33 protein-coding genes and 3 pseudogenes (1 of these 36 cut by a window edge) are annotated in these 49,914 nt (G+C 66.3%); 15 read left to right on the top strand and 21 right to left on the bottom strand.

The annotated features are described in order from the left end of the window. The 11 genes and pseudogenes from AC1DFC_RS18030 to AC1DFC_RS18080 form a co-directional block, all read left to right on the top strand. Positions 1–692 carry the 3' portion of a TrbJ/VirB5 family protein gene (locus AC1DFC_RS18030; protein ID WP_478179709.1) on the top strand. The gene continues 40 nt to the left of window position 1, outside the view, so the window shows 692 of its 732 coding nt (coding positions 41–732); its start codon lies beyond the left edge, outside the window; its stop codon occupies positions 690–692. Between the two features lie 24 nt (positions 693–716). Then, on the top strand, positions 717–983 hold the full coding sequence (locus tag AC1DFC_RS18035) for a hypothetical protein (protein WP_478179710.1): 267 nt from the start codon (positions 717–719) through the stop codon (positions 981–983). Continuing rightward, positions 970–2,022, top strand: coding sequence for a TrbL/VirB6 family protein (locus AC1DFC_RS18040; protein ID WP_478179711.1), 1,053 nt, complete (start codon positions 970–972; stop codon positions 2,020–2,022). The genes AC1DFC_RS18035 and AC1DFC_RS18040 overlap by 14 nt, the downstream gene beginning before the upstream one ends. A 153-nt stretch (positions 2,023–2,175) precedes the next feature. Beyond that, entirely contained in the window at positions 2,176–2,898 is a 723-nt protein-coding gene (locus tag AC1DFC_RS18045) for a VirB8 family type IV secretion system protein (protein ID WP_478179712.1), read from the top strand. Continuing rightward, positions 2,895–3,737, top strand: a complete 843-nt coding sequence (locus AC1DFC_RS18050) for a TrbG/VirB9 family P-type conjugative transfer protein (protein WP_478179713.1) — start codon at positions 2,895–2,897, stop codon at positions 3,735–3,737. The genes AC1DFC_RS18045 and AC1DFC_RS18050 overlap by 4 nt, the downstream gene beginning before the upstream one ends. Further along, positions 3,734–5,065 (top strand): type IV secretion system protein VirB10, encoded by a 1,332-nt coding sequence (virB10, locus tag AC1DFC_RS18055; protein ID WP_478179714.1) that lies wholly within the window; start codon positions 3,734–3,736, stop codon positions 5,063–5,065. The genes AC1DFC_RS18050 and virB10 overlap by 4 nt, the downstream gene beginning before the upstream one ends. Further along, positions 5,034–6,182 (top strand): P-type DNA transfer ATPase VirB11, encoded by a 1,149-nt coding sequence (virB11, locus tag AC1DFC_RS18060; protein ID WP_478179715.1) that lies wholly within the window; start codon positions 5,034–5,036, stop codon positions 6,180–6,182. The genes virB10 and virB11 overlap by 32 nt, the downstream gene beginning before the upstream one ends. Next, positions 6,175–8,091, top strand: coding sequence for a type IV secretory system conjugative DNA transfer family protein (locus tag AC1DFC_RS18065; protein WP_478179716.1), 1,917 nt, complete (start codon positions 6,175–6,177; stop codon positions 8,089–8,091). Before virB11 ends, AC1DFC_RS18065 begins: the two co-directional genes overlap by 8 nt. A gap of 69 nt (positions 8,092–8,160) precedes the next feature. After that, positions 8,161–9,375, top strand: coding sequence for an LPD7 domain-containing protein (locus tag AC1DFC_RS18070; protein ID WP_478179717.1), 1,215 nt, complete (start codon positions 8,161–8,163; stop codon positions 9,373–9,375). A gap of 91 nt (positions 9,376–9,466) precedes the next feature. After that, entirely contained in the window at positions 9,467–10,159 is a 693-nt protein-coding gene (locus AC1DFC_RS18075; protein WP_478179740.1) for a TraX family protein, read from the top strand. A gap of 4 nt (positions 10,160–10,163) precedes the next feature. Then, positions 10,164–10,307, top strand: a pseudogene (locus AC1DFC_RS18080) (IS701 family transposase); the annotation flags it as partial. 121 nt (positions 10,308–10,428) lie between these two features. Here the strand turns inward: AC1DFC_RS18080 and AC1DFC_RS18085 are convergent. The 16 genes and pseudogenes from AC1DFC_RS18085 to AC1DFC_RS18160 all read right to left on the bottom strand — a co-directional run bounded on the left by AC1DFC_RS18085 (position 10,429) and on the right by AC1DFC_RS18160 (position 41,228). Next, positions 10,429–11,520 carry a relaxase/mobilization nuclease domain-containing protein gene (locus AC1DFC_RS18085; RefSeq protein WP_478179741.1) on the bottom strand — a complete coding sequence of 364 codons (1,092 nt, stop codon included), beginning with the start codon at positions 11,518–11,520 and terminating at the stop codon, positions 10,429–10,431. Positions 11,521–11,527: 7 nt separating this feature from the next. Further along, the gene (locus AC1DFC_RS18090; protein ID WP_478179718.1) at positions 11,528–12,109 is read right to left on the bottom strand and encodes a hypothetical protein; all 582 of its coding nucleotides are present in this window, start codon (positions 12,107–12,109) and stop codon (positions 11,528–11,530) included. 353 nt (positions 12,110–12,462) lie between these two features. Beyond that, positions 12,463–13,104 (bottom strand): hypothetical protein, encoded by a 642-nt coding sequence (locus AC1DFC_RS18095; RefSeq protein WP_478179719.1) that lies wholly within the window; start codon positions 13,102–13,104, stop codon positions 12,463–12,465. 139 nt (positions 13,105–13,243) lie between these two features. Continuing rightward, positions 13,244–13,666 carry a hypothetical protein gene (locus AC1DFC_RS18100; protein WP_478179720.1) on the bottom strand — a complete coding sequence of 141 codons (423 nt, stop codon included), beginning with the start codon at positions 13,664–13,666 and terminating at the stop codon, positions 13,244–13,246. Positions 13,667–13,696: 30 nt separating this feature from the next. Continuing rightward, positions 13,697–14,356: a hypothetical protein gene (locus AC1DFC_RS18105; protein ID WP_478179745.1), complete on the bottom strand. Its 660-nt coding sequence runs from the start codon at positions 14,354–14,356 to the stop codon at positions 13,697–13,699. 145 nt (positions 14,357–14,501) lie between these two features. After that, a complete protein-coding gene (locus AC1DFC_RS18110; RefSeq protein ID WP_478179721.1) occupies positions 14,502–15,149 on the bottom strand; it encodes a Crp/Fnr family transcriptional regulator in 648 nt (215 codons plus the stop codon). An 83-nt stretch (positions 15,150–15,232) separates the two neighbouring features. Then, positions 15,233–15,811, bottom strand: a complete 579-nt coding sequence (locus tag AC1DFC_RS18115) for an OmpA family protein (RefSeq protein WP_478179722.1) — start codon at positions 15,809–15,811, stop codon at positions 15,233–15,235. 38 nt (positions 15,812–15,849) lie between these two features. Further along, positions 15,850–19,971 carry an autotransporter outer membrane beta-barrel domain-containing protein gene (locus AC1DFC_RS18120; RefSeq protein WP_478179742.1) on the bottom strand — a complete coding sequence of 1,374 codons (4,122 nt, stop codon included), beginning with the start codon at positions 19,969–19,971 and terminating at the stop codon, positions 15,850–15,852. Positions 19,972–20,061: 90 nt separating this feature from the next. Beyond that, positions 20,062–20,193 (bottom strand): annotated as a pseudogene (locus AC1DFC_RS18125) (ESPR domain-containing protein); the annotation flags it as partial. Between the two features lie 310 nt (positions 20,194–20,503). Continuing rightward, complete coding sequence (locus AC1DFC_RS18130) at positions 20,504–21,325, bottom strand: winged helix-turn-helix transcriptional regulator (RefSeq protein WP_478179723.1); 822 nt, start codon at positions 21,323–21,325, stop codon at positions 20,504–20,506. 2 nt (positions 21,326–21,327) lie between these two features. Then, the gene (locus tag AC1DFC_RS18135; protein ID WP_478179724.1) at positions 21,328–28,566 is read right to left on the bottom strand and encodes a beta strand repeat-containing protein; all 7,239 of its coding nucleotides are present in this window, start codon (positions 28,564–28,566) and stop codon (positions 21,328–21,330) included. 2 nt (positions 28,567–28,568) lie between these two features. Continuing rightward, positions 28,569–35,837, bottom strand: coding sequence for a hypothetical protein (locus tag AC1DFC_RS18140; protein ID WP_478179743.1), 7,269 nt, complete (start codon positions 35,835–35,837; stop codon positions 28,569–28,571). A 215-nt stretch (positions 35,838–36,052) separates the two neighbouring features. Beyond that, entirely contained in the window at positions 36,053–38,962 is a 2,910-nt protein-coding gene (locus AC1DFC_RS18145) for a beta strand repeat-containing protein (protein WP_478179725.1), read from the bottom strand. A 141-nt stretch (positions 38,963–39,103) separates the two neighbouring features. Further along, a complete protein-coding gene (locus AC1DFC_RS18150; RefSeq protein WP_478179726.1) occupies positions 39,104–39,688 on the bottom strand; it encodes a hypothetical protein in 585 nt (194 codons plus the stop codon). Positions 39,689–40,149: 461 nt separating this feature from the next. Then, complete coding sequence (locus AC1DFC_RS18155; RefSeq protein ID WP_478179727.1) at positions 40,150–41,040, bottom strand: LysR family transcriptional regulator; 891 nt, start codon at positions 41,038–41,040, stop codon at positions 40,150–40,152. After that, positions 41,028–41,228: a hypothetical protein gene (locus tag AC1DFC_RS18160; protein WP_478179728.1), complete on the bottom strand. Its 201-nt coding sequence runs from the start codon at positions 41,226–41,228 to the stop codon at positions 41,028–41,030. Before AC1DFC_RS18160 ends, AC1DFC_RS18155 begins: the two co-directional genes overlap by 13 nt. 937 nt (positions 41,229–42,165) lie before the next feature. On the opposite strand from AC1DFC_RS18160, the gene AC1DFC_RS18165 reads away from it, so the two are divergent. Next, positions 42,166–43,122, top strand: coding sequence for a LysR family transcriptional regulator (locus AC1DFC_RS18165; RefSeq protein ID WP_478179729.1), 957 nt, complete (start codon positions 42,166–42,168; stop codon positions 43,120–43,122). 88 nt (positions 43,123–43,210) lie between these two features. Here AC1DFC_RS18165 and AC1DFC_RS18170 read toward each other — a convergent pair whose 3' ends face one another. Genes AC1DFC_RS18170 through AC1DFC_RS18180 form a run of 3 tightly spaced genes read right to left on the bottom strand, consistent with a single transcriptional unit; the run spans position 43,211 to position 46,223 of the window. Next, positions 43,211–44,188, bottom strand: a complete 978-nt coding sequence (locus AC1DFC_RS18170; RefSeq protein ID WP_478179730.1) for a Bug family tripartite tricarboxylate transporter substrate binding protein — start codon at positions 44,186–44,188, stop codon at positions 43,211–43,213. Between the two features lie 55 nt (positions 44,189–44,243). Beyond that, a complete protein-coding gene (locus tag AC1DFC_RS18175; RefSeq protein WP_478179731.1) occupies positions 44,244–45,215 on the bottom strand; it encodes a Bug family tripartite tricarboxylate transporter substrate binding protein in 972 nt (323 codons plus the stop codon). A 54-nt stretch (positions 45,216–45,269) separates the two neighbouring features. Next, positions 45,270–46,223, bottom strand: a complete 954-nt coding sequence (locus tag AC1DFC_RS18180) for a 2-hydroxyacid dehydrogenase (protein ID WP_478179732.1) — start codon at positions 46,221–46,223, stop codon at positions 45,270–45,272. A 140-nt stretch (positions 46,224–46,363) separates the two neighbouring features. On the opposite strand from AC1DFC_RS18180, the gene AC1DFC_RS18185 reads away from it, so the two are divergent. Further along, positions 46,364–47,524, top strand: coding sequence for a citrate synthase (locus tag AC1DFC_RS18185; RefSeq protein ID WP_478179733.1), 1,161 nt, complete (start codon positions 46,364–46,366; stop codon positions 47,522–47,524). A 61-nt stretch (positions 47,525–47,585) separates the two neighbouring features. Here the strand turns inward: AC1DFC_RS18185 and AC1DFC_RS18190 are convergent, their stop codons facing one another. After that, positions 47,586–48,326, bottom strand: coding sequence for a zincin-like metallopeptidase domain-containing protein (locus AC1DFC_RS18190; RefSeq protein WP_478179734.1), 741 nt, complete (start codon positions 48,324–48,326; stop codon positions 47,586–47,588). A 195-nt stretch (positions 48,327–48,521) separates the two neighbouring features. Here AC1DFC_RS18190 and AC1DFC_RS18195 point away from each other — a divergent pair, with 195 nt between their 5' ends. After that, a complete protein-coding gene (locus tag AC1DFC_RS18195; RefSeq protein WP_478179735.1) occupies positions 48,522–48,839 on the top strand; it encodes a type II toxin-antitoxin system ParD family antitoxin in 318 nt (105 codons plus the stop codon). A gap of 2 nt (positions 48,840–48,841) precedes the next feature. After that, positions 48,842–49,180: a type II toxin-antitoxin system RelE/ParE family toxin gene (locus AC1DFC_RS18200; RefSeq protein WP_478179744.1), complete on the top strand. Its 339-nt coding sequence runs from the start codon at positions 48,842–48,844 to the stop codon at positions 49,178–49,180. A gap of 485 nt (positions 49,181–49,665) precedes the next feature. Here AC1DFC_RS18200 and AC1DFC_RS18205 read toward each other — a convergent pair. After that, a pseudogene (locus AC1DFC_RS18205) lies at positions 49,666–49,914 on the bottom strand (tripartite tricarboxylate transporter permease); the annotation flags it as partial.

Genomic DNA, 49,914 nt, shown 5'->3' on the forward strand with positions numbered 1-49,914 from the left:
CGCTCGCACCGCTGCATGCGAAAGCCGGTATCCCGGTGATCGACGTCACCGCCGTCGCCAACCTGATTCAGCAGGTCATGTACTGGCAGCAGCAGATCTCCGGGATGCAAAAGCAATACGACCAACTGAAGGAATCGAAGGACCAGCTGACCCAGACCCACAACGCGATGACGGGAAGTCGCGGCATGGAGCAGTTGCTACCCACCTCGGAGCTCACACGCAACTACCTGCCGCCCAGCTATGGCGAACTGACGAACACGCTCAACGGCACTTCGGCCGGCTATGCGGGGCTGGCCGGCCAGGTGCGGTCGATCATGAAGGCCAACAGCATCCTCTCAGGAACTCAGATGGAGGCGCTCAGTCCGGAGTTGCGTCAGATCGTCGAGCAAGGGCGGCAATCGGCGGCGCTGCTCAACGGCATGACCCAGAGCGCATACCAGAACACCAGCCAGCGCTTCTCCGCGCTCCAACTGCTCATCAGTCGCATCGCCTCCGCACAGGACCCCAAGGCGATCCAGGACTTGCAGGCAAGGATCCAGGCCGAGCAGAACATGCTCACCAATGAGCAGACGAAGTTGCAGAGTCTCTATCAGATTGCAAGAGCCGAGGAAGCGGCCCAGCAGCAGCGCCTGCGAGAGCGTGCGGCCACAGACGTCGGCAGCGTGAGGGCCATGTCGCGGGTGAGCTATTAGATCTGCAGAAGGGGCGAGATGTTAATGAGCACAAAGACCTATGTGGCGCTCTGCGCCATCGTCGCCGTCGCTGGCATCGGGATGTACCACTACATCAACCATGCCACGATCGAACAATCAACGCCTTCGGGCGAGGCCGTTCCTCCGGTTGCAACGCCGTCAGCACCTCGGGATGAGGATGTAGAGCGCAAGACCTTGCATGGCATTGGCAGCATCAAGGATCTGAAGCCCGTTCCGCTGCAGCCGGATCTAGGCGGTAGACGGCAGTGGAGGTCATATGGGATTTTTTGAGCAGTTTTTCACCTGGCTCAACGGGCAATTGGCTACCTACGTGAGTGCGAATGCCACTCGGGTTGCATCCGCAATCGAGCCCGCAGCGGTAACGCTCGCGACCATCTACGTGATGAGTTGGGGATATCTTTCATTTACTGGACGGATCCAAGAACCGCTCTGGGAAGGCGTCAAGCGCATCCTTGTCATCGCCGTCGTGCTCGGCGTTGGCCTGCGCCTTTGGGCCTATAACGATGTCGCTGTCGATACCTTCACCCGAAGTCCCGACCAGCTTGCTGCTGCAATCCTCGGGGCCGCTTCAACTGTGACTGTCGTAGACCAGATATGGATTGACGGGAACCTGACAGCGGAGCAATTGCTTAGCAAAGGAAGCGTGCTAAATGCAAACTTTGCTTACTATCTCGCAGGCTTCCTCGTCTACCTTATCGTTGGTTTAACCGTCGTCGCGACCGCATTTCTGTTAGCTCTTTCTAAGGTCGCTCTTGCCTTGATCCTCGCATTGGGCCCGATCTTTATCGTGCTTCTGTTCTTTGACGCTACCAAGCGCTTCTTCGAGGCCTGGATAGCTCAACTTGCCAACTACGCGCTCGTTAGCATTCTTGCAACGTTCGCGGCAGCACTTTTGTTAAGTGTTCTCCGCTCTTATACGCAGAACACGGCATCTCTTGGCGGCGCGATCACGATTGCAGAGGGCGCCAGAGTGTGCATTGCCTCGGCGTTGGTCTTTCTGATAATGCGTCAAGTTATGTCTATCGCTGCCGGGTTGGCGAGCGGGGTCGCGCTGAGCACCTATGGGGTCGTCAGCGGCGCTCTTCGCTGGGGGCTTGGCGGAGCCAAGCGCACGAGTTACGAGTTCGGTCGCGGCGTGCTGGACGGCCTACGGCGGGAACCGCGCAGCCGCTGGGATTCGTTCCGCCGCTTGGCAGGCAATCGTATTGGTGCCGGAGTGGCTTCGATGGCTAGTGTCGGCGCTGCGCATCGCGGCGGCACCGTGCTTCCAAGAGAGCAGGTCATGCCGGGCCTGTCGCGCAATCGCTAGCGGAGGGCGGGCAGATGAAGCCTTCGACGATCCTTTCTTTGTTCGCCCTTCTGTTGGCTGCATGCGGCACTCGCCCGCCTACGCCGCCGGACTGCGAAGGTCCGCTCACGCCGATCAACATCCCGAATGGCGTTTCCGAATCAGGAGCGATCCATGCGCCGGAACGCCGCCCTTGAAAACTACCTGAGCGAGGCCCAGAGCTGGGAACTCGACCGCGCGCGCCGCGCGGAGCGATCAAACAAGATCGCCTGGACCGTGGCCGCAGCGGCGACACTGGTCGCGGTGCTCTCGGTCGCGGCCGTCAGCGGGCTCACGCCGCTGAAGCAGCCCGTTCCCGTTCTCATCCGCGTCGACAACAGCAGTGGGATCGTCGACATCGTTCCCACCTACGAGGGCACGACCGACATCGAGCAGGTGGTGACCCGCAACCTGCTGCAAAACTACGTGATCGCGCGCGAGCGTTACTTCTACGGCACCGCGGAGGCGGACTACGAACTGGTCGCCTCGCAGAACTCGCCTCGGTTGAACCAGGAATGGGCCGCTTCCTGGGCCGCCGACAACCCGGCCTCACCTCTGAACGCCTACAAGGATGGCACGTCCATCCGCGCGCAGGTGCGATCGGTCACCTTCCTCAAGCTGGAGAGCGGAAAGGACAAGCTGGCACAGGTCCGCTTCGCCCGCTCGACGCGCGCAGGCGGCACTGGCGAGGAGCAGGCCAGCCACTGGGTCGCCACGATCGAGTTCGCCTATGTCCCGCCATCGACGGACAACAAGATACGATCGCTCAATCCACTGGGCTTTCGCGTCGTCGAGTATCGCCGCGAGCCCGAGGTCGCCCCAGCCAGCGCTGCACCGAGCAGGCAGGAGGCGCGATGAAGCCGTGGCGCATGCACCGCAGGGTTCCCTTCGCGATCGGACTGGCGGCAAGTCTGGCGCTTGCTGCGCCGTGCGGCCGAACCGCGACCATGCCGCCGGTGGGCAAGGTCGATGCCCGGGTGCGTGTGGTTGCCTACGACCCCGAGGACGTCGTCACGCTGCAAGGCTATGTGGGCTACCAGATCCATCTACAGTTTGCCGAAGGCGAGGAGTTCGTGAACCTCGGCGCTGGCGACAACGGTGCCTTCGATGTCGGCGCCGAGCGCAACCACTTCTTCATCAAGCCCAAGGAAGCGCGCGCCTCGACCAACTTCACCCTCCTCACGAACCGGCGGGCCTACCACTTCGACTTCATCGTGTCTCCTGTCGCGCCCGCGGGGGCTGCGACCAAGCGCATGGTGTATTCGATTCGTTTCACCTACCCGGAGGACGATGCCCGCGCCGCGGCAGCGGATCAGGAACGACGCCGGACCGAAGCGCGCATGAACGAAGAGGCCTCTAAGCGCCCGCGCAATGCCGACTACTGGTTCTGCGGCAGCGAATCGCTCAGGCCCGCGAGTGCCCACGACGACGGCGTGCAAACGCGACTGCGCTTCCAGGCGCAATCCGACTTTCCCGCCATGTTCGTGCGCAACGACGATGGATCCGAGTCGCTGCTGAACTTCAGCATCGAAGCGGATGAGGTGGTGGTCCACCGGGTGGCGCGTCGCTTCGTGCTGCGGCGTGGTGGCCTGGTCGGCTGCGTGGTCAACCGGTCGTTCGTAGGCGGCGACGCGCGCACCCCGACCCACACGAGCGCAGAAGATGTGCGCCACACCTCGACGGGAGAGCGGCCGTGACCTGGATCGACCAGCCTCGCCGCGGCGCCCGAATGGGTCCGCCGACGCATTCCGATGCGTCCGAGATCGACCCCCGCACCGGGGAGATCCTCTCTGGGCAACCAGCGGCGGCCTCCGGAAGCGCCGCATCCCGGGTCGCCGACGAGCGCGCCACGGTCCGAGGCGAACGCGCCATGCCGTCGGTCAATCGCGAGCGCTCTGTCCAGTCGCGCATCAGCGGGTTCCTGGCGCTGACTGTGATCATTCTCCTCGGCGGCGGCTTCCTGTTCTGGTACTACAACACGCAGTACGCCAAGACCCGCGAGGCCGAAGAGGCCGCGAGAAAGGCGGCCTCGGCACGCGCCGGCGGCGAGATGAAGGTGCCACCGCTCGGCCGCATCGATCCGCCGAAAACACCGCCGGAGGCGCCGCCCATCGCCGGTACTCCCCCCGCCCCGTCGGCCGCGGCCGTCAACGCGGGCACCCCGCAGAAGACGCCCGAGCAGATCGCGCTGGAACGGCAGTTGGGCACTCCGGTGCTTCGGCGCGCGCAGTCCGCCCAGACTTCGGGAATTTCAGCACCGCACGCGTTCGCAGATCCGGCAGCGCTGCCCGCCGGCGGCGTGCCAGGCATGTCCCAGCTGTTGGGCGCGCTGCAGTCACCTGGCGCCGGCTCGGCCGCATCCGGCGGCGGTCAGCTTGCGGCGAGTCTCCGGCCGACGCCGACCCCGGCGGTCCTCGCCCAGACCCTGCCCACACGGCGCATGCTTCTACCCAAGGGCGCATTCATCGACTGCACGCTGGAGACCGCCATCGACTCCACCTACGAGGGCATGACCACCTGCATCGGCGCCAGCGACATCTACGGGGCGGACGGCAGGGTCGTGCTGCTGGAGCGCGGCACTAAGTACGTGGGCGAGCAGCGCGGAACGCCGCGGCAGGGACAGGGCCGCGTCTTCATCGTGTGGAACGAAGCGCGCACCCCGACCGGCGTCGTGGTCCAGTTGGCCTCCCCCGGAACCGACGAACTGGGACGCAGCGGGTTGCCCGGTTTCGTCGACGCCCACTTCTGGGATCGCTTCGGTGCCGCGGTCCTGATCTCGGTGATCGACGGCACGATGCAGGCGATCGCCGCCCAGCAGCAAAGCGGCACCAGGGTCGGCAGCGGCGGCGGCCTGGTGCTCGGTCCGCAGGGCAGCCGCGACGTCATGACGGAGGTGCTGCGCAGCACCGTGTCGATTCCGCCGACCGTCATCAAGAACCAGGGCGAGCGAATCCAGATCCTGGTCGCACGCGATGTGGATTTCAGGAGCGTCTATGCGCTTCGAAGCGACCCAACCAATCCCTGAACGCGAGCCCTGCGCCGCCGCCGGCGACCTGCCATTGGCGACCAGCTCCGTGACCGTCGCGGCACCCGCGGAGCCGCCCTCGTCCCTTGTCCTTTTCCTCGGTCCGCTCAGTCGTCTTTTGGATGATCCCGAGGTCACCGAGATCTGTATCAACGAGCCCGGCGTGGCTTTCGTGGAACGGCATTCGGGCTGGCTGCGCGAGGAATTGCCGTTCGCGAGCTTCGACTGGTGCATGGCCATCGCCAAGCTCGTGGCCAACTTCACGCACCAGCGCATCTCGGCCAACGAGCCGCTCCTGTCCGCCACCCTCCCGGGCGGCGAACGAATCCAGATCGTGCTGCCGCCGGCGACGCTGGAGCGGACCGTCTCGATCACGATCCGGCGTCCATCCCACACGCTCTGGAGCCTCGAAGAGCTGGCGGATCTGCGCGTCTTCGAGCCGACATGCAGCGTCCCCGCCTGCCCGCTGCGGCCAACCGATCTGGACAACCTGGCACCGGAGGACCGGGAACTGGCGGGACTTCTCGCATGTCGCGAGTTCGTGCCTTTCCTGCGCCGTGCAGTGCAGTGGCGCAAGAACATCCTGTTGTCCGGTGCCACCGGCTCCGGCAAGACCACGGTTGGCAAGGCGCTGATCCTCGAAGTGCCACCCGAGGACCGTCTGATCACGATCGAGGACGTGAAGGAACTGTCGCTGCGCAATCAGCCCAACCATGTGAGGCTTTTCTACTCGCAAGGCGCCCAGGGGCAAGCCGAGGTCACGCCCGGCCAGCTGCTCGCCGGTGCCAAGCGGCAGCGCCCCGACCGCGTGTTCGTGTCCGAGTTGCGGACCGGCGAAGAGGTCTATGACTACCTGGTGTCTGTGAATACCGGCCACCCCGGCTCGATCACCAGCGTGCATGCGGACAGCGCGCAGATGGCCTTCGTTGCACTGGCGCAGTTGATGAAGCGCAGCCAGGCGGGCCAGGGCATGAGCACGCGCGACGGTGTGGAATTGGCGCAGATGAGCGTGGACATCGTCGTGCAGTGCGCGCACGAACGCCGGGACGACTGGCCGCGGCGCATCGTGCGGGAGATCTGGTATGACCCTGGCACCAAGAATCGAAGGATTGCCTAGCCCCTTCAGGATTGCGGTCGCCTTGCTGGTGGCCGCGACCGTCGGCGTCTACGTCGCGGGCCACGCGTTCCTGATCGCGATGAAGCTGCCCCCGCAGCAAGTCACGCTGCTGACCCTGCACGCATACTGGCAGGCCTACGGCGATCGGCCGGAGGTGCGCCGCGCCCTCCTGGCATCGCTGGCGGGTTCCCAGGGCTTGGCGCTGGGCCTGGTGGGCGTCGCCATACTGCCGCGTCGCCGGCCGCTGCACGGCGAGGCCCGGTTCGCGAGCCGGCGCGAGATTTCACGCGCCGGGCTGCTGCAGGAGCACGGCATCATCCTCGGGCGCCTGGGCAACCGCTACCTGGTGCTGCCCGGCCAGCAAGGTGTGGAGCTTGAAGCCCCGCCGCGCAGCGGCAAAGGCGTCGGCGTGGTCATTCCCAATCTGCTGAACTGGCCCGGTTCGACCATCGTCAGTGACATCAAGGGCGAGAACTTCACGCGCACGGCGGGCTTTCGCGCGGCCCATGGGCAGGAGGTGCACCTGTTCGATCCGCTGTCCGAACGCGAGTGCTCGGCACGCTGGAATCCACTTGGCTACGTGTCCGAGCAGCCCTACCGCTGCATCGACGACCTGCAGCGCATCGGCACGATGCTCTTTCCCGATCCGCAGGCGGGCGACCCCTTCTGGAGCTCCTCGGCCCGATCGCTGTTCCTCGGCATCGCCCTCTACCTCTTCGAGACCCCGGGCGCCACGCGCACCCTCGGCGAGGTGCTGCGCCAGGGCATGGCCAGCGATGCGGAGGGCTTCCAGAAGCACTGGAAGCGCGTGATCGACGCCTGCGAGCGCGCCGGCTATCCGCTGTCGCAGGAAGCGGTGCAGAGTCTCTACGACGTGATCGACCTGGCGCCGACCACGGCCTCGAGCATCCGCAAGACCTTCACCAGCCGCCTGGACCTGTGGCTCAACCCGATGATCGATGCGGCCACCTCGGCCAACGATTTCGACCTGCGGGATCTGCGCAAGCGTCCGATCTCGCTCTACGTGCAGATCAACCCCGACAACATCGCCCGGCTGCAGCCGCTGCTGAACCTGTTCTTCCAGCAGGCGATCGGCCTGCAGACGCGCGTGCTTCCCGAAAGCGACCCGCAGCTTCGCCACCAGCTGCTCCTGATGCTTGACGAGTTCGCGGCGCTCGGACGCATCCCGGTCATCGCCGACTCCACTGCCTTCTTGCCGGGCTACAACGTGCGCACCGTCGTCATCGTGCAGTCCCACTCCCAGCTGAGCGAGAAGTACGGCATCGAGGGGGCCAAGTCGATCCGCAAGATGCTGGCCGCACGCATCGTGTTCCCGCCCAAGGAGTACGAGGACGCCGAGGCGATCTCCCGCGAACTCGGGACCTACACCGTCCGGCAGAAGAACGTCAGCCGCCCGATGTGGGGCGGGGCGGGCAAGGCACCGACGGTGAGCATCAGCGAACAACCGCGCCGCCTGCTGCTGCCCCAGGAGGTCAAGGAGCTCGGGACGGACCGGATGCTCCTGTTCTACGAAGGCCTTCGGCCTGTGCTGGCGCATCGCGTCCTCTATTTTCGCGACCGGTTCTTCGCCCCGCGCGAACGGCCGCCGCCGCCGGTGCCCAAGCTCGACGTGGGCTGGCTGGCGCCTGTCCAGCGGGCCATGTTCGATGAACGGAACGCTGCGGCTGGCACGGGTTCGGGAGCCGTCACCGGCGTCACGCCGAAAGACGATGGCCCGGCACCAACGAACACGACCGCCGCGACCAGGGGCGGCGACTTGCTCGCCGACGACCTGAAGCTGGACGATTTCTCGTTCGATTTCGATGACGTGGAGATTCCCATCGAGAAGCTCAGCGAGGAAGACCTCAAGCGCCATGCCGACGAGTTCATGACGCGCATCCTGGACTGACGTCCGCCGTCCGTTCGGAAAGTCCGGGTCCCCCCGCACGACAACACACATAGCGCGAAAGGAGCCGCGATGTCCACTGACCGTTCCCCCGAAAGCCCGCCGCCTTCCGGCGCCTCGGGTTCCACTTCGCACGACGAGGCCGGCTCCGTCCAGGGCAGTGCGCCTCCTGCGGGACGCAGCCGTCCCCGCGTCCCCGATGCCATCGAACGCCGTTACCTGCGCTTAGACAACCGGTACTTCTTCCCGGACCGCACCCTCGCCTTCATCGACGACGGCGCCCGCATCCGCGTGCAGACCGAGAACCGCGAGGTACTGCACGGCGTGGTGGCGATCACCGAAGCGCGCGGCTGGCGGGCTCTCACCGTCAAGGGCACCAAGAGCTTCCGGCAGGGCATGTGGCGCGAAGCCGCGTTCCGCGGCATCGAGGTCCAAGGCTACGAACCTACGGAGGTGGAAATCCTTCAGATGCAGCGCGCCTCGAAGCCATCTCAACCATCCCATGAAAAGGGCGCCGCTTCGGTGCCGGTACCCCGAACCGCACCGGAGAAGCGCGGGGCAGCGATGGCGCGCGATGGTTCACGCGGCCACGGCGCGGCTCACGATGCCGCGCCAGATCTGGCGGAGCTGCCGCAAGACCATCGATCGCCGCGCGCGGCCCCCGGGTCGACCGTTCAAGGGCTGCTGGTTGCAGCGGTCGCCGCACCCTACCAATTCGATCCGGCGCAGCGCATGTCCTTCTACGTGACGATTCGCACCGAGACTGGCAAGCGCACGGTTTGGGGTTCGGACCTCGAACGCGCGCTCGCGGAGTCTGCGTCGCGACCGCGCATCGGCGACCCGGTGGTCCTCACAAGGCACGGCGCGCGTCCGGTGAAAGTCCTGGTGGCGCAGCGCAATGCGCAGGGCGAGCCAACTGGAGACAAAAGAATCGTCACGCAGCGTGCCGTATGGAGCATCGAGACACCGGACTACCTTCGCGCCGTGGAGGAGCGCGCGATGCGCATACGAAGCGGCGAAACGGTGTCCCCCGAGATTCGTCGTCAGCATCCACAACTGGCCGCCGCGGCTGCCGGCCTGGCGTTGGCCGAGCAGTACGCGACGCGCGTGACCAGTGATCGGGACTCCCAGCAGCGGCTGGTGCAACTGATCCGCGAACGCATCGCCGACGCGCTGGCGCAAGGCCATTCGCTCCATCTCCCGGATCGCCGCCCGCATCCCGCACCGGTGCATGTGCGCCAGCGCATGGCCAGAGACCGAGCAGCGCCCAACCATGAGCGCGTCTAGGCGGCGCGGGACCACACCATCGAACGACGGCCGGCAAGTGAAGGCACGAAGAAATTCCGAAAAAGCCACCCAGGTGTGCGAGGGCGTGTCGATGCCCTGCCTGGCGAAGCCCGCAGCGCCCGCGACGGCGTGGTCGATCTCGGACGGCTCCCTCGAGGCGCTCAAATGGGTCGGCCTGGCGCTCATGACCGGCGATCACGTCAACAAGTACCTGCTGCAGGACGCGAGCCCCACGCTCTACGCACTGGGGCGCATGGTGATGCCGCTCTATGGCTTCGTCCTCATGGCCAACCTGGCGCGGCCCGGCGCGTTTCAAGCCGGCATGCATCTGCGCGTCATGAGGCGGCTGGCGGTCTTCGCGCTGCTGGCGACACCCGCTTTCGTTCGCCTTGTCGGCTGGTGGCCGTTGAACATACTCGTGACCCTTGGGTTGGCGACCTTGATCGTGTGGCTCCTCGAACGCGGCGGCGCGGTGGCGCGCGTCGCGGCATTGATCGCCTTCCTCATAGGAGGTGCGCTGGTGGAGTTCTGGTGGCCCGCACTGCTCTGCTGCCTCGGCGCCTGGGGGGTCGCGCGCCGTCCCGATGGGGTCAGGATGCTCTTGTGGGCCCTGGCGACTGCCTCGCTCGCAATCGTCAACGGCAACTTTTCCGCGCTGGCCGCCCTGCCCTTGATCTTGGGCGCCCGGCATGTCGGCATTCCGTTGCGCCGCTGTCGATGGGTCTTCTACGCCTACTACCCTGCGCATCTGTCACTGATTGCTATGGTGCTGAGACCCGCATGACTGGATGCAGCCCATGAGCGTCAAGACATTGGCGCGGTCGCTACCAACCCGAGTATTCCAGAACATCAGCTGGCGTGAGGGAACCAACGACACACAGAACGGCCGCTTTGCGGCCTTGCAGGTGCGCCACGCTGGCAGCAATACGGGTATTCATACGAAGACAGAATTCGAGCAATCTGAGAGGTCGACATCGGCGGGATCGTGTTTTCACACAGCCTCAGTCTGAAGCAGACATAGGGCCGCCGCGACCGTCACAGTCGTGAGGTACCTCACCGGAACTTCGGCCCCGGTGACTTGATATCGCTGGGTCTTAACGTTTGGTGTTTCGCCTGTTCTCTCCAGCCATTCGCCAACCGCTGATCATCGGTCTGCACCGCCGGCATGCGCTCCGTGAAACGATCCGCCTGTGCAGCCAATCTCGTTTCGCCCTGTCTCCTCAACATGCCCACCGTTGCGTGCCAGTCCGCCAACACCTCTTGGCGAGTGTCTTGCATCTTTGCCTGACCCGCATCTGAAGCGCCCCGCCCCACTTTGAGGCACCGCAGCACCTGTTCCAACTTCGTCCGCATCACTGTGGATAGCTTCGGCGCCCGGCATCCATCGCGCTCGGCGAGCGACAACTGCGCAAAGGCCCGCAGCGCCCGTAATCGACGATGGATCGGATCTCGATAGGGTTTGCGAACCTGCCCGCGCACCTGCCGCGGCGTCGCATTGGCCGCCACCCCCTGCTCACGCATCAGCGCCGCGAACTGCTCGCGCCACTGCCGCAGCATGTCCTTTCGGATGTAGAGGCGCTTTCCGAGCTCGAACTCGTGCTCGCACTTGACCACCAGATGCACATGCGGATGCGGCTGGTCCGTGTGCAGCACCATGGCATAGCGATACTGCAGCGCGAAGTTCTCGCGCGCAAAGACGCGCGCCGCCGCCAGCACCTTTTCCGGCGGCGTGCCGGCGGGCATGGACAGGACGATGTTGTGGACAAGCTTCGTGCGCGTGTCCTTCTGCCCTTGGGCGGGTTTCGGCTTGTACTGGCTTCTGCAGAGCTGGAGCTGCCAGTCGGTCACGATTTCCCTGGCCGCCTCTCGGCCCTGCTGCACCAGACCCTCGTCGGTTTCGAGGGGCAGCTTGCCGTGCCGGCCGATGTAGCGCAGATGGGCCTCCACGCCGCCGATGTCCCGTGCTCCGCCAGACACTTTCACCATCACTTCGGGTGTACGGCCCACGGTACGCTGGACTTGCGCGATCTCGTCGGGCCCAAGGTGCAGCCGGCCGCCGGGGCCGCGCCGGCCATAGCTCACGATGTCCAACGCTAGGTCGCGCGCAGGACCGGCCGCACCGCCGCTACTTCGGCTCAAACGCATCATCTGCTTAGCCATGACCGCGCTCGCCGCTGGTTTCCCAACTGAGGAGGTTGCGATGCACGAGGGCAGCCGTGGCTTCATGTGCCGACTCGACCTCTCGGCGAACTGCCGTAATCGCCTTTTCCAACTCGGATGCGGTGTCCCCTGTTGGGTTGTTCGGCATGCCGAACACGCGAAGCTGACGACCCACCGCGGCCAGTTGGGCGCCCACCGCTTTGATCTGAGCTAGTTCGTCCAGTGGTATTACCGCCGCCGAACGTACATGGTTGTGGATCAGCATGGCCAGGTAGCTGCCGGCTTTCATCCCGCGGGCATCGGCCCGTCTGGCCACCGACATTCGATCGCCAGGTCGAAGTCGCAGCGTGATGCGATCCGCGGCGCCAACGTCGCCATCTGGATCTCTTGTGGACAGTTGATTGCTTCGCTCGCGCGCGACCTCGCCGTTGGTCTCGAGCACTTCGTCGACCATTTTGGCGAGAAGGCTGGATGCGTTGAGTTGATGGCGCACGGCCAGCGCGTCAAAGCGCGCCTTGGTCTCGGGCGATACGCGCGCCGCAATCACGCGGCTTAATCGAGAGGGCTTGGTCATTGCAACGCCATTGCAGTAAACAATGTCTGACGTCAGTCTATCCTGCCCTCATAGCCGCACAAGGACTTTGCGTTCTGCGTCCCACGTTCGGCATCCCATGTTCGCCCTCTCACCGCCCTCCCTGACCGCGTGTGCACTCGAGGCGCATCCGAGCCCCCTCGCCGGGCCGGTCCGGCGCACGCCCCCGGTCACCCCGTCGCATAAAAAAAAGGGGATATGAGGACAGAAACAAAAAAACCCGCCATCGTCGATGGCGGGCCCCGCGGCAACCCCTCGATGTTCGGCATGCCGAACAAGAAAACAGACAAACCAGCATCGAGGGGCACGAGAAGATCGAGCCGCCTACCTACCGGCTATGCCTCTTCCTCTCCATGGCGTGGTGCTGCCGCAAGCGGGCGCAGCGGAGAGGGGAGCCAGCGCGTGCCCTCCAGCCGGCGGGCGCAACGCGCCGCGGCCTCGGCCTTCTTCATCATCGCCGCCACAAGCGGCGTGCCGTGCTCGCCGGCCGCCTCTGCCACTGCTTCGAGCGCCTTCGCCTTGCTGACATGGCCGAGGTAGTTCGCGGCGGTCGGCGCCCACCAGTCCGCCATGTCGAGGCCCAGCGCCTCGGCGATGGCGTCGTTCTGGTCGGCCATGCGTTCGCGCGCAACGACCGCATCGATGCTGCGGGCGGTGCAGTACGCCAGCAGGTCGAGCAGCACATCGCGCGGCTGCGCGATCAGCCAGCGGAACAGGGCCTGGGGATCGCCGGGCAGGCGCTCCCCCCAATCGGCCGCGGCCCGCACGAGCAGCGCACCGGCCGGGGACGCCTCGTAGCCGGTGGCCGACTGCGCAAGGCTGTAGTCGCTGGTCACATGCACATGGACCTTCACCACATCGTTGCCGCGCCCGTACTGGCCGAACACCGTCTCCGCCATCCGGTGAACCAGCGTCACCAGCGCCACGTGCGGGTCCTGCATCAGCGCGGCAGTGCGATGCGCGGTGCGATCGCGCATCAGCTTCTCGCTGAACGCGGCGCGCGTTCTCGCTATGCCCGCGCCCGCCTCCTCGCCATCGCCGTCACCCGCCATCCCCGGCCCGCCCTCGCCCTCCGGATCGCCGACCCCTGAACCGAAGCGGTGGTCCCCGGCCGTGTCAGCCCCCGGGTCTCCACCACTTCTCCGCGATGGTCGATGCGCAGCAACGCCCCCCGGTGCATGCCATCTGCTCGGGCGTCCACGCCAGCAGCGCGGCATGCGCCGCGTCGATCCGGTCGTCCAGATCGTCGAGCGCGCTCGACAACCGCTGCGCCTCGGCCTCGACATCGACCTCCTCCTGGGCGTCTGCCGCGTCGGGATCGTCGCCCTGCGCTTCCAGCGTCTCGAGGGCTTCGGCCAGCCGGTCGCGCTCGGCGTCCATGGCCGCCAACGCCGCCTCCTCCTCGGGCGTCATCGCGCGCCGCTGCTGCGACGCCTGTCCATAGCGGCGCAGCGCGAGGCCATCGCCCTCCGTCACGCAATCCACCCATGGCCAACCTTCCGCGCGCACCTCCTCGGCCAGCGCGCGCAGCTTTTCCATGGCCAGGACCTGGGGTTGCGACCGTATGACCTACTGGATTGTTGGCGCCGGCCGAAAATTGACCCACCGGCGCCAACACTGGACGACGTTCAGTAGCCGCGGTCGGCGAGGCTTAGCCGCCCGATTGGATGGACCCGAAGTGGGCGCGGGCCAAAAAGGAACGACTTGGGCGCGCAGGCATTCCTGCAGGGCCTCTTCACTGGAAAGCTCTCGCACCTGGGCGTTCTTCAAGAACTCGCGCTTCAACTGCTCCAGCGCCGCAGTGCCGTAAACGATCTGGCGGCACTCCTTAGCCCCCCCAACTTCACTTTCGCGCCTGAACAGAAAGCCCTTGCGGGCTTCTCTACTGGGGGAGCCTGCATTGGCAGCATGAGCGTGAGGTGCCCATGCGCCCAACAATTTGCTCGAGACTGATTGATGCGTGGTCATGAAAATTGTGACTGAAGAATAGTTAACAGGGTCCTGATCTTGCGAATGAACGATTTGTTCGAAAGACGCGCAGGCATCTTGTTGATCAATGTAGCGAGCGGCATCCTTCTTCAAAACCTCCACACGACAGTTCTTGAGAATTGGTGTGAGCGATATGTGGAAAAGTGCGCAAGCTGGAGTGGCTGCGAGCGATTGCTCAACACCAGCCTGCAATTCATCCATCTCGCATTCATGGCTCTTTGCCTGGAAGATCGTAAACACGTTCCAGGAGCGTGTTTACGATCTCCGTTGCTGGCGAAAATGGCTGAGTGAAGAGAAAGAAATACGCCGGCGATTCACAACACCAGCCTGCAATTAATCCATCTCGCATTCATGGATCTTTTGCTTAGAAGATCGTAAGCACGTTCTAAGGGCTGTCTGTCAGCCTTCTCAGCGCATCCAGATCGAGGACTGTGATCGCGTTGTAGTTCAAGCTGATCGCACCGTGTGCCACCAGCACGCCAAGCGCCTGGTTGACTGTCTGCCTGGTGACCTGCAGAAGGGTCGCAAGATCCTTCTGCGTCAAGCGCAGGCGCAGGTTGATTCCCTTTCCGTCATTGCCCCCGTACAGCACCGCCAGACGTTCGATCGTCGCGACCAGCCGCTGCTGAAACGAGCCGACGCCCTGGCTGAGCAACGAATCGAGCACGACCCTGTGCTGCTTCATCAGCATTTTTGCCATTCCCTTCCAGAGGACAGGCTCGTCGTCGAGGATTTTTTGAACCAGCAGGGTCGACATCCGGACGACCGTGACGTCGTTCAGCGCACAGAAGTCGTAGATGATGCGACTCTCCTCCTCTTCCTCACCCCTTTCTGGGTCAATGGTCCGGGTGAACCCGGCCACATAGCCGGGCCCGAGGAGTGCCACAGGGGTCCGACGTCCTCCAGGTGGAATGTGACCGACAAACAGATGTCCCGACACGATCACGAACGTCTCAGGCGTTCCCTGCTCGATCGACACCATCTCGCCTCTGGCGTACCTGCCGAGGCGCGCGTTGGCGAGAAGCTTGCTCATCGCCGAGGCGGGCCACCGTGCGAAGCCCTGCGTGAGTCGCAGCGTGCCCTCCACCAACGCTGCGTCCTCAAAATTCGCTCTGATCACTTCCCCTCTGCCTGCCCCAGGATGTCCACCACCACGCGGCGGTCCGGCTGCAGACAGGCGACCAGGCGCGGCGTGCGCTGCGTGCCCTGGCAATCGCGCGTCACGGGCTCGCGCTCGCCCATAGCGCGCACTTCCATGGGCGCGCGTACGCCGGCTGCCCTCAGGTAGTTGCGCACGGTGTTGGCACGTTGCAGCGCCAGGCGGTCGTTGTAGGCCCCGTCTCCGAGCCGGTCCGTATGCCCCGTGATCGTCAGGCTTTGCACTTGCATCTCCTGGCCTTGCAACGCACGTGACAACGCGTCGAGTTCGCTGCGGCCCTGCGGCAGCATGTCTGCCGCGCTCGAGCGATCGAAGATGAAGAGCGTGTCGGCGCTGAGATTCACGCGCCGCGTCGTCGTTTGTGCGGGTGCCGGAACGGGCGTGGGGGTGGGTGTCACGACAGGCGTGAGCGCGCAGTTTTGCCCCTGGCACCAGTTGTAGCGCTCGTCATGCAGGCTGCCGCAGCCTGCGAGCGCGAGGGTGGCGAGGGCCGAGGCGCCGAGCGCGAGCAAGTTCGGTGTGTTCTTCGTTTGCATGTGTTGTTTCCTTGACCTTGTCATTGGTTGCGCTGCGCTCACCACGCCACCCGCACACCGAGCTGCCCCGAGACACCCTCGCGGTGGGTGCCGCTGAGCGAGCGCTGGTACTGCACGCCGCCATAGAGGTAGGCGGTCTTGCTCAGCGGCAGTTGCGCTCCCACGCCCAGTTCGGCCCACGTCTGCTTGGCCCACGCCTCGCTCACTGCGGTGCTGCCGATGGTCACGGCCTTCGGATCCTTGAATTCGTGCAGCAGATTGGCCGTCACGTAGAAGGTGTTGGTGCGCGTGAGCGCGTCGCCGCGCTCGACCTTGTCGTTCCAGGCCAGCCGCCCGCCCAGGCGGCCGCGCAGGCTCTGGCTGGTAAAGCCGTCCACCGAAGACACGTTGTCCGCAAAGCCGCGATAGCGCGTGACCTGGTAGCTCAGCTGCGCCTGCGGCTCGATCAGCCACTGGCTGTCGCCGATCTGCCAGGGGCGCCCCACTTCGACGCTCAGCCCCGCGCCGGCGCCCTTTTGCGTGCCCTCGCCGCCGTACTTGTCGGTGTACTTGTTCTGCACCGCATGCAGCTGGCCGACCAGGTCGAGGTAGCTGCCGTTGTCGGCGTAGCGCGTGTGGTACGCGCCCAGGGTCGCCATCTGGCCCTTCATCTTTCCGGTGTCGTAGCCCATGCCGGCTTCGCCGCGGCGGCGGTCGCTGAAGTTCATGCTGGTGCGCCCGTATCCCACGCTGATGCCGGTGTGGCTGCGCGACTTGTCGCCAGCGTCACCGCTGTAGGTGACCGCCAGGTCCTTGCCAAGTTGGACATACTGCATTTCCTGTTCGAAGCCGAACTGGCGCTTGCCGTCCACATCGAGGCGTTGCGCGTGCAGGCGCATCCACACCTGGCCGCCGGGCGCCTTGGCGTCACAGCCGCAGTAGTCCCATTTGAGCGTCTGCTGCTCGGCCACGCGCTTGTGCAGGCTGCCCAGCAGGCCCAGGCCCAGTTCGGTTGTGGCCATCTGGCCCATCACGTAGCCAGGGACCGCGGGGCGGAACACCTCGGGTGCTGGCACCGGCGTCGGCACCGGGCTCGCCCCGGGGACCGCGGTCGGGATCGGCGTGGGGTTGTAGACGCTGCTCAGGTAGAAGCTGTTGGCGTCGCCGTCGATGCGGCCGCCGCGGTGCAAACCGTATTCGTGGGCGCCGGCCTGCACCGGCGCGGCCAGCTTGAAGTTGCCCTCCGACGAGGTGCCGGTGACCTGAACCACCTGGATGCCGTTGACGGTGGCGGCGCCGGCGCCGCCGGCATTGGCCACGAGCACGCGGGTGGTGCCGCTGGTGTTGCCGTTGACGACCAGCTTGTCGGTGGCGCTGGCGTCGCCGCCCAGGGCCGTGTTCAGCCGCACGAGGCCGTTGGTGCCGGCGTAGTTGCCGTTGACCGTGAGCACGTTGCCGGGCAAGCCGGCCGCGCTGCGCAGGTCGATGAGGCCGGCGTTGTGCACGTCGCCGGTGATGGCGAAAGTGCTCGCGCCCATCAGCACGCTGCTGGTCGGCTGAATGAACAGGCCCATCGGGGCACCGCTGCCGTCGACACCGGCACCGACGACCAGCGGGGCGCCGGCGAGGGTGAGGCGGGTGTTGTCGAGCGTGATGTTTTCCCAGTTGACCAGCTGGGTTCCGCCGGCCGTCGCGGTCACGCCCTGCAGGGTCAGCTTGTCGACCCATCCGTCCGCCGCCGAAACATCGTCGCCGCCGTCCAGGATCGTGCTGCCGTTGTAGCTGGCGGCGGACACGAGTGCCGTGTCGGAGCCGTTCTGTCCGCGGAAGCCCCCCGACAGGGTACCGCCCGACCAGGTGAACTTGTCGTTGCCGTCGCCGGCGCTGGCAACGCGGTCGTCGCCGTAGATGGTGCCGTTGAAGCTGCCACCGGCGAGCGTCAGGCTGTCGTTGCCCAAGCCGAGGATCGCATCGCCAGTCACGGTGCCGGCGGTGGTGACGACGGCATTGCCGCCGAGCGTGTCGGTGCCGGTATTGGCGGCATCACCGTCGCGGATGGCGATGCCCGAGGCGGACCCGTTCACCGTTGCCGCCGCGCCGATGTTGACGCTTCCGCCTGCCGCCGCTAGCGTATGGATGGCTGCGCCGGCGCCGCTGCCGCTGGTCACGCTGCCGCCCGTGGCGTCGACCTGGTAGTTGCCCGCAGCCGCTTTGGCCTGCAAGCCGTCGGCATTCGCGCCTGTCGCCGTCACAGTGCCCGCATTCATCTGAACCGCAGCCAGGCCAAGGCCGGCGTTGGAGCTGACGATGCCCGAGGCAGAGGTGCCCGATGTGCTGACCGTCCCGCCGTTCATGATCGCCGTCGCCGTCGAGGTGCTGGCAACAGTTCCGACGCTCGCTGAAACACCAACCGAATCTTGGCCAACCGTTGTGACCGTCCCTGTGTTCAATGCCGTTGCATTGCCCACAGCGCCCTGATCAACTGCTGCCTGCATGCCTTGGGCTGCAATACCAGTGGTGGATATCGTCCCTTGATTCACGGCCGTGGCGTCACCTGCACCATAAAGCACGCGGGCTGCCGTGCCATTCGCGAACTGCCCCTTGGTCGCGATGGCCCCCTGGTTGGTGGCAATCGCATCCCCATAGCCCATGACGTCCGCAAAAACGCCAATGCCGTAGGGAGACCCATTCGTCGCGACGGTTCCTGCGGCCTGGAGCGTCGCAATCGCCGTGCCGTGCTTTGACGAATCACCATTGTCGATATGCGCACCGATCCCGGTGGAATAGGGACCATTCGTCGTGATGGCGCCGCTCGAGGTGGCCGTCGCCGTGCCATTGCCAGTGGTCAACGCGTAGACGCCCCAGCCGAATGTTCCATTGGTCGTGACGGTTCCGGTGTTGCCTGCGCTGGCGTTACCGCCTGCCGCAAGTGCATAGACGCCGAAATTGCCATCGAGACTGGAGGCACCGGTCGTCAGCACGGTTCCGTTGTTGATCGCCGTTGCATTGCCGGTTCCCATGGCATGGGCAAGGATCCCCTTGGCACCTTCGGTGCCGCTGGTCTGGATGTAAGTGCCTGCCGAAGAACTGGCAATCGCATCGCCAGTGCCGCGCGTTTCTGCATGCAGGCCGTAAGCGCTGGCGCCCGCCGTGCTGATGCGGCCGTTCAGCAGCGTGGCAATGGCCGCGCCATTGCCGTCGTTGCGTGCGTAGATACCGGAGCCGCCGGTCTGCTGCGTGGTGATCGTCGAAGCTGCGGCATCCATGGTTGCCGTTGCCGCGGCCGTGCTGGCTGGGTTCAGGACAGCGGCCCAGATTCCGTAGCCGTTGCTGCCCTGGGTCGCGATACCGCCACCCGTCATCGATGCGGTCGCGGCGCCCGTGCCGATGGCCAACGCGGCCAGCCCGACGCCACCCGATCCGTTGGCGATCAGCGTTCCCCCCGTCTGGCTGGCATTCGCATCGCCAGACCCTGAGCCGACTGCGACGACGACCGAGCTTGCGCCGTTCGTCGTCGCAGTGCCACCAGAAATTTTGGCGTAAGCATCGCCGGAGCCCAGTGTCTGGGCCACGATGACCGAGTTATTCGCGGCCTGTGTGGTGGCAACACCACCCGTCATGGTGGCCACAGCATCGCCACTGCCATACGCCAAGGCGTAAGCCGCATGCGACCCGCCTGCCGCAGTGCCGGTACTGATCGAACCGCCGTTCACCGTGACCGTCGCCGTGCCTGTGCCGCGCGTGTCGGCATACAGACCGACAGAGGAGCCTTGCTGCCCCGTGGTGGAGATGGAGCCGCTATTGAGGATCGAGGTTGCATTGCCGTCGCCGTAGGCAACCGAGGTGACGCCAGGTGCGAATTCGCCAACGCTGGTGATCTGTGCACCATTGATGACGGCGCTCGCATTGGCCGTACTGGCCGCGGGGCCGCTACCGACTCTCGCTTCGGCCAGCACGCCGTAAAAAGGACTGACTCCAGTGTTGCCCGCAGGAGCGGTCACATTGATCGTGACAGGGCCATTGACTTCAATCTGTTGATCGCCTGCGCCGCTACCGTACGAATAAACACCATGGTTGTTGGCCGGCGCGATGGTGACGGGCGCTGCGGTGCCGTCAACGATGACTTTGATGTTGTCGGCGCCATACGCAATGCCGGTGGTGTTCGGGTTGGCGTCCCCCACGGGCGTTCCGTCACCGTTGCAAGTCACAGTGCCGCCCGAAGCGACAACCCCGCACTCGTTGGCCGCCCAGGCGGACGATGCGCAGCCGAAAGCAGCCGTGGCCAGAAGGGCCACGCCGATCGTGATGCTTGAAGATTTCTTGCCGCGCGCCGTGCAAACCTCGCTGACCGCAACCCAAGCGCCGAGCGCCTCACTCCAGATGCTGCGAAATGATTTGTTCACATTTTTTCCCTCGTACTCGATAGAAATAGATCGCCGAATACGTTGTGCTGGTTGAGTTGCTTCAATGACTGAAGCACTGCACTTCGAACCTCCGGCCGATCGCGTTTTCCGAGGCAGAGCGACCGTGCAAGACCTCGAAGTGGGCGGAATCTATCGCTGTGAAACGTCGAGGTGCGAACCGATTGAACGCCTGTGTCGGCCCCCCGACATTGGCGATATTCATTTGTTTGCGATTGTGAAAAATGTCCAAGGCCGCAGGAGAAGCTGGAGCGATCCATGCGTCCTTCGCCGAATCACCTCCTGCCTCGCGTCAGGCGATACCCCGGCTTTTCTCGCCCGGACCGTCCAGCCGATATCCCATGCCGTGGACAGCCCGGAGGTCCCAGCCATTGGCCTCGAGATCCAGGACGCGCCGCAAACGGGAAATGCTGACGTCGAGGGTCCGTGACTGCGTGTCTTCGGGTTTGTCCCAGACGGTCGAGTACAACCACTCGCGCGTGAGCGTGTGGCCCGCATGAGAGAACAGTTCGAACGCAACGTCGAAGTCGATCGCACGAAGGTGAACCCTCTCGCCCGCAACCTCCACGGTATCGCTCGTCAGAGAAAAGCGATAGCAATCCCACGCCGGATCGGATTCGGACACGCTCACACCGAAGCGCCGCATGAACATGCGCGCGACACAGCAGAATTCGACGAATGAAGTCGGGCTCACGATCACTTCATTCGTCGCATTCCAATGCAGATCCGACAGCACCGGCACTTGATCTCGCGAAGCCAGGCACAGCACCGGCGTCCAATGCCCGACCAGCGCCTTGACCTCTTTCAGCTGCATGAGGGACGACTCGGCATCGCCCTCTACAGCCAGGAAGACCATGTCGAACTTCGGCGCAGGCGCGGCACCGCGGCGAGCAATCTCGGCAGTGCTCACGAATGCCTGGGGCTGATGCCCGAGTCTTCGAACGGCTCGGCGTGCGTATTCGCGCGTGCGCATCGCCGGGTCGAGCACCGCGATGCACGCGCCTTCGGATCTCACGAACCTCATCGGTTGCACCGCCCTTCGATTCCACGCTGGTGTGGACCGTGCATCCGATTCGCTGCCGTCGTCGACGGCTCTTGGCAAGAGGTTGCTCATGCTCAGTTCACCTTGACGGTGAAGAGAACCGTGCCCGACGCGCCGGGGTCCGGCGGCCCCGTGAACTTCCAGCTCAGCGCACCCGTTCCACCCTCCGTTTGCGCGGCAGTGCAATCCACGGCCGGAGCCGGGGCCGGGTTGGCGGGCGTGATCTTCTGGCAGCTCGCGAGCGTGGCCGGCGTCGTGTCCGCCTGCGCCGCAATGAACGCCGTGTATTGCGGCGTCGTGTCGTTGACCGTCAAGCCGCTGATCGGGGTCGTTCCGTTGTTGGTATAGGCGATGCGGTACTCCAGCGTGTCGCCGGGCTTGGCCTGGTTGTTGATGCCGAAGCTGCCGCTGCGTGTCACGTTTCGTACTTCCTTCTTGAGGTCCAGCGCACTGGTCGACACGGTGGTGATGTCGGTCACCGTGTAGGTGGCGTTCAGGCCGGGGCTGGCGTTGGTGAAGACGAAACTGGCCTGCACGGTGCTGGTGTTGTTGTTGCCGTTCATCGCATTGGCGGGAATGAACTCCTGCATCACGACGCAGACGTTCTGTCCAGTGACCACGGTCACCGGCACGGCCGGCGGGTAGAGCAGCGCCGCGCCGGCCTGCAGTGCGCCGGTGCAGCCGGTGTCGGCAAAGATCTTGCCGCTCCAGCCGCTGAGGGTCGGTGTATCGACGGAGGTCGGGATGTCGAAGCTCACGGCCCCGCCGGTTCGCGCGGTGAAGGTGTGCGGATAGCTCACCGTGCTGCCGGGAAGGCCGTTCTTGGCGCCGTCTGTCGCGAGCGTGTTGCGGTCGACGTCGCCGAAGTTCAGATCCGCGTGGCCGCTGCTGTTCCAGGTAAAGGCGATGCGGTCCGGCGTGCCATCGCGGGTGTAGGTGTAGGCGGTACCTGAGTTGGTCACGGCCTGGCCCGAGGGCAACTGCACGACACCCAGCGAGGCGCCGGTGGAGATGCGCGACACCGTGTTGGTTTCTTCCACGCACAGCGCGTCACCGGTGCCGACGGTGAAAGGAACGGCCAGCGCGTACTTGCCCGTACCGTCGGTGACGGCGGTCGACAAGATCGTTGCCGCGCAGTCGGTCAGCCGCACGCCGATGCCGCTGAGCCCGGTTTCGCCGCCATTGATGAGTCCGTCGTTCGCGATGCCGCCCGCCGTGCCGTTGTCCAGGAACACCCGGCCGGTCACGTTCTTGGGATAGCCGTTCACGAAGGTACAGGTGATGGCCGCGCCGGCGACCATGTTGGCCGCGGGGATGGTCAGCTGATTGCCCGTCAGCGTGCCGAAGGGCGCGGCCGGAGTGGCGCTGTTCGCGTCCACGCAGCTCGCGCTGATCGGGTTGGCCGGCCAGCCCGCCGGCGAGCTTTCCCTGATCGCGACCCCGACGCCGGCCCTGCCGGTGATGTTGGCGGCACCTTCGATGCTGTCGTCGCCGACGACGGTGATGCTGTCGGTCGCCACCGAAAGGCCGCTGAGCGCGAAGCTGAACAGGTTGCTGCCGATACCGCCGATGGTGGTCTTGACGATCTGCACCCGTGGATACGGCGGCGTATAGGTATTGGTGAAGGTGCACGCAATGTTGCTGCCCGCCGTCGTGGCGGCGGCATCGAGCGTCACCTTGCGGTTCGGCAGATCGGGCGTGGCGGTGCCGCCGGCGCCCAGGCCGGTACAGCTGACGCCGGTCAGCGCGTAGTCGGCGGGCAGCGGATCCTCGGTGATGGTCGTCACCGTGCTCGGCACCGCAAGGGTCTGGATCGTGCCCGCGACTGGCGTGCCGACTGCGGTGGTGGTGAGGCTCTGCGCCGTCAGGCCGTTGTCTCCGGTAAAGCCGTAGGTGCCCGTGGCGCCCATGGAGACCTTGCGAATGGTCACCGTGGCCGATGCGGAATTCGTGAACACGCACTGCAGCGTCTTGCCCAGCTGCACGCTGCTCGTAGGAATGGTGTAGGTCCGCCCGCTCGCGCCGGTGCCGAGGCCTCCGACCGGCGTTCCGGCGTCGGTACAGCTCGCACCCACCAGATGCCAGCCGGGCACCGCGGGCTCGGTGATGCTGATGACCGTGTTGCTCACCTTGGCGCTGAAGGCCTGCACGCCCGCCGCCGACGTGTCGCCGTCCACCTGCGTCGGCGTACCGACGGCGGCAGTGCTGACCGTACCGCTTGCCTGCGTGGTGTTGGTCAGGTTGAAGCCGAAGGGACCGCCGGCGCCGCCGGTGGTGGTCTTCTGCAGGTTGACTGCCGCCGGCGTACAGAGCGCGCTGGCGGTGGCCTGGGCCAGGAAGCCCTGGGCGGGGGCGCCGCTCTTGATCTGGACGACAACCGTGTTGGAACCCGACTGCCAGTTGTTGACCAGCGTGGTGCTGGCCGCGGCACCTGCCACGAAGCCTCCATAGACGTACGGGCTGGCACCTCCCTGCGGCACGCCCGGAACGCTCTGCAGCACCCCGTTGATGTAGACGGCCGCGACCGAGTTGTCGGAATAGAAGTCCAGCTTCAGCGCAAAGGTCGCCGGATTGACCGACGGCGCCATGTTGAAGGTGAAGCGATGGTAAATGTCGACATTGCCCGCATGGTTGGTCGCGTATTGCGAGATCCAGTTGGCATTGCCGAACGGCGAGGCGATCCAGCTGCCCGGCGCCTTGTTCCCGACGTACGAGCGCGCCCAGGTGGCCACGCTGGCCGGGCCGCCGGCCGCCGTGCCGATGCCCGACTCCCACACCGGATCACGCCCGGCCGCCACCGGTGGCCCCACGGGACCGTCGAAGCCGGTATTGAACACCGCGGCATTGGTCGAGCACATCACCGTCGGCGCAACGGGCGGCGGTGGTACGCCCGTGTCGAGGGAATTCGTGAAGGTACAGACGATGTTGCTGCCCGGCGCGGTGGCTGCCGCATCGAGGGTGAGCACACGCCCGTTGCGCGAGGCCGATCCGCCGGCGCCCAGGCCGGTACAGGAGGCGTCGATCAGCGCATAGCCGGCCGGCGGCACGCCTTCGGTGATGGTCGTGGCCGCATTGGCGGCCGTGAGCGTCTGAATCGCCGTGGCGACCGGCGTACCGGCCACGGTGGTCGTGATGTTCCGCGCGACCAGGCCGTTGGTTCCGGTGAAGCTGAACGTGCCCACCCCGCCGAGCGAGGTCTTGCGGATGGTCACCGTCGGCCGGGTGCCGAACCGGTAGGGCTGCGGGCTCGGCAGGTAGCTGTCTGCGCCGACGCTGAAGTTGCCGCTCAGGACCGCGCCTCCCACCGTGACCTGCGTCGTGCTGTAGACCGCGGCCACGGTGCTGGTCGCGGTCACCTGGCAGATGCCCGCCGCCGTGGTGGTGCAGCTTCCGGCCGCACCGACCGCGCCGCCGTTGAAGGCGACGCTCGGCGTGGCGCCGAAGCTCACCACCGTGCCGGCCTGGACCGCGTTGCCGGACGCGTCGCGGATGAAGACTTCGAGCACGTCCTGCGCGGTGCCGTTGGCCAGCTGGTTGTCGGTGACGATGCGCAGGCCCGATTCGCTGCCGGCCGCGGGGCCGACGACGATGGTGGTCTGGGCGTTGTCGCAGCTCACCGTGCTGCTGGAGACGCAGCCGGCACCCGCGGCCGTGACCGGCACGCCCGCGCCGCTCGCGTTGGTGCTGGCGTAGTTGGTCAGCACGGTACCGGTCGCCACGATCGGTGCGGTCGCGTTGAGGGTGAAGCCGCGCACGCCCGTGGTGGCCGGAATGCCGCCGGCGGGCAGCGTCATGGTGCAGTTGAGCAGTGCACCGGGAGCGCTCGGAAGCGCGCCGCAATTCGCCGACGTTACGCCGGCGCCGACCACCACGGAGGTGGCCACCACGCCCGGTGGCAATTGCTCGCTCACGACCAGCGAAGTGCCGGTGGCCACCGGGCCCGTGTTGGCCAGGCTCAGGCCGTAGGCAATGGGGCCGCCGGCCCCGGCGGTCGCAGGCGCGGTCTTGTCCACCGCAACACGCGCGGTGGCCGTGTTGGTGAAGGTACAGGTGATGGCCGCCGCGGGCCGCATCACGCCGGCCGGCAGGGTGGCCGTGTTGCCGGTGAATGTCGCCAGTTCGGTGGCCGGGTTGCCGCTGGCCGCAGTCGCGGAGTCCAGGCAGGACACCGAGACGGGATTGGCCGGCCAGCCGGCGGGCACGCTCGACTCCTGCACCGTTGCCGCGGTGCCGGGGGCGCCCACGTGCACCGTGCCGGAGGCCTGCGGCGTGGCCAGCGCGGTAACCGCGATGCTGTCCGTCGGGTTGGTGACACCGGTCAGCGTAAAGCCGAAGGTGTGGGTGCCGGTGATGTTGGTCTTGGTCTTGCGCAGGGTGATGCGGGGCTCCCCGAGCACCGGCGTGGTCACGCTGCTCGTGCAGTTGCCCGTCGCGTTGCAGGACGGATCGCCACCGCCGGTGGCCGTCGCGGTGTTGGCCACGCTCGGCGACGCGCCCGGCAACGGGGTCACCGGAATGACGAAGGCCGTGGTGCCGGTGGTGGCCGCGAGCCCCGCGGGCACCGTACAGCTCACGACCTGCGCGCTCGCGCTGCAGCCGGCGGGCATGGTGCCGAGCGTCAGCGTCGCCGGCACGGTGTCGCTGATGGTGGCGGCAGCGGTGGTGGCCACCGGGCCGGTGTTGGTCAGCGTGAGCGTGTAGCTCGATGGCACGCCGACCGCAAAGCTCGCGGCGCCGGCGGTCTTCACCAGCTTAAGCTGCGGCTGGACTGTGTTGGTGAAGGTACAGGTGATGTTGCTGCCCGGCGCGGCGGCCGCGGCGTTCAGCGCGATCGTGCGCGTGGCGAGGTTCGGCGTGGCGGTACCTCCCGCGCCCATGCCCGTGCAGCTGATGCCGGTCAGTGCATAGGGCGCCGGCGGCAGGCCTTCGGTGATGCTGGTCGCGGTGTTCGCGGCCGCGAGCACCTGTTCGGCTGCGGCAATGGCAACGCCGTCGTCCTCCGTCGCCACGTTCGTAGCAACGAAGCCGTTGGTGCCGGTGAAGGCAAAGCTGTCGGTGCCGCCGATGGAAATCTTGCTGACCGTCATCGTCGGCAGCTTGGTGTTGGTGAAGGTACAGGCAATGTTGCTGCCCGCTGCCGTGGCCGCCGCATTCAGGGTGACGGCACGCGCTGCAAGGTTCACCGTGGCAGTGCCGCCCGCTCCCATGCCCGTGCAGGCGACGCCCTTGAGCTGCCAGCCGGCGGGCGGCACGCCTTCGGTGATGGTGGTGGCCGCACCCACGGTGGTCAGGCCCGATGGATCGCCTTCTTCCGGCGTACTGGCCGCGGAGGTCGTGATGCTCTGCGCGGCGAAGCCGTTGGAGCCGGTAAAGGAGAAGCTGCCTGTTCCACCTTCGGTCAGCTTGCTGACGGTGACGACCACACGGGTGTTCGTGAAGGTACAGGCGATGTTGGCGCCGTAGTCGGTGGCCGCCGCATTGAAGGTCACGCGCCGCAGCGCCAGGTCGTAGGTCGCGGTACCGGCCGGGGACATGCCGGTACAGGCGATGCTGCTCAGCGCGAAGCCGGCGGGCGGTGCGGACTGCTGCAGGATCGTCGTGGTGCTGGCGGTCGCCAGTTCCATGGTGGGCCCCGCCTGCCCTTGCCCGGGTACCGTCGTGACGATCGGGCTGGTCGGCGCCGCGCTATTGGTTCCTGTGAAGGCGAAGGAACCCACGCCGCCGTTCGACACCACGGTGGTCGTGACCTGGGGCGGCATCTGGGGCGGCGTGAGGTAGGCGAGAACGACGGTGTCGGTTTCATTCACCGCAATGCCGTCGTCGTTGTTCGCAGTCGCATCGTTGGGCACCGTGCAGTAGTGCATGTTGCCCGGCGCTGCCGCCTGCACGCACACCTTGGCGCCATTGACAACGGGGTAGCTGCCAGCCACGACAGTGGGCTGCGGAAACACCGGGATGTCGAAGCTGACTTCGCCGCCGTCCGTCATGTTAGGTCCGGTGGAGCCCGCCAGCAGCGTGGGGTTGACCTGGCAGGTCACCACCACCGGCGAGCCGGCCTTGGCGCAGTTGGCAGGCAGCGTGCCCGCGTCCCATCCGGCGGGAAGGCTCAGCACCGCGGTCGAGTTGTCGGTGGCCGTGGTGCGCCCCGGGCCGAAGTTCTTGGCCGTGAGCGTGACGTTGCGCTGCTGGCCATGGCTGGTCCAGGCATCCGGCGGCACGACAACGCGCACCTGCAGGTCGGGCCGGCCGGTGATGATGTTCGTGCAGGTGTAGTCCTCTTGGGTCGCGAGCGTGTGCGCGGTGGCGCAGGTGCCGGTCCTGACGAAGTTGTAGACGCTGACACCGCTCGGGGGCACCGCGCTGCCGCTGTAGCTGCTGCCGCCAGCCACGTAGGTCTCGTAGCTGTCCTGGTAGCGGGCGGTGTTGTTGGCCACCGTCGGCGGGTAGAACGGCAAGCGGCCCGCGGTCGGACGCCACGTGGCCGTGTTCGTGCTGGCGCCGAGCGCCTGGCTCCACGCGTAGTTGACGAAGCTGATGCGCTGCGAAACGCGTGCGTCGGGGAACTCGCTCCGCATACCGGCGACGCCGTCGATCAGTTCACCGCCGCCCAGGTCGACCAGGCCGTTGCAGGAGGTCGTTGACGAATACGCGCAGATGGTCCGCGGGGCGCGCAGGGGCCCCGGCACCGCCGAGCCGGCGCCGGTGCCGCCGTCGTTGGCTGTGATGCCCAGCGTGTAGCTTGCGCCTCCGGTCGCCGCCACGCGGAACCAGTCGCCCGCCACCACCGTGACCGGACGGCAGGTGAAGGTGAGCTGCGTCGGATAGATGGCGCCCGACCCGCCGTTGAACATGCGGTCGACGCCGCCCGTCACTGCAATCACCGTGCCGGCCGGGCAAGCTTGCGGACCGCGCAGCGTCATGCCGTTGATGGGGCGGCCCCAGACGCCTCCCTGGGTCGCCGCGCCGAAGGCGATGGTCGCAGCGGTCGCCCCTTCGGTCACCGTGAACGGAGAGCAGCGGAGTTGGTACGCGCGCAACCCGCCGGTCAGATTGGCAAAAGTGCCGTTGACCGCGGCGCTGTTCAGCCGCTCCCACATCGTCAAACCGGTTGGAAAACCGTTGAAGCACTGAATCCTGGCATCCCCGCCGCGATCGGTGCCCAACACCGTGCCGTTGACCGGCGTCCCCCCCTGCGGCGTGATCACCTGTTGCGCATGCCCGGAAAGCGGCATGGCCAGCAGCCACAGCGCGCACAGGAGCCACCACCTTGCAGTGCCCGCAGTGGAGCGCAGCGTGTTCTTGAGTCTTTGCATGTTCATTTTTCTGAACTGGTTTTTTCTTCTGGGGACGGGGGGACCGGGGACTTGTCGATGTCGGAAGGAGCTTCCGGCTGCAGGGCGATGCCCGTCGGCTTGGGGGCGGCGGCCGATGGAAAGCCCAGCCCCGTCTCGTCGAACTTGAAGCGCAGCCGGAGGTAGGCACCCTTGCTGGTGTATTCGTTGGCCGTCAGGTCGCGGTCGCGCAGGCCGACGAAGTTGTAGCCCGCGGAAATCCACAGGTCCTTCGCCACCTGGTAGCCGAGCTCGACGCCCGCGGTCTTCTGCAGCGCGCCGCCCTTGCCGTAGAGCACGCCGGCCTGCACGCCGAAGTCCCAGTCCTTGTTGATGTCGTGGGTGTAGCGCGCGTGCAGCAGGTGGGCCCAGTAGCTGCTGGCCAGGAAGCCGTCGTCGGCGCGCGAGAGCTTGCCCGCATAGCGCGCGCTCAGCACGCTGCCGCGCTGCGGGTTGTAGTTCAGGTGCGCCGAGACGATGTCGGCGCTGGTGCTGCCCGGCAAGCTGGCGTTGCCGGAATCGCCGCCGAAGGCGCTGCCGCCGGTCAATGCGCCGGCGGCGTTGCCGTGGCCCGCGATGCGCTCCGAGCGGCGCTCGTAGCGTATCAAGGCGTTCCAGGTGTCGTCGTCGACCGGGCGGTACGCCATGCCGATCTGGTGGCGCTGCAGGTGGCGCTCGTTGCCTGCGTTGATGCCCTGCCCTTCGCTGTCGCTCATCACGCTGCGCGCCAGCAGGCTCCAGGCCGGCGTGATCTTGTAGCCGAAGCCGGCGCTGAAGAGACGGGTGTCCGCGTCGTCGCCCTTGCGCCCTTCGAGGATGCCGCTGAGCTTGTAGGTTTCGGTGAGGTACTCGACGCCCGCCGTGATGGCGGTGGATTCGCCCAGTCCGCCCGCGTAGCCGGTGCCGCTGTTGGCGCTGTTGGTGTAGCCGCCCATCCGGCGGGTGTGCTCGAGGCCGCCGGTCAGGCTGAAGTGGTCGGTGAGCTTGAAGGTGTTGCGCACGCCGGTGGCGGCCTGCCCGGTCCTGCCGTCCATGCTGTCGGCGAGCCGGTACTCGTTGTACAGGCGCCCGCCGTCCATGTAGTTGCTCTCGATGCCCAGGATGCCGACGTTGTTGGATTGCGTGGCGTCCAGCTGGGCATTGCCATACAGGCTGGAGATGAGCTCGTAGCGTGCGTAGACGCGCGTCTTGTCCGTGATCGCATAGTTGCCGCCGACGGCCAGCGTGTGGCGGTCGGATTGCTTCAGGTCCTGCTCGCCCTCGACGAAGACCTGGGCCAGCGGCACGCCCGGCACCTGGGCCGACAGGCGCGCGCGCAAGGTGGTCAGGCTCTCGGTCTCGGTTTTGGCGTTCGCAGTCGCCGCCGCGCCGAGCGCCGTCACGTTGCCGGCACCGACGCGGCTGCCGAGATTGCCGTTGTAGGTGGAGATCTCGCCGTAGTCGAAACCGGAACCCGAGGCGAGGCCGCTGCTGCTCTGGCCGTGGCGCAGGCCCACCTCCGCGACGATGTTGTCGTCCAGCTTCTTGCGCAGGCTCGCGCTGGCGCTCTTGCGGTCGCCCTCCAGCAGCGCGTCCTTGCTGTAGAGCGCTTCGGCGCGCACCGCGGTGTTGTCGTCGATCTTGTATTCGGCGCGGCCGGAGACCTCGGTGCGGCCCGCCGAAAAACTGGCGCCCGGGTTGTCGAAACCGGTGCTGGTCTTGCTGGCCAGCACCACCGCCGCGAGCTTCTCGTCCTGGTGGCGCACCTCGACGCGGCCGCCTTCGCCCTTGCCCTTCGCGTCGGAATCGGTGCGCACCAGTTCGGCTGCGGCCGTGGTGTTTTCGCCGAGGCGGGCCACCGCCGTCAGCGCGCGCAGCTTGCGGTGGTTTTCCGGGTTCTGGTCGGTGCTGGCGACCACGCCCAGTTGCAGGCGCTCCCCCACCTTGACCTGCACGTCGGTGCCGGCCACGGTGAACTTCGGACCGCCGCTGTCGACTTCGTAGGTGACGCGGATCGACTGCGGGTTGAGGTTGGCGTCGGCCGACGCAACGGCATGCGTGAACAGGATCCGGCGCGTGAGCGGCTCGACCGTATAGTCCACGAAGCGCGTGGCCGGCGTGCGCTGCAGCACGATGTCGGGCTGGTTGCGATCGCGCACCACGACTTCGATCTGCTCGCTGTTGTCGACGAACTCGCCGCCCGTGGCGCTCAGGTAGTACGGGCCTGATGTGCCGACGGCGCGGAACTCTTCGACCTGCTGCGTCTGCGCGGTGCGGGAGACGTAGCTGGTGGCGCGCACGTTGCTGGTCTCGTACACCTGCTTGAGACCGGTGAGCGCGCGATTGCTCTGGCTCAGGTTGCGCACCTCGGTGCTGCTGCTGGTGGTGAAGTCGCCATACAGCAGGTAGGAGCGGTTCTTGTCGATGCGCACATACAGCTTCTGCGTGCTCTGCGCGTCGAAGCCCTTGACCGACGAGTCGCCGTACACCGGATAGAACTCGTCGGGCCGGATGTCGCGGAACAGCCGGTCCTTGCGTGTCTTGTCGGAATCGAAGGCGGCCGTGAGCAGGTACTCGCCCTTGACGGTGCCCTTGAAGAAGAAGGCGGCGCGGGCGGCGGCGCGCCGGTTCTCGCGCTCCTCGGTGAGCCCCGTCAGTTCGGCCTCGAACGCCGCGCCGGCCGGCATGGCGCCGAGCGGCACGCTGCCGCGTTGGGTGAAGTCGAGCACGCCTTCAACGATGCCTACGCCGATCATCGGGCGCATCTCGGGCAGCAGCGCGAGCCGCACTTCCTTGACGAAGCTGCCGGCCGTCACGCGCAGGCGCGCATCGCCCGCCTCGCCCGGCGGCAGCAGGCGGAACTCGGCAGTGCCGCCGTCCATGAAAACCTGGGTGCCCGGCTCGGCCGGGTTCAGGTCCTCGTCGAGCCAGCGGCCGCGGTCAGCCTCCAGCGTGAGCTGGGTGCGCGCGGTCACGGGCACGCCGGCCGCGTCGGTCAGGCGCACCTTCACGATCACGGGTGTGCGCAGATCGGCGTACGCCGTCTCGGGCAGATCGATCTGGATGGCGCCCAGCTTGTCCGGCGCAACGATGCCGATCTGTTCGCTGCCGCGCACATTGCCGAAATCGTCCACCGCATCGAGCTGCAGGCGATTGGTTCCGGGTTGCAGCACCACGCCGATGTATTCCCAGGCGCCGATCCTGTTCGACGGCAGCTGCGTCTTCTTGCCGACGCGCCGCTCGTCGATGGCCTGGCCATTGACGCGAAGGCGCAGCGCCATGCCGGCCTCGCCCTTGACGCGCACGTTGATCGACTGGCCGGGAACGGTGTCGCCATCCTTCAAGCCGAGGAAGCCGAGAGCGTTGCTCTCGATCCGGGGCAGCAGCACTTCCAGCTCGATGGGGCTGGGCGCGGCTTCCGGCAGCAGCGGTGCGCTGCGCGGCTCCAGCATGGCGCCGGACGTATTGACCGGCCGGCTGGCGAAAGCGCCGACGCCAGCCGCCGCGCCGCCCGCGGCCGACACGCCTTGCGCGGCGGCCGGCAAGCCGTTCAGCGCGGCAAACAGGCTGCCGGCCGGGGTCGGCGCGGCCGAAGCCGTGGCACCCAGCGTGCCGCTCATGCTGCCCGATCCGGCACCGACGAAACTGCTGGCGTTGGCCGGCGCATCGGGCATCGCGATCAGCGGCGCGGACGAGGTGGTGGTGGAGCCGGTGCTGCCGCTGGCGAGCGCCTGGCCGCTGGCGGGCAGCGAGCGCAGGTCGCCCACTGCGACGATCTGGCCCTCCGCATTCAGGCGCATGCGCACCTGGGCTTCGGCTTCGGTGTCCGGAATCGCGGCAATGGCCGCGCGGCGCGCGACCACATCGGCCAGCGTCGCCTTGCTGTCGCAGTTGCCGATGACGAAGTTGGCCTTGTGGAACTCGCCCTTCTTCAGATCGACGAAGCGGCTCTCGGGGCTGCCCGCGTTGCGGTTGTCCAGCACTTCCAGCCGCGCGCCGGCGGGCAGCGTGGTCTGGTCGACGCGCAGCACGTGGGTGAGCGGCTTGAGCCCGTAGAGGCTCCACTTGCCCTCCACGTCGGTGACGACGTTGGTGCCGTCTTCCATGAACAGGCGCACGCCGGGCACGCCGATCTCGTCGCTGCCCTCCTGCTTGCCGTCGGGTTTGCAGTCCATGTAGACCTTGCCGAACATGAAGGCCTCGTCCGAAAACACGCCCCCCGTGACACGCACGGTCCAGTTCGCGAGGTTCGACTGCAGCGGCCCCGAATAGGCGCGCGCACGGTTGATGGCGTCTCCGTTGGTAGGAGCGCCCACGCCGACGCGCACGCGATAGCGCACCATGGCCATCTGGTCGACACCGAGCGTCAGCGTGGGGTAGCTGAACACCAGCTTCGGTCCCGCGCCGCCGACCGGATTGCCGGTCGCCGCGCCGTTCAGGCGGGCGCTGTTGCTCACATAGGCGAAGCCTGGCGGCAAGCTGTCGCTGAGCGAGATTCCCTTCACCGGGGAACCGGTCCTGTTCGTCACCGTCAGCGCGTAGTCCATGAAGTCGCCGAACTCGACCTGCCGCTTGCTGCCTTCCTTGCGCAACACCAGCCCGAGCACGTTGCCCGGGTCGAGCGGAATGTGGTTGTGCATGACGTCGCACGCTTCGTTCGACGCGTTGAAGCCGGCGGTGAGCGAGAAATAGTGGGTCGTGGGCTCCGCGCCCTTGGGCGGCAAGGCACCGGGCACGACCGGACCGCAGCTGCCGAAGGTGCCGGCCGTCACGGGGATCAGCTGGGACGGATAGACATAGCCGCTGCCCGCCGGGGGCGCCACATGCAGCGCGTACGTGCACAGGCTCGTGACCGGCGGCGACTGCAGGTAGAACTGGTAGCTGCCGTCGGCGCCGGTCGTCATGGAGACGCTGCCGTCGGCATTGAACGTGTAGGTGCCCGAGGAGCCGCCGTAGATTTCGGCCTCGGTCATCGGTGTCACCGACCCGCTGCTGCACGACTGCCGCGTGAACGTGACCACCGCGCCGGGAACAGGATCGCGCGTGACGGCGTTGTAGACCGTGCCGGCCGGGTCGGCCAGCAGCGACTGCACCGAACTCGCGGTGGCTGCAACCAGCATCGCGGGCGTGACGTTGACGGTGTTCTGGTCGAAGGCCGCGGCCCATGCCTTGTTGTTGATCGCCACGCGGCGGTCCCCTGCCCCCGGCTTCTGGGTGATGCGAACGGTGAAGCTGATTTCCTCGCTCTGGCCGGGCTCCAGCCCGCGGCTGCCGTCGGTCAGGCTGAGCACCACCTCGGTCGGCAGCTTGAATGCGTCGGTGCTGGCAAGCGCCTCGCGGTCGCAAGCGGCGCGCCCGGTGAAGCTTCCCGCAGCAATGAGCAACCCGCTGCGGACCTTGGGCGCGACAGCCAGTTCCCAGGACGCGACCAGGCCTTCCGGCTTGTCCATGTCGAAGGTGCAGTTCAGGTTGTCGATCACGCGCACGTGCGGCGCCGGGGCAACGCCGGTGTTCGTGACGAGCAGCCGGTAGTCGATTTCGTAGACGCCCTGTGCCACGCGCCGGGGCAGCGAGGCGCTCTTGGCGAGCGAGAGCGACGGAAGCTCCATCGACACCGGCGTCGGTGCGCTGTTGTTGTTCGGGTTGCCGTCGCCGTCCGGGTCCGGGTTGGCGCCGTCGACCGAATCGTCGAAGGCCACGGGCGCGCCGCCGGGCGTCAGCGCGCCCTGCGCACGCACGCTGTTGAGGAGCGTGCCGGTGCGCCCGTTGACGTTGATGCGAACGTCGAACTGCACGATGACCTGCGCGCCGACCGGCAGCACGGCCCCGGGCGCGAGCAGGCTCTGCGCGCCGGCGGTGCCGGTGAAGGCGTTGTTCGCGGCGGCCACGGTGCCGCCCACGGTGTTGCCCTGGTTGCCCGCGATCGCGATCGAGCCCGGCACCACCGTGTACTGGTTGGGGCCCGGCACCGCCGCGCTCGTGTAGCTGCCGAACTGGGTGGCGCCGCTGCCTTCGAGCAGGTCGGTCGCCTGCACGCCGTAGAGCCACACGGCGCCGTAGTTGCGCACGTCGACGCTGAAGCGCACGGTGGCGGTTCCGTCGAGCAGGCCATCGGCGCCGCGGTTCGCGCGCGGCGTCGAGGCGGTCTTGGCGACGCCGATGCGGCTCTGGCTCGTGGTGATGAGCACGGTGTTGGACGGCGACACCACCGGTGCGGTGCCGTCGTTGTAGTAGCTCTGCGCGGTGTTGCGGATGTCGCCGGTCTGGTCCGTCCGCACCAGCACCGCGAACTGCATCGCGATCGAGGCATTGCGCGACACGGCAGTGGGCACGCCGATCGCCACTTCGATCGCGGCGGCGTCGTCCGCCGTGCGGTAGCTGAAGGCCGGATCGCCCGGCAGGCGGAACAGGCGCACTGCGCCCGCGGCCGTGCTCTGCAGCGTGCCGGCGATGTACTGCGTGCCGACGGGCACCAGGTCGCGCACCAGTACCAGGCTGGTGGGTGCACCGTTCACCAGCACCGGCGTGCCGGCCGGCGCGGCGACATTGCTTGGCTGCGCATCGCGGGCGCCGATGTTGGTGCCCGAGACCGAAAAGTCGATGCGGGTCTGCCCCGGAACGATGACGCCCGGATAGCTCGCGCTCTTGGTGATGGCGAGCACCGCCATGTCGCCAACGGTCACGGTGTCGCGGTTGGTGGCGCTCAGGTTCTGCAACGCAGTGGTCGCCGTCAGCGCGACGCAGGCCATGCCGCCCGCAGTGGCCGGGATCGTCCCCCGTACCAGCAGCGAAGCCGTTTCGCCGGGCCGCAGCGCCAGCGCGCCGGGGGCGCCGAGCGGCACCACGGGATCCCCGGGATCCGCCACGCCGTTGTTGTTTATGTCGCGCACGATGCTCAAGGCCGAGAGATCGAGTGTGTCGGCCGCGCAGCCGTTGCCATTGTTGGCAAAGCCCAGCGCATAGCTCGAGGGCACGTTGCCGGTGTTGGTGAGCAGATGGCTCAGCGTGACCACGGTGGAGGGCGGCCGGGTGACCGCCTGGTCCTGCGTGAGCACCAGCGCCTCGACCGGCAGCACGTTCGCCACCACGCTGTTCGAGCTGGAGGTTTCGGTCTGCGCAAAGCCCGCCGGCACATAGCTGGCCCTGGCCACGTTGCGGATGACGCTGCCGCCGGGCGCAGGTGCGGCCTGCCCCGCAACGGACGCCAGGAGCAACGCCAGTCCGATCGCCAGCGTGGCGCCGGCCTGGCGCCATCGATGCGAGCCGCAGCTCAATGAGTCAGACAAGAATTGCACTCCGCGTCACCTTCCGTCGGCGCCTGTTGGGGCCGTCAAATACCTGGGTCTTTTTCCTCTGCCGCTGCCATGCGCGCTTGCGGCAACGCACGCGTCGGAAGCAGCAGGGGAAAAAGGCGAAGCGCACCCGGCAGGGCAACGCCTCGCGTAAAGCCGGCAGACCCCGCGAGGTCTGCCAGCGACTCAATCGCGCGTTACGGGTTGATGCGTACCGCGAAGGTCAAGGTGGCCGTGCCGGCTGGGGCCACGGTGTTGGCCGCGCTGCCGCAGCTCACCGCCGTCGCGGTCTGGGCATAGGCCAGCGCGGTGCCGGTCACGCCCGTGGAGACGCACTGGCTGGCTGGCTGCGTCGCACCGGTGAGGCTGGTGAATGCAGGCGCCGCGTCGTTGATCGCGATGTTGGTGATCGGCGCAGTGCCTTCGTTGGTCGCGACGACCTGGTACACGATGCACTGGCCGGGCTTCAGCGACAGGGGCGTCGCTGCGAAAGCGGCGTCAGCCGTACCGTCGCAGGCGATGTCGGCAGCCTGCGTCTTGACGACGCGGATCTGGCCGCTGATCACGGTGCTGATGTCGGTGGCCGAAGGCGCGCCGCAGTTCGGTGCCGGATCGGTGAACGTCGCCGTCACGGTGGCCGTGTCGGTTGCGCCGGCGCTGGCGCCGCCCGGTGCGAACACGCGCACCAGCAGCTTCTGCGTTGCGCCTGCCGCCAGCGGACCGGCGAGCGGGCCGGTGACGAGCGTGTCGCCCGCATCGATCTGGCCGTCGCCGTTGACGTCGAGGTAGATCGCGGTGGTCCAGCCCAGCGTCGCATCGCCTGCCGGCACGGTGGCCGTGAGCGTGTAAGCGCCGCAGCTCAAGGAGCCGGTGTTGGTCAGCGTGTGCGCATAGACGACGGTGCCGCCCGGAGCGACCTGGCCGACGTTGTTCGGCGTGAGCGTGGCACCCAGGGTCTGGGCAGCGACGACGGTCACCGCATCATGCTTGGCGTCGGACACGAGCACGCCGGTCGATGCCACGGCAGTGGATTGCACGCGGAAGTAGATCGCCTGGGCGGTCACCGGCGTCTGCGTGGCGGGAGGCGTCACGCAGGCGTCGACCTGCTGCTGCGCACCGGCAGCCACGGTCACGGTGGTGATCGCTGCGGCGGTACAGGTACCGCCCGCGGCCACGAACTTCACCGTCCAGCCCGCCGGCAGCGAGCCCGGGAAGCTGGTGGACTGGCTGGCCGCAAGGCCGTAGGTCTGCGTTGCAGGGCCGGTCGCATCGTTGTTCTTGACGAACAGCGTGAAGATCGTGCCGGTGCCGGCAGGCGTCGTGTTGGTCGTGGTCGGCTGCGGACTCGGGCCTGGACCCAAGTCACCGCCCGCCACCGAACCCGAGCCGGTACCGGCTGCGCTGTTGGTCAGGTCGACGAGCGAACCGACGACGATGGTGACCTGGTCGAGCGTGGCGTCGATCTTGGTCGCGTCGCCTGCCGAGCGGCCGGTCAGGATCGCGTTGAACGGACCCGAGCCCACCGTCGCGCTGGCCGGAACGTTGGCTTGCACCACGATGTTGGCGCTGCCGCCGACCGGAATCTGACCGGTGTCGGGCACGCCGTCGCCGGTGGTGTCGAGCAGCGGCGTCACGCCGTCTGCCGCGAACAGCAGGAAGGTCGTGCCCGCCGGGAACGTCCCGTTGGCGATGCTCAGGTTGATGCTGTCGACGCCGCTGCCGGTGTTGAACACGGTCTGCGGAAACTTGACGCTGCCGCCGGCAACCACCGAAGGCTGCGTGGTCGTGTCCGCCGCCGTGCCATTGGGCGTGCCCGCCACCGCGTCGACCGCCGTTGCCGCGGTCGAGGGGTTGGTACCCACGACGAGGCCGTAGCTGGCGACGACGGTGTAGGCCGCCGGGTTGGTGCTCGAACCCAGGGTGCCGATCGCGGTAGCGGTGGCAGCCGGGGAATCCGTCGGGTTGTACTGGCCCACGTTGGTCGTGGTCGAGGTGCCGACCACAGCCGTGTTGTTCACCAGCACGACGAAGCTGATCGTCTGCGTCACGTTCTGGCCGAGCGAGCTCACGACAGCGTTCAGCGTGCTGCCCGCCACCTGGAAGTCGATGCCGGCCGGATCGCCGCCGGCACCGTCGCCCAGGGCCACGCCGGGGGCGCTGCTCCAGACGGCAGAACCCGCGACATAGGTGAAGCCCGATGGCAACGTGTCCGACAGGGCGAACTTGCCGGGCGCTCCGCCGGTGTTGTTGAAGGTCAGCGTGTAGACCGTGTACTGACAGGTCGCGCTGGAAGCCAGGCCTGCAGCCCAGGTCGTCGAGCAGGAGGCTGCCGACGAACGCGGACCACCGGTGCTCGCGAGCGGCCAGGCCGCGCCGCCGGGGCCGGCCACTGCCGGGACACCGATCGACTTGGTGGCGCCGAAGGCGGCCACGGTGGTCAGGTTGATCTGGTCCTTGTCTGCCGCCGAGTTGTTCGGCGCCGTGTACAGCGCCGGCGTACCCGGGGTGGCCGTGATGGTGGCCGTGTCGAACGGAGTGGTCGGCGTGGTGGCCGTGCCAGGGATCGTGTAGGCCACGACGAACTGGAACGTGCCGTTGTTGCCGGGCACGGTCTGCGCGGGCACGCTGCAGACTGCAGCGGGCGCGGCCGTACACAGCGGGGTGGTGCCGTCGGGCACGCCGTCGCCGTTCGCGTCCGGATAGACCTCGACCTTCGAGAAGGCATCGTTGTCGGCATCCACCGTGATGGTGAAGGTGTCCGAGCCGTTGCCGGTGTTGGTCAAGATGTGCGGTGCGTACACCACCGAGCCTGCAGCGCCCAGCTTGGTGTTGACGACCGTCGTCGTGACCTGGTTGACCGTGTCCAGCGTGAAGGAGCCGACCTGCTGAACCGTGGTCTGAACCAGGTTGGAGGTCGCCAGCTGGGTGGTGCCGGACGAATCCGAATAAGTGGCCGAAGCCTGGTTACCGATGACGGTATTGGCGGGCGGCGGTGCGGCAGATGCGCTCGAGCTTCCAAACAGGAAGCCCAGCGACAGAACTGCAGCGCCCGCCCATGTGGCTCTCGGCCTCAAGCCGATGCGCCGGGTTGGCAAGGTGGGACTCACGTGGTTTCTCCTCGGTTGTCAAAAAAAAGAACAAAAAAAGCCCGACTCATGGATTCCGCGGGCGGAAGACATTGGCCGGGTTGCGCGCAATAGCAAAGGAAAGCAAGGAAACGGAAGCCAGGAGGCGAAACCACCACGACCTCAGCGCGAGGCAGCGCCTGCAGCGGACTGCACCGTCACGGGCGGCGCCTGCGGCGCGGCGGCGGAGGTCTTGGGCTCTGGCGGAACGACGATCTCGACCTTGGCGCGTGCAGTCACGGCGGTTTCGCCGCCGGCGGGCAGCTGGCCGAGCGTCCAGCGCAATGCGCGGTAGTCGCTGTAGGGCACTGGCTCCGTCTTGTTGTTCGCGGCCTTCCGCGTCAGCGGCTCGGCGCCGTAAACGCCGTCCTTGGTGGCCGCCTTGACCAGTGCGGCACCGGGCTTGGCGCTGCGCGGCAGGTACTCGAGCCCCTCGGGGATCGGCAGATCGGCGACCAGGCCGGAAACCGCCTTGCCGGTCTTGTTGACGTAGGTTGCCCGGTATTCCAGGATGTCGCCCGGCTTGACCGAGGAGGCGTCCAGCAGCTGCTCCTTGCCGTCCGCGGCCTTCACCACCTTGAATTGCGTCAGGGCGACCGCCACCGTTTTCTCGGCAGCGAGCGCGGACGGGGTTGCAACAGGCTGTGCCGAGGCCGGCGCAGCCAGGCTGGCCACGGCGATCATGCCGGCGCCAAAGCTTGCGGCCAAAGCAGGCAGCCTGCCTGCCGTGCGGAAAAAAGATTGAGTCAGTTTTTGTATAAGCATGATTGCTCCAGTTCAAAGATCACGGCAATTCGGCACGAATCGCCAGCGGGGTCACAAATACCTGGAAATAAGTCACAATGCAGCGAAACTTTTTTTCTGAGGACAACTCACAACAGACGTGAGCCTCTTAATTCGCAGAAATGTACGTTCGCTTGCACTTGTAAACAACGTCGATTTTGCCTGCAGCGACTACAGAAAACACGGTTCCAACCCTGAAAGTGGAGGTTTCGATTTTGGAACCTCTTTTCAATTTGCCCGCAAAGACCACGCACCGTCCTGCCAATGCGTGGAACTGCCTGCGGCAACGCACGGGCGTGCAGAAGCCCGGCTGAATCGCCGTTAAAAAAATGAACGTGGAGGAGCCGCCAGAGCCGCGCAGGCCTCCGGTGCGGCGCAGGCGAAATTCAGGCTTGCTCTAGCGCCTTGAAGATGAAATCGACGAAGGTTCTGATTTTTCGGGTATTGCGCCGCGCGGGCAAATACATCAGATTCAATTCTTCCGGCATCAATTCGAACGACGGAAGGACTGCGACCAAAGAGCCACCCCGGATCGCCGCTTTGGCGCAAAAAAGAGGGACCAGGGCGATTCCGCCGGCCGAGCAGGCCAGCCTCAGCAGCAACTCCGGATCGTTGGCCCGCAATACTCCCGCGGCGCTGACGACGTACTCCCGGTCAAGGCCCGGGACGGCCATTTCCATGGCCTGCCGCTCCGGACCGCTGGTCAAGAAGTAGTGTCCCGCGAGATCGTCGATCCCCTCGATCACCGGATGGCGCTCGAGGTACGAGGGTGCGGCGCACAGGACAAGAGCCTGCCTCCTGATACGTCTGGCGACGAAGTCTTCGCAGCCCTCGAGTCCCACCCGGATGATCACGTCGGCATCTTCGCGAAACAGGTCCACGCGATCGGAGTTCACGTCGACGGTGAGCTTGAGCAGGGGATGCGCAGCCATGAAGCCCGCCAGGTGCGAGGAGAGCAGCTCACGGCCGAGGTAGCCGGGAACCGAGATCCGCAGTTGGCCCGTCAGGGCTTCGTTGGTGTCGGAGAGCCGCGAGAGCGCCTGGTTCACTGCCTCCAGAACTTCCTTCGCCGTGGAAAGGAACTCGCGCCCTTCCCCGGTGAGACCGAAACGGCCTGCCCCCCGGTGCAGGAGCGTGTGGCCGACCAAGGTCTCCAGCCTCTTGAGCTGCCGGGACGCGGATGCCTTGGGCACGCTCAACGCGTCAGCCGCTTGCGTCAACCCTCCCACCTCGACGGCTTTCACGAAAAGCCGGACATCCGACATCAATAAATCCATGTTTCCTCGAACTTGAGTGCAACGCGCGCCCCTTCCGAACCTTTCTTCCGGGAGGGGGCATTGTTCAGCTCAACAAAAAAAGCTTCCACGAACGGCGCACTATTTCCGGCCTGCATCCATTCAAAATCAATCAAGCAGCCAGCTTGATTTGCCTCCAATACCAAAGCGCTTCGATATCCGTTCGGCACTCAATCCAATTCATGGAATCTATTTATTATTTGACTCACTCTTCATCAAAACACAGCTGCGCAAACAGTTCATTCGTTTATCTGAAATGAGATATCTCAGCGAATTCATCTACCGGCAAACACAGTGACGCCGCCAAATGCAATCCTCCATATTTTCATATCGCACCAAAATGGTGCTCACCATTTAATTGAAGAATATTCAAATCTTAACGAATGTAACAACGCAACATCGTGCGAATTTTGAGGAATTTTTGGCAATCCGGCGACATAAAGAGTGTGAGTCGCAACATTGACACTAGACAGTCACATGGCTCCGGGGATATGAATGTCGGGTTCCCGACGTTTTCAGAAATCATCTGCAAGGAGAAAAGCTCTCCGGGAAGAGCGATCCAATTCAGACAATGCATGAGTGAATTGCGAGTCTGGCTGACCGGTGGCCAACGCCGGTTTCATGATTCATGCCGATGCTCGCGTACGGAGTTGGGGGAGTTGTTCATCGCCGGCATCGAGCCGCCATCGCGGTGGTGAGTTGAGGAGAGAGATGAACTCTAGGCAGCCACTCCCCTGAGGCGGTAGGACGATTGCGAACCCGTGTGGTACTTTTTCCCAGCCCGGACGCCAACGCGACAGGGCTGCATCCAGGCCACGAACGCGTTCGGTGGGCCATCGCACATTCCTTTTCGGTGCCCGGAATGACGCAAGCACGCAACGTTCGGATCGAACTGGTGGACGCCACCGCAGCAGCACGGAACTCTGGCATCAACCGGTTTGCCTCGATGTCCTGCGCACTGCCCCGGCCGGAGGTGACGACCTTCGCCTCCTGCGGGTGAGGCCTTTAGCTTGCGCTGCGCGACGAGTGCGCGCATCCTCGCGGCGGACATTTCGCGGATCTCGGACCTCGGAAGACGGGGAAACTTCTTCATGCTGCAAATGATTGATGCGCGGCCGCATCGGGGTCCAATACTGTTTTCCTGACAAGGCATACGACCAACGTATGGCAGAACCAGACTTCAGAACGCTCCGCTACTTCGTCGCCGTCGCCGAGGAACGCAGCGTCGGAAAAGCGGCACGCCGGCTCAACATGGCCCAACCGCCGCTGTCGGTTCACATCAGGAATCTGGAAGCGGCGGTGGGCACGCCCCTGTTTCGCAGGGCAGCGCGCGGCATGGAAATCACCGACGCCGGCAATGCGCTCTTCCAGCGTGCGAAGGAAGCGCTGCTCCTTGCCAATGAAGGATTCGACGCCGCACGGGCCATCGGGTCGGGCCGAAGGGGCCGGCTCACGGTCGGAACCATGGTGGTCCTTTCCTACCTGGTGCTCCCTCGTTTGGAAAACATGCTTCGAACGAAGTTGCCGGACGTGGAGATCCAGTATGTGGAACTGAACGCCATCAACAACGTCTCGGCCATCACCGACTCGGACGTGTCCGTGGCGATCTGCATTCCGCCCATCGCCCAGGCAGGCATTGCGGTCGAACGCATCGGAACCCAGCCGTTGATGCTGGCCGTGCGTGCGGATTCGCCCTTGGCCCGGACGTCCAGCATTCCGCTGCAGCGGCTTTCTGCCATGCCCCTCATCGGGCTCCCTGCCCCCGGGGGGGACGTCGACAAATCCGTCATCGCCTCGATGCTTCGGCGGCACGATGTCAGCATGCCGATTGCGCAACGGGTCGGGACCACGGTGTCGGCGCTGGCGCTCGTCCTGGCGGGCAAGGGCGTGGCCATCCTGCCTGCATGCGCCCGGATCGGCCGGCCTCCGGGCGTGGTGTTCAGGCCCTTGCGGAACGCCGATGCAAAGATGGACGTCGCCGCCTGTTGGCGCAGCGATTGGGAGAGCCCTCTCATCGAGCCGTTCCTGGCGTGCGCGCGCGCGTCCCTGCGACAGGCGGCTTAGCAGGCTGCTGAGATACCTCATTCGACTGCCGGCGCGTGTTGCAGGCCCAGGGATTCCTTCGGCAAGCTGCGCGCCCCCACTTCCGGACTCACTCCGCCTGGATCCCCGCCTCCTTGACCACCCTGCCCCACTTGACGAGGTCGGACTTGATCAGCGCGGCGTACTCCTGTGGCGTTCCGCCCTGTACCTCTATGCCGGCGGCCTCCAGCTTCGCCCGCACGTCGGGCAGCTTCAGCGCCGCGTTGATCTCGGCATTCAGCCTGGCAACGATCGCCTTGGGCGTGCCGGCCGGCGCCAGGAAGCCGCCATTCGTATTGGCGTCGTAGCCCTTGAATCCTTGTTCGTCCGCGGTCGGCACGTCGGGCAGCAACTTGGTCCGCTTGCGCGTCGACACCGCAACAGCCCGCGCATTGCCGGCCTTCACCTGCGACTGGATGGCGCTGAGGGTGTCGATGAAGAGCGCGGTACGTCCGGCCAGCAGGTCCGGGTGCGCGGCGGAGGAGCCCTTGTAGGGGACCAGCAGCATCTGCGCCCCGCTCGCCACGCGGAACATCTCCGCCGCCATTTCCTGCGCACTGCCGCGACCGGAGGTGGCGACCCTGGCCTCGTCCGGATGGGCCTTCATCCAGGCCACGAACTCGGGCAGCGTCCTGGCGGGAAGCTGCGGGTAGATGGCGAACACCAGCGGAACCTCGTGCGTGTAGACGATGGGCTCGAAGCTCGTCGAAGGATCCCAGCCGAGGTTCTTGAACAGGAACTTGTTGGTGTTGTGGCTGCCGCCCACGATGCCGATCGTGTAGCCGTCGGGCGCCGACTTGGCGAGGACGTCCGTGCCGAGGTTATTGGATGCGCCGGGCCGGTTGTCGACGATCACCGGTTGTCTCATTGACACAGCGATCTTGTCTCCGACGACACGGGCGATGGTGTCGATCGCGCCGCCCGGCGGGGCAGGCACGATGATCTTGAGGGCGCGGGCCGGGTAAGCCGCCTCGGCCGATGCGAGGGTCGCCGCCGCGGCGAGCGACGCCGAGACGGTAAGGATCTTGATCAGGGACGTGAGCTGCATGGATGTCTCCTCTTCAGGGTGGGTCTGTCGTTTTTGAACGGCCGGCTTGTCGCGGTCACTCGATCGTGATCTTTCGGCTGCGGATGATCTGGGCGTAGCGGCTCTTGTCGTCGGCGATCAGCCTGGCGAACTCCTGCGGCGAGGTGGCGCGCGGCACGCCGCCCAGGCCCACGAAGCGTGCCTTGACCGCTTCGTCGGCCAGCACGGCGCGCAGATCGGCGGCGATCTTGTCCACCACGTCCTGCGGCGTGCCCGTCGGCGCAAGCAGGCCGATCCAGGAGATCGCGTTGAAGCCGGGCACCACGCCTTCCGCGAGCGTGGGAACTTCGGGAAACGCCGGCACGCGCTTGTCGCCGGTCACGGCCAGCGCACGTAGCTTGCCCGCCTTGACGTGGCCGGAGGCCTCCAGCACCGTCATGAACGACAGCTGCACATGGCCCGCGAGCAGATCGGCGATGGCCGGACCGCCGCCGCGGTAAGGCACATGCAGGATGAAGGAGCCGGTCTGGTCCTTGAACATCTCGGCTGCCAGGTGCGGCGCGCCGCCGGCGCCCGAACTGCTGTAGCTCATCTGGCCCGGCTTGGACTTGGCCAGCGCGACGAAGTCGGCGGCCGTCTTCGCGGGGACCGACGGATGGACCATCATGGCCAGCGGCAGCTCGGCCACCAGGGAGACCGGGGCGAAGGCCTTGTCGGCGTCGTAGGGCAACCTGGGATACAGCAAGGGGTTGATCGCCTGCGTACCGATGTTGCCCAGGAGCAGCGTGTAGCCGTCCGGCCTGGACTTGGCGACGAAGTCGGCGCCGATCTGCCCGGCGGCGCCACCCTTGTTCTCCACGATGACAGGCTGGCTCCAGCGCCGGCTCAATTGCTCGGCGATGACGCGGCCGCCGGTGTCCGTTCCGCCGCCCGGCGGGAACGGAACCACCAGTATCACCGGGCGGGAAGGAAAGCCCTGCGCAAAGCTTGGCGCGTGGATGGCGCAGAGAGCGAGGGCCAGGGGGATTGCAAGGCGTCGGGTGAACAAGGGTGTCTCCTTTTATGGGTCTGGAAGCGGTCGCTGCGCCGCGAACGCAGGGGCTCAGGTGGTCAGGCTCATGGCCGGACGCTCGCCTGCCAGGGCCTGGGCGACGCTGGCCAGCACCATCTCGGCCATGGCGGTGCGGGTCTCCCAGGTGGCGCTGGCGCGGTGCGCCTGCAGGGTCACGCTGTCGGACTGGCGCAGCGCCAGCGGCACGCGCGGTTCGTCGACGAACACGTCCAGGCCCGCACCCGCAATGCGGCCAGCGACCAGCGCTTGTGTCAGGTCGGCTTCGTTGACGAGCCGGCCACGGGCGACGTTGACCAGGAAGCCGCGCGGTCCCAGCGCGTCGAACACGGCCGCATTGACGATTCCTTCGGCCTGGTCCGCGGCGGCGCACAGCACCAGCGCGTCCGACTCGCAGGCCAGCTCCACCAGGCTCGGCACGAAGCGGTGCGCGACATCGTCCATGGCGCGCAGGTCGGTGTAGCGGATGGGGCAACCGAAGGCGGCCGCCCGCACGGCGACGGCGCGGCCCACCCGGCCCATTCCGACGATGCCCACGCGCATGCCGCTGAACCGCCGGGCGAGCGGAAAGGCGCTGGGCTGGGGATGAAGCTCCCACCGGCCGTCCCGCACGAAACGGTCGCCGGCACACAGGTTTCGGCAAGCCGCGATCAGCAAGCCGATGGCCAGATCGGCCACGTCTTCCGTCAGCGCACCCAGTGTGGCGGTGACCGGCAGGCCGCGGCCCCGGCAGTACGCCAGATCCACGGCGTCGGTGCCGACGCCATTGACGGCCACCACCTTCAGGCTGGGCAACTGCGCCAGCATCGCCCGCGAAATGCCGGTGTGCCCGCCGGTGATCACGGCGTCGACCGACGCGCCACGTTCGCGCAGCCAGGCCTGCGGATCGGCCAGTTCGAAGTGCTTGTGCACGACGTAGAGCGACGCGAGCTTGTCGTTGATCGCCGGGATCAGGATCGGATTGAGTTGGAGGACTTGGGGTTTCATATCGCTGTTCGTTTCGGTGGCCGGAAGGCCGAGCTGTTCGGGGGAGCTCTCCACGAACTGGACGCATGCTATTAATAGATTGACATATCGGTCAATATTGATATATTTAATCAATATAAATCGACCCGATCGGCGCGACCATGGCTTCCTGGATTTCAATGAGCGAGGCGTGCAAGCTTCTGGGTGTGCAAGCCCAGACGATCTACGCGTACGTGAGCCGCGGCAAGCTGGAAGTCATGACCGACCCGGCCGACACGCGGCGCAGGCTGTACCGCGCCGAGGACGTTGCCGGCTTGGCCAAACGCAAACAGGCCGGCCGCAAGCACGAGACGCTGGCCACAAACACCCTGTTCGGGTCGGAGCCCAGCATTCCGACGGCCCTTTGCGCGTTCTCTCGCGGGCGGCCGTACTACAGGGGGCGGGATGCCGTGCACATGGCCCGGACGGCCACGCTGGAAGATGCGGCTCAACTGTTGTGGGGCGCCGAGCGAGAAGTCGATTTCTCTTGCTCGACGCCCATGCGCCCCGGCAAGCCCGGGCGAGACGCGGCCTTCGCCGCCTTGGCCAGCCTGGCGGCCGCCGGACACTCCACCGGTGGGCGCCTGACCCGGGTGCTGCATGCCGAGGGCCAGGGTCTGGTGGGTCAGTTGGCCAACGCCTTCGGCGCCTCGCCAGGGCGCGAGCCGCTGCATCTGCGCTTTGCGAAAAGATGGAAGCAATCTGCCAAGGTTGCTGATCTGCTGCGAACGGCCTTGGTGTTGCTGGCCGATCACGAGCTGACCAGTTCGGCCTTTGTCGCGCGCATTGCCGCGTCGACAGGCGCCTCGCTGCCGGCCTGCCTGCTGGCCGGATTGACCACTCTCTCCGGCCCCTTGCACGGCGATGCCTCAGGCCGCGTCCGGGCGCTGTTCAGCGAGGTGGAGCGGCTGGGGGAGGACCAGGTGCTGGCCCACTATCTGTCGAACGGCTTGTCGCCGGCAGGATTCGGCCATCACCTCTATCCCGACGGCGATCCGCGGGCGGCCGCATTGCTGGCCTTGTTCGAGCCTCCCAAGGTGATCGCGCGCTTCATCGACAAGGTGACGAAGCTGACCGGCTTGCAGCCCAACATCGACGTCGCCCTGGCCGCGCTGATCGCTCACCATCGGTTTCCTTCCGATGCGGCCTTTGGCCTGTTCGCAACGGCACGCAGCGTCGGGCTGTTGGCACACAGCCTGGAGCAACTGGGCGTGGCGCAAGTCATCCGCCCACGCGGGCGCTACGTGGGCACGATGCGCGAACCGGAAGACCAGGGCCCCTGAATGCGCCGCGGTGTCCCATTTTTTCCGCAGGGCCGAAAATGCGACTGACGGCCATGTCCCGTCATCGAGGCCGTGTCAGTCGAGGGTCATCCTCCGCACTCAAGGAGAAAACATCCATGGTCGAGGAAGATGCTTTCTTGAGCGTTTCGATCACGGCTCGCACTTCCTTTCGAGCTGCGCAGGAGATTTCGGCTTTGAGGCCAGCCAGCAGGTAGGTCTGGTACTCCCAGCTTCCCCAGTCGCACTGGTCGTTGTGTCCCGGGAATTTGGCCAGCCAGAGCGTGCCTTCCTGCATGGTGAAGGTGGCCTTGGGTCGTGCGCCGCCCAGCGATGAGTCTGGCGCGATGCGCATGGAGAGCCACTTCTCGTACGCTGGCAGTGCCTCCGGGCGCGGGCCGTCGAGCCTTCTGGCGACCTCGGCCATTTCGCGCAAGTCGGTCGCCGGAGGCGCGGGCAGTGGGCTGTCGTCAAGAAACGGCGCGCCGGGGCCGCGTCGGAATCGAAGTGCGCCGGCGCGAGTGAAGTCGTTCACGCCGAGCATGTAGAACAGGTCGTTCGTGCGCGCCATGGGCCGCTTTTCATTGGCGGCCGCATTGGCTTCTCGTCGCTCCATGAGCACACGCCCCACCTGTCCGGTGCGCAGTCCGAAAAGATGCCGCGCCACGATGAACGCGAAGGCTTCCTCGGCAAGACGCGCCGCCGTGAAGATCGCCGTGTGGTCGCCGCGCAGCACCTGCAGCCAGGCGTCGATGTAGGCCGCATGCCCCTCGACCGTGGCATCGACCAGACCGCAGTGGCCCATGACTGCGCGGGTTCCCGCTGCTCGAGATCAATCACTCGCGAGATGTTCGCGGCCACTTGCGACCCAAGGCCCTTCGGCAGCTAGCGCCCGAGCTGCGCATCGGTGATCAGGGACTGCCGATGAATCAGCCACGGTTGCAGGAGTCGATCTGGCCTGCGATGGCAAAGTTTGCCATCGCGCGGTAAAGTGTCGTCCATGACAACGATGAACATTTCTCTTCCGGACGAGATGAAGGCATTTGTGGATGCACAGATCGCAGACCGTCGCTATGGCAATGCCAGCGAATACATGCGTGACCTCATTCGGCGGGACTTGGCACGCGAGCAGTTTCGAGCTGCCATCCTTGCTGGTCTCGAATCAGGGCCTGCCGTCGAGTGGACGCCGGCACACTTCGATGGATTGCGGGCTGAGATCGCCCACGTTGAGGCGCCAGGCGCGCACAAGGCAGGGGTTTCCGCTGAGCGCACGGCCAGGGCTGCATCCGCGAAGGCTGTGAAGAAGAAAGCGACTTGAGCGTGAAGGGCGCCAAGCGATTCCTTGTCCGCCCTCGTGCCGGTACGCAGATCACCGCCGCGATTCAGTACTACGCGGTCACCATGCAGACACCGACCGCTGCCAAGGGTTTTGTGGATGAGTTGCAGAGGGCCTACGAGCTCATCCAGCGAAATCCCGATGCGGGCTCGCCGCGCCTTGAGGCCGAACTGGGGATGCCCGGCCTGCGTTCATGGAGACTGCCCAGGTACCCCTACCTGATCGTCTATTTCCGGCACCCCGATTTCGTGGATGTGGTGGATGTGCCGCACACACGAACCAACTACCTCGCCGCGCTGATCAACCATCTGGGTTCGCCCTGAACCATCCTGTGTCGTGCGAACACTGCCTGCCTTGACGCCCATGCCGGCCATCGGCGATCCGAGCATGTGCGTGCACCGGCGCAGCGCCTGGCTGGCGAGACACGGTGGATCGCCAGCCGACAGTTGGCCCTGTGACTGCTGAAAGCCCGTGCGTCTTCACGGCGGAAGGCGCGCCGATCCGGACAGCGGGCGTGCCCGGCAACGCTTGCGTGGCATGCACTTTCCCGAAGATCGCCATGCCCAGGGGTTTCGAGCGCCGACCACCGCCGTTCCAAGGGGGCGCCAGCCCATCGGCCACTCAACGAATGCAGATGGCCGGGCTGCCTGGATGAACCTGAACCGATGCAGTCCGGGTGAGCACTGCGTCATGCGATCGGCCGTCGCGATGCCCGGCGTGCTGCAGGTCGGCTTTGCGGGTGCCTCGGCACGCGCCATGCGGGCGCTGCCGAGGCTGTAGCTGCGGGTACGTGCCGGGCATGCCGCCCCTACTCCTGCGGTTCCAGCGCAACCGGGGCCGGGATCGGCGCACCGCCTTTCCTGTGTGCCTGGACAACGAACGCCACGAACTGCCAGACGACGAAGACGCCGATCAGGCCCAGCAGCGTGCCGCTGATCGGCCGCGAGACGAAGGTGCCGAAGCTCCCGCGGCTCAGCAGCATCGCCCGGCGGAAGTTCTCCTCCAGCATCGGGCCGAGGATGAAGCCGAGCATGAGCGGTGCGGCATCCAGCTCCAG

The sequence above is a fragment of the Variovorax sp. 10L421 genome, from assembly GCF_056395365.1.

What these genes read in the sequence shown, in the direction of transcription:
- AC1DFC_RS18035 (WP_478179710.1), top strand. Translation starts at nt 717, where the DNA reads ATGAGCACAAAGACCTATGTGGCGCTCTGCGCCATCGTCGCCGTCGCT.
- AC1DFC_RS18040 (WP_478179711.1), top strand. Translation starts at nt 970, where the DNA reads ATGGGATTTTTTGAGCAGTTTTTCACCTGGCTCAACGGGCAATTGGCT.
- AC1DFC_RS18045 (WP_478179712.1), top strand. Translation starts at nt 2,176, where the DNA reads ATGCGCCGGAACGCCGCCCTTGAAAACTACCTGAGCGAGGCCCAGAGC.
- AC1DFC_RS18050 (WP_478179713.1), top strand. Translation starts at nt 2,895, where the DNA reads ATGAAGCCGTGGCGCATGCACCGCAGGGTTCCCTTCGCGATCGGACTG.
- virB11 (WP_478179715.1), top strand. Translation starts at nt 5,034, where the DNA reads ATGCGCTTCGAAGCGACCCAACCAATCCCTGAACGCGAGCCCTGCGCC.
- AC1DFC_RS18070 (WP_478179717.1), top strand. Translation starts at nt 8,161, where the DNA reads ATGTCCACTGACCGTTCCCCCGAAAGCCCGCCGCCTTCCGGCGCCTCG.
- AC1DFC_RS18075 (WP_478179740.1), top strand. Translation starts at nt 9,467, where the DNA reads ATGCCCTGCCTGGCGAAGCCCGCAGCGCCCGCGACGGCGTGGTCGATC.
- AC1DFC_RS18085 (WP_478179741.1), bottom strand. Translation starts at nt 11,520, where the DNA reads ATGCGTTTGAGCCGAAGTAGCGGCGGTGCGGCCGGTCCTGCGCGCGAC.
- AC1DFC_RS18090 (WP_478179718.1), bottom strand. Translation starts at nt 12,109, where the DNA reads ATGACCAAGCCCTCTCGATTAAGCCGCGTGATTGCGGCGCGCGTATCG.
- AC1DFC_RS18095 (WP_478179719.1), bottom strand. Translation starts at nt 13,104, where the DNA reads ATGCGCGATCGCACCGCGCATCGCACTGCCGCGCTGATGCAGGACCCG.
- AC1DFC_RS18100 (WP_478179720.1), bottom strand. Translation starts at nt 13,666, where the DNA reads ATGGAAAAGCTGCGCGCGCTGGCCGAGGAGGTGCGCGCGGAAGGTTGG.
- AC1DFC_RS18110 (WP_478179721.1), bottom strand. Translation starts at nt 15,149, where the DNA reads ATGAGCAAGCTTCTCGCCAACGCGCGCCTCGGCAGGTACGCCAGAGGC.
- AC1DFC_RS18115 (WP_478179722.1), bottom strand. Translation starts at nt 15,811, where the DNA reads ATGCAAACGAAGAACACACCGAACTTGCTCGCGCTCGGCGCCTCGGCC.
- AC1DFC_RS18130 (WP_478179723.1), bottom strand. Translation starts at nt 21,325, where the DNA reads ATGAGCAACCTCTTGCCAAGAGCCGTCGACGACGGCAGCGAATCGGAT.
- AC1DFC_RS18135 (WP_478179724.1), bottom strand. Translation starts at nt 28,566, where the DNA reads ATGCAAAGACTCAAGAACACGCTGCGCTCCACTGCGGGCACTGCAAGG.
- AC1DFC_RS18155 (WP_478179727.1), bottom strand. Translation starts at nt 41,040, where the DNA reads ATGGATTTATTGATGTCGGATGTCCGGCTTTTCGTGAAAGCCGTCGAG.
- AC1DFC_RS18165 (WP_478179729.1), top strand. Translation starts at nt 42,166, where the DNA reads ATGCGCGGCCGCATCGGGGTCCAATACTGTTTTCCTGACAAGGCATAC.
- AC1DFC_RS18170 (WP_478179730.1), bottom strand. Translation starts at nt 44,188, where the DNA reads ATGCAGCTCACGTCCCTGATCAAGATCCTTACCGTCTCGGCGTCGCTC.
- AC1DFC_RS18180 (WP_478179732.1), bottom strand. Translation starts at nt 46,223, where the DNA reads ATGAAACCCCAAGTCCTCCAACTCAATCCGATCCTGATCCCGGCGATC.
- AC1DFC_RS18185 (WP_478179733.1), top strand. Translation starts at nt 46,364, where the DNA reads ATGGCTTCCTGGATTTCAATGAGCGAGGCGTGCAAGCTTCTGGGTGTG.
- AC1DFC_RS18190 (WP_478179734.1), bottom strand. Translation starts at nt 48,326, where the DNA reads ATGGGCCACTGCGGTCTGGTCGATGCCACGGTCGAGGGGCATGCGGCC.
- AC1DFC_RS18195 (WP_478179735.1), top strand. Translation starts at nt 48,522, where the DNA reads ATGACAACGATGAACATTTCTCTTCCGGACGAGATGAAGGCATTTGTG.